Raw genomic sequence first — 57505 nt, 5'->3', positions numbered from 1 at the left:
AGGGTGGCGGTCGGTGATGTACGAGCGTGACGTTCTGGCGGGAGACTGGCGGCGCCCGCGCAGGGGGACGATCCCCCAGGTGCCCGCGGAGCCCGACCTGGTCGTCGAGGACGCCGACGGCGGCTTCTGCGGCGCCGTGGTGGCCTGCGACAAAGAGTCCGTCACCCTGGAGGACCGCTTCGGGCGGCGGCGGGTCTTCCCGCTGGAGCCGGCGGCCTTCCTTCTGGAGGGCAAGGTCGTGACGCTCGTACGGCCCGCCGCCGCGCCGCGCGGCCCGAGGCGGAGCGCGTCGGGTTCCATCGCGGTCGAGGGCCTGCGGGCCCAGGTCGCGAAGGAGAGCCGGATCTACGTGGAGGGCGTGCACGACGCCGCGCTCGTGGAAAAGGTCTGGGGGCACGACCTGCGGGTCGAGGGCGTGGTCGTGGAGTATCTGGAGGGGGTCGACCACCTGCCCTCGATCGTCGAGGAGTTCGGCCCGGGGCCGGGGCGACGGCTGGGTGTGCTCGTCGACCACCTCGTCCCCGGTTCCAAGGAGAGCCGGATCGCCGCGCGGATCTCCTCACCGCACGTACTGATCGTCGGGCACCCGTTCGTGGATGTCTGGCAGGCGGTCAGACCGCACGTGCTCAGGATCCCCTCCTGGCCGTCGGTGCCCCGCGGGGTGCCCTGGAAGGAGGGTGTCATCGCCGCCCTGGGCTGGAATGTGGAGCCCGCCGACGCATGGCGCCGCATTCTCGGATCGGTCACGACATATGCCGATCTGGAGCCAGAGCTCCTCGGCCCCGTCGAGGAGCTGATCGACTTCGTGACGGTTCCGGACGAGGACGGATAGGCCGTCGACCCATCAGGAGGGGACATGAGCGAGAACCCCGAAGGCCCACCGGCCGACGACCCGACGCGGCGGGTCGGCAAGCCCCCGCCAGACCACTCCTGGCCGGGGCAGAGCACCCCACCCCCGGGCCGGGGACACGTTCCGCCGGACCAGGGATACGGACCTGGTGGCCAGGGTCACCCCCCGCAGGGCCAGGAATACGGATCCCACGGGCAACCGGACCAGCGCTACGGGGGCTACCCGCCGCCCACCTCCCCGTACACCCCCGACGACTACCAGGGTGGTTACCAGCACGGATACCCCGAATACGGGGCGTACGGCCCCCCGCCGAGATACGGCTACCAGGCGCCCCCTGGGACGTACGGCCCGCGACCGGGCAGCGACGACACCACCATGGCGATGCTCGCCCACCTGCTGGGCCTGCTCACCTCCTTCGTCGGGCCGCTGGTGCTCTATCTGGCGAAGAAGGACGAGTCGCCCTACGCGCGCGACCAGGCCGCAGAGGCGCTCAACTTCCAGCTCACGGTGCTGATCGCCTACGCCGTCTGCTGGGTCCTGGCGTTCGTGTTCATCGGTTTCCTGCTGATGTTCTTCCTCTGGGTCGGATCGATCGTCATGGCGATCGTCGCCGCGCTGGCGGCCTACCGGGGAGAGGCCTACCGCTATCCGATAAACATCCGCTTCGTCGGCTGACCCGTCCGGCGGACCGGCCGGTGCCCCGGAGCTCTCAGGTGAGATCGCGGACCAGGGCGTCCGCCAGGAGGCGACCGCGCAGGGTGAGCACCGCGCGGCCCGCCTTGAACGGCTCCACCTCCAGCAGGCCGTCGGCGAGCGCGCGGGCGACCACGGGCGGGCGTTCCAGCTCGCCGAGCGGGAAACCCCGGGCGAGCCGCAGCTCCAGCATCAGCCGCTCCACCGCCCTGTCCCGAGGGCCCAGCACCTCGCGCGCGTGCGCGGGCGAGATGCCCTCGGCCAGACGCCGGGCGTAGGCGGCGGGGTGCTTCACGTTCCACCAGCGGGTGCCGCCGACGTGGCTGTGCGCCCCGGGACCGACGCCCCACCAGTCGCCGCCGGTCCAGTAGAGCAGATTGTGCCGGCAGCGCCCGGCCTCCGAGGTCGCCCAGTTGGACACCTCGTACCACTCGAACCCCGCCTCGGCCAGCATGGCGTCGGCGATCAGGTAACGGTCGGCGGCCACGTCGTCGTCGGGCATCGGGAGCTCGCCGCGCCTGATCCTGGCGGCCAGCTTCGTCCCGTCCTCGACGATCAGCGAGTACGCGGAGACGTGGTCCGGCCCCGCCTCGATCGCCGCGGCCAGCGACGCGCGCCAGTCGTCGTCGCTCTCCCCCGGCGTGCTGTAGATCAGGTCGAGGTTGACGTGGTCGAACCCCGCCTCCCTCGCCTCCCGTACGGCCCGCGCGGGGCGGCCCGGGGTGTGGCGGCGGTCCAGCACCTGGAGCACGTGCTCGCGGGCGCTCTGCATCCCGAAGCTCATCCGGTTGAACCCGCCCGCGCGCAACTCCGCCAGGTAGGCGGGATCCACCGACTCGGGGTTGGCCTCGGTGCTCACCTCGGCGCCGGGGGCGAGCCCGAACTCCTCCTCGATCGCCTTCAGGATCCGTACCAGATCCCCGGCGGGGAGCAGGGTGGGGGTTCCCCCGCCGAAGAACACGGTCTCGACCGGGAGACGCGCGGCGCCGAGGTTGGCCCGCGCCCGCCGCACCTCCTCGACGGCGGTGTCCGCGTAGTCCTTCTGCGAGGCGCCGGGGCCGAGCTCGGACGCCGTGTAGGTGTTGAAGTCGCAGTAACCGCACCGGGTCACGCAGAAGGGGACGTGGACGTAGAAGCCGAAGGGCCGCTCGCCGAGTCCGGCGAGCGCGCTCTTCGGGAGCTCACCGGAGGCGGGTACGGGATCCCCGTCGGGAAGTGTGGATGGCACGCCCCAAGTCTGCCGCTTCCCCCACGATGCCCGGTACGCCGAAGATCCGACGCTCAGGGACACCGAACGGCTCGAAGCCGAGCCGCCGGCTTCGAGCCTCGGCCCTGCCTATCGACCGGAGTCGCCGCCGTCGGCGAGAACCGTGGCCGGCGCGACCGGGGGCCAGACCTTGCGGTCCTCGCGAGGCGACCGGGCACGGCCCCTTGGAGCCGGGTCGTCCGGCACGGGCGGTTGAGGGCACTCGTCCGGCGGAAGATGCTGTTGCCAGTCGGCGGGATCCTGTCGCCACTCTTCGGGCGGGATCCTGCTCCCTCCCGGAGGGACGCCCCCCGAAGGCCGCACCGATGGGGTCTGAGCCGATGGAGCCTGGAGCGCCGGGAACCCGGCCGGCGAGGACCGGCTCACCGAGGGCAGGCCCCCCGTGGACGCCCCACACCCGGGACATCGCGACAGCCCGCGCACAGGGGTGCCACATCGGTTGCAGAACGCCTGCTGCTCCATGCCTTACCAAGGTAGTCGAAGCATCCCGCCGCCCACCGGTCAAAACGCCGATGGCCGTTGACGGCCAGATCGCGCAGGTCTACGATCCGGGAAAACTTAAAGGAAAGTTTCCTATAAGTTACTATTCCAAGCAGTGGAGAAGCCCGTGCAGAGACTCCTCCGTAAAGTGATCGCGACAGCCCTCGCCGCGGGTCTCGCGGCGGTGGCCGCGCCGGCCCCCGCCCAGGCCCTGGGGTCCCAGGGACCCCAGGGGCACGGTGACCGCTACAAGCGGGTCGCCTACTTCGTCCAGTGGGGCATCTACGGTCGCAACTACCACGTCAAGGACATGGACACCAGCGGCGCCGCGGCCAAACTGACCCACATCAACTACGCCTTCGGCTTCGTCAACGCCGAGGGCTCCTGCTACTCCCCCGACCCGTGGGCCGACTGGCAGCGCCCGGTGCCCGCCGAGCAGAGCGTGGACGGCGTCGCCGACGTCGAGGGGCAGGCGCTGAACGGCAACCTGAACCAGCTGAAGAAGCTCAAGGCCAAGCACCCCGGTCTCAAGGCGCTGATCTCCCTCGGCGGCTGGACCGGCTCGAAGTACTTCTCCGACGCGGTGCTGACCCCCCAGGGCCGCGCCAAGCTGGCCTCCTCCTGCATCGACCTGTGGCTGAAGGGCAACCTGCCCGGCACCGCCCCCGGCACCGGGGCCGGCGTGTTCGACGGCATCGACCTCGACTGGGAGTGGCCCGGCTCCTCAGGGGAGGTCGGCAACATCATCCGCCCCGAGGACAAGCGGAACTTCACCCTGTTCGTCGCCGAGATCCGCCGCCAGATGAACCAGTTCGACCAGCGCACCGAGCTGACCGCCTTCCTGCCCGCCGCCGCCGCGAAGATCGACGCGGGCTTCGAGGTCCGCGACGTCTTCAAGCAGCTCACCTTCGCCACCATCCAGGGCTATGACCTGCACGGCTCGTGGGAGACCGTCACCGGCCACAACGGCAACCTGTTCAACGACCGGCGCGACCCCCACCCGGTGAAGTACAGCGTGGACCAGACCGTCCGCGACTACCTCACGCGCGGCGCACCCGCCAAGAAGCTCGTGGTGGGCGTACCGGCGTACGGCCAGGGCTGGACCGGCGTCACCGGCGGGAAGAACGGCCTGTACGGCACCGCCACCGGCCCCGCTCCCGCCACCTACGCCGCGGGGAGCGAGGACTACAAGATCCTCGTGAAGAAGCCCGGCAAGCGCTACCGCGACCTGCTGACCGGGACCGTGTGGCTCTACGACGGCAACGAGTTCTGGTCCTACGACGACCCGGCCACGCTGCTGCAGAAGGCGGCCTACATCCGCCTGAAGGGCCTCGGCGGCTCGATGATGTGGTCCATCGACCAGGACGACACCCGGGCGTCGCTCACCTCGGCGCTCTACAGCGTCCTGCGCTGAGCGATCCCCCTTATACCGGGCGAGGCCGCAGGATCTGGATCACCAGCGGCCTCGCCCGCACGTTTCAGCTATTTCTTGGCCTTGTCCGTGGAGGACTCGGTGGACAGCGCGGCGACGAACGCCTCCTGGGGCACCTCGACACGGCCGACCATCTTCATCCGCTTCTTGCCCTCCTTCTGCTTCTCCAGCAGCTTGCGCTTTCTGGAGATGTCGCCGCCGTAGCACTTGGCGAGGACGTCCTTGCGGATGGCGCGGATGTTCTCACGGGCGATGACCCGGGCGCCGATCGCCGCCTGGATCGGCACCTCGAACTGCTGCCTGGGGATGAGCTCGCGCAGCTTCTTGGCCATCTCGACCCCGTAGGCGTACGACTTCTCCCGGTGGACGATGGCGCTGAAGGCGTCCACGGCCTCGCCCTGGAGCAGGATGTCGACCTTGACCAGGTCCGACTCCTGCTCGCCGGAGGGCTCGTAGTCCAGCGAGGCGTAACCGCGCGTACGGGACTTGAGCTGGTCGAAGAAGTCGAAGATGATCTCACCGAGCGGCATGGTGTAGCGGATCTCGACGCGGTCCTCGGACAGGTAGTCCATGCCCTGCAGGCTGCCCCGGCGGTTCTGACAGAGCTCCATGATCGCGCCGATGAACTCCGAGGGGACGAGCACGGTCGTCTTGACCATCGGCTCGAAGACCTTCTCCACCTTGCCGGTGGGGAACTCCGAGGGGTTGGTGACGACGACCTCCTTGCCGTCCTCCATGATCACTCGATAGACCACGTTGGGCGCGGTCGAGATGAGCGAGAGGTTGAACTCGCGCTCCAGCCGCTCGCGGACGATCTCCATGTGGAGCAGGCCGAGGAAGCCGCAGCGGAATCCGAAGCCAAGCGCCGCGGAGGTCTCCGGCTCGTAGTCCAGGGCGGCGTCGTTGAGCTGGAGCTTGTCCAGGGCCTCGCGCAGGTCGGGGTAGTCGTCCCCGTCGATCGGATAGAGACCCGAGAAGACCATGGGCTTGGGGTGCTCGTAACCACTGAGCGCCTGGAGGGCCGGACGCGTCACGGAGGTCACCGTGTCGCCGACCCGCGACTGGCGGACGTCCTTCACCCCGGTGATCAGGTAACCCACCTCTCCGACGCCCAGCCCCTTGTCGGCGATCTTCGGCTCGGGCGAGATGACACCGATCTCCAGCGTCTCGTGCGCCGCGGTGGTGGACATCATCAGGATGCGCTCACGCTTTCCCAGGTGGCCGTCCATCACCCGGACGTACGTGATCACACCGCGGTAGGTGTCGTACACCGAGTCGAAGATCAGCGCGCGGGCGGGCGCGTCGGCGTCACCGACCGGGGCCGGGACGTTCGAGACCACGTGGTCCAGCAGCTCGCGGACGCCGACGCCGGTCTTGCCGGAGACCCTCAGCACGTCCTCCGGCTCGCAGCCGATGAGGTGGGCGATCTCCGCGGCGTACTTCTCCGGCTGGGCGGCGGGCAGGTCGATCTTGTTGAGCACCGGGATGATCGTCATGTCGTTGTTCATCGCCAGGTAGAGATTGGCCAGCGTCTGCGCCTCGATGCCCTGCGCGGCGTCGACCAGCAGGATCGCGCCCTCGCACGCCTGGAGCGACCGGGAGACCTCGTAGGTGAAGTCGACGTGCCCGGGCGTGTCGATCATGTTGAGGACGTAGTCGGTGTCACCGACCTGCCAGGGAAGCCTGACCGCCTGCGACTTGATCGTGATGCCGCGCTCGCGCTCGATGTCCATGCGGTCGAGATACTGGGCACGCATGGAACGGTCGTCGACCACTCCGGTGATCTGCAGCATGCGATCGGCGAGCGTCGACTTGCCATGGTCGATATGCGCGATGATGCAGAAGTTGCGGAGCACAGCGGGGTCGGTCTGGCCAGGCTGAATGCGCACCGGGATCCGTTTCAACAGATTGATGACGATCATACGGCTGGCATGCCAGCCGTCTTCCATGGTGACATGTCCGGGTGATTGCCCGGACCAGAGCACGGCGCGGCCTGCGGTTCCTCGCTACGGTGGCGGCCCTGCTCCTCGCGCTTCCAGGGGTGGCCGTGGCCATCCTCACCCTGCAGTTTACCGGGACACCCGCCCCATGGGCGAAGACGACCGGCCACGACGCCCTGTGGCTGGGCCACGCGTGGGTCGACGGCCGTAAGACGGCCGACGACGTGCGGACCCTCGCCGCCCGGCTGCGAAAGACCGGGATCAAGGATGTGTACGTCCACTCCGGCCCGTTCGACTCGGACGGGACACTACCCGCCGGCGCGTATCCGAAGGCGGCCGACTTCCTGAAGTGGTGGCGCGAGGAGCTCCCCAGGGTCAGGGTGTCCGCCTGGCTCGGCCAGAAGGTCGACGGCGTTCTGGATCTCGACGACGCGGCCTCCAGGCAGCGCGTGCTGGAGGGTGCCCGTGCGATCACGGCGCTCGGTTTCGACGGCATCCACTACAACTTCGAGCCGATCGGCGACGGCGACACCGACTTCCTCGACCTGCTCACCCAGACCCGCGCGATCGTGGGCGACGGCCTGCTCTCCACCTCGACCCCGCAGATCGAGCCGTTCCCGCTCGTCCGGCCTGCCGTCCGCGCCGCCATCGGCCACGACAAGTACTGGTCGCCCGCCTACCTCCGCGAGGTCGCGAAGCTCACCGACCAGGTGGCGATCATGACCTACGACTCCTACCTCCCCTTCCCCACCGTCTACGGCGGCTACGTCGTACGACAGACCTCGCTCGCGCTGGAGATCGTCCCCGAGGAGAAGACGGTGCTGATCGGCGCCCCGGCCTATCACGACCACGGCGTCTTCTGGGCAGACGAGGCCGAGAGCGTCGAGAAGGCGGCGAGGGGCGCCCGGCTGGCGCTGACCTCGTACGGCAAGCCGCGCGAGCGGTTCGGCCTGGCGCTCTACGTCGACTTCGCCGCCACCAAGGAGGACTGGGCGGAGTACGAGAAGTTCTGGTTCAAGCCATGAGGATTCCGGCCCGAGCCATCGGGACCACACGCTAGACTGATCAGGCATCCCTCTGCCCGGCCTGTCGATTTGAGTGTCGACCACGGCAGTTGGTAGCCTAGTCAACTGCGTGTGGCGCGCCCTCTCTGCCCGCGCGCCCCATCCAACGACATTCACCGAGGCTTCTTCGTGGCGAACATCAAGTCCCAGATCAAGCGCAACCGGCAGAACGAGAAGGCCCGGCTGCGCAACAAGGCTGTCAAGTCTTCCCTGAAGACGGCCATCCGCAAGTTCCGCGAGGCCGCTGACCAGGGTAACGTCGAAGAGGCTGTCGCGCTGCAGCGCGCCGCCTCCCGCCAGCTGGACAAGGCTGCCAGCAAGGGCGTGATCCACAAGAACCAGGCCGCCAACCGCAAGTCGGCGATCGCCCAGCGCACCGCCGCCCTGTCGGCCGCCAAGTAGTCCCAGGTTCCGCGAACGCCGCATCCCAAAGGGATGCGGCGTTCCTGCGTCTCACGTCGCCCCGGCGGCTTCATGTTCTCGCGTCGCCGCTTCCCGGCGGCCCCGTGAGGGGCTCCTCTCGTCCGTATCCGCCTAACGCCCCGTGCGACTGGCGACCACGGTCTGGACCATGTGCTCCAGCGCGTACGCGGGGTCGGCCCCGCCGCCCTTCACCTGCGCGTCGGCTGCGGCGGCCGCCTGGATGGCACGGGCGAGCCCTTCGGGCCCCCAGCCGTTCAGCTGCCGCTGGACCCGGTCGATCTTCCAGGGCGGCATGCCGAGATGGCTGGCGAGCTGACCGCCCCGGAGGTTGCGGGGAGCGCCTCCCACCTTGGCCAGCGAGCGCAGGCCCCCGGCGAGCGCGCTCACCAGCAGGACGGGGGCCGTACCCGTCGAGAGCGCCCAGCGCAGCTGCTCCAGGGCGTCGCCCAGCCGCCCCTCGACCGCCGAGTCCGCCACGGTGAAACCGCTCACCTCGGCCCTGCCCCGGTGGTAGCGCGCGACGGCGGCCTCGTCGATCGTCTTTCCGGGGGTGTCGAAGGCGAGCTGGCTGCACGCGGCGGCCAGCTCGCGCAGGTCGTTGCCCACGGCGTCGAGGAGGGCGGAGGCGGCGTCGGCCCCGATGGTGCGCCCGGCCCGCTTCAGCTCCGCCTTGACGAACGCGAGACGCTCGGCCGGTTTGGTCACCTTGGTGACGGAGACCACCTGGGCACCGGCCTTCTTGACCCCGTCGACCAGGGCCTTGCCCTTCACGCCTCCCGGGTGGACGAGGACGAGCACGGTCTCGTCCGCCGGGTGTGCCGCGTAGGAGACGACCTCGGCGATGACGTCCTTGCCGAGGTCCTGGGCCGAGCGGACGACCACCACGGACCTTTCGCCGAACAGCGAGGGCGACGTCATGCGGGTGAGCTCCCCGAGCTCCATCTTCGAGCCGGGGAGGTCGTGCACCTCGGCGGTCGGATCGGCCGCCTTCGCCGCCGAGGTCACCTCGCTCACCGCGCGGTCGGCCAGGAGTTCCTCGTCGCCGAGGATCAGGATCACGGGTGCCGGATCGATTGCCGCCATGTCGAGCAGCATGCCACGTCCCGGTGACCGGATGTGCCGTCGGCAAGCCGTTGGCAATCGAAATGCAGGTGCCACCAGGCACCCTGGGAAACACCAGAGGAGGTGAGAACCATGACAAACTCCACCATTCGCCGTCACGCCTGCCCTCGCTGCGGAACATCCCTCGACGAGGGCCCGATCATGTACCGTTGCGCGCGCTGCAGCCGGTCGGTCTACGCCGCCGATGTGGACACCGAGTTCCGCCGCCGGGCCGAAAACGGGAACTGACCCGCACCGGCGTGACCGGACCCGGAAGCCTGCCTACCTCGGTCCGGATGCCCCGAGCCGCCCGCAAACGAGTCTCCGCCCCCCTCGCGATGACGGCCAGGGCTCCCTCGCGGACCACCACGGCGAGGTCTCCCGACAGATCCGTTCGGTAGACGCGGGCGCCGAGTCGGCGCAGCGCGTTCAGGGTCGACGGGGCGGGGTGGCCGTAGCCGTTGTCCGCCCCCACGCTGATCAGGGCGGCGCGGACACCGGATGCGGCGAGGAAGCCCGGGTCGTGCCTGCCCGATCCGTGGTGCGGAACCTTGAGGATCTCGGCGGACGGCAGGCCCCGCCGGAGCAACTCCGCCTGGGCCTCGGTCTCGATGTCGCCGCTGAGCAGGGCCGCCCCCGCGGCCCAGCGGACGTGCACCACGACGCTGGCGTTGTTGACGGCCGCCCCCTCCCCCGCGCCGGGCGGGGGCGCCTCGGCCGCCGGGCCGATGACGGTGAGTTCAGAAGGCCCGAAACGCCAGCTCACACCGGGCCTCGCCGCCCACTCGACCACGTGGCGACGGGCGAGGGCGTCGCTCAGCCTCCTCCCCTCGTGCCCTCCGGCATCGTGCGGGGTCACCACCGCCGCCCCCACGACGCGTCCGCGAAAGACCCCGTCGAGCCCTCCCACATGGTCGAGATGTGGATGGGTGAGAATGACCAGCGGCACCTCTTTGATCCCCATGGAGCGCAGGCAGCGGTCCACCCGCACCGGGTCGGGGCCCGCGTCCACCACCACGGCCCGCCCCGGTCCCGCCGCGACGAGCAACGCGTCTCCCTGACCGACGTCACAGGCCAGGAGTAACCATCCGCGAGGCGGCCAGCGTGCCACGATCGGCGCGGCCACCGTCACGGCGAGAATCAGCCCGGCCAGAGCCGCGAGGGTGATCAGGCGTGACCGCCGGTGTCGCAGCACCAGCACCGCGAGCGGGACGGCAGCCGCCAGCAGGAGCAGCCCGGTGACGCCGCCCGGCCACGGGATCACGCCCAGCGGGAGGCCGGCGGCGTGCGCGGCCACCTCGATGATCCATCCGGTGGCCAGCCCCGCCGGCCGGACCAGCAACTGGGCGAGCCCCATGTGCAGAGGGGCGATCAAGGCCACCGCGAAGCCGAGCAGAGTGGCGGGGGCGACGGCCGGTCCCGCGAGCAGGTTGGCGGGAATCGCCACCGGTGCGAGCTGCCCCGACATCAGGACCAGGACGGGGGTCACAGCGGCCTGAGCCGCGGCGGCCACCGCGGTCGCCTCCGCGAGCCATCGGGGCATGCGGGCCGAGAGTCGGTCGCGCCAGCCAGGAGCGAGGACCAGGATGCCCGCGGTGGCCGCGACCGACAGGGCGAAACCGTAGGAACGCGCGAGGCCGGGAACGAAGAAGATCAACCCCAGGACCGTCACCGACAGGGCGGCGACACCGTCACGCGAGCGGCCCGCGCCGAGGGCGAGGGCGGCGACTCCGCCCATCAGGAGTGCCCTGAGCACGCTCGGCGAGGGCCGGGCGACGACCGCGAAGGCGACCATGGCCGACATCGCCAACACCGCCCGCGCCGCGAGGGGCAGCCCGGCCATTCTGGCCAGCGCGACCGCCGCCCCCGCCACGACGGCGAGGTTCGCGCCGGAGACCGCGAGCAGATGGCTGAGGCCTGCCGCCTTGAAGTCGGCCTTGACCTGCTCGTCCATCCGGGACACGTCACCGACCACCAGGCCGGGCAGCAGTCCGCGCTGCGCCGGAGGCAACACGTCGGCCGCCTCCCGCAACCCCGACCTGAGCGCCCCGGCCGCGCGCTGCTCCCAGGAGGGCCCGCTCAACACTCGCGGTGCCCCTCTGACCAGCACCACCGCCGCGAGCAACTCTCCGGGGTCGGCCCGGCCGAAGCGACCGGTGACCTCCACTCGCTGGCTGGGCAGCAGGGAGCGCCACTCGGCGCCCGAGACGAACAGCACCACCGGAGCCCGCAGCACCACCCTGCCCGTTCCCGTACCGACCGACTCGACCCGGGCAGGCACCACGAAGCTCTCCCGGAGGAAAGGCCCTCCTCTCCTGCCCGTCTCCCGCGGGTCGTCGGTCACCACCACCTCTGCCATCGCCAGGGCGTTTCTTCCCGCGAGCTCGGCGATCGGTCCCGTACCGACCGCGTGCACCCGGAAGGCCACCGATCCCGCCACCGCGGCCGCGCACCCAAGGACCGCGATCATCACGTTTCGCCGACCCGCCACTCCCGGTGGCCGGGGCAGGACGGCCACCGCCAGGGCACCTGCTGCCATGAGACCGGCCGTCACGGCACCGGTCACAGCTGAGCAGCCCAGCAGGACGAGGGCGGTGATCCATGAGGCCGCCGCCGGCAGCACCAGCTGAGCGTCATGCGCGCGCCTCCTCTTGCCGGAACCGTCCAGGCTTTCCGGCCCGCCCGAGCCGGCCGAACCGCCCGTACCTCGCGAATGACCGGAGTCGGCGGACCATCGGGGACCACCGGACCCGATGGTCCCCGATGGTCCACGCGATCCCCTGAGACTCCGAAGACCGGCGACATCGCGGCGAGCCGGGCCATCGGAGCCGCCGGCCGTGATGACCGTGGCGAACCGTGTCACGACCGCCCTCACCGCCGGCGCGTCAGACACGGACCTTGTCGCGCATCTCGGCGTACTTACGGTCGCCTATCCCGCTCACGTCGCGAAGCTCCTCGACGGTACGGAAACCACCGTGGGCGTCGCGATATTCGGCGATGCGCCGGGCGAGCACCTCACCAACGCCCGGTAACCGCTCAAGCTGCTCGGGGGTGGCCGTGTTGAGGTCGACGACGGCGGTGGCGGGATCCACGGGGTTCACCGGGTTGGGCGCCGCCCCGACGACGGCAGCGCCGGAGGGGCCGACGACGATCTGTTCGCCGTCGACGAGCCTGCGCGCGAGGTTGAGGGATCCCGTGGTGGCCGCCCCACGGATGCCCCCGGCCTTCTTGACCGCGTCGGCGACTCGGGAACCGTCCGGCAACGTGATCACTCCGGGACGCCGGACCTTACCCGTCACGTGAACGGTGAGTTCGGTGAGCGGCGCGGACTGCCGGCGTGGAGCGGTGGCGGGCGCCGACAACGGTGGCCCGGAGACCGGCACGGGTGGTGCCAAGGGCTCAGGCTCCGGTTGGGACCGCCAGGCGTAGACACCTCCCGTGACGAGGGCGATCAGGGCGACGAGAAGCAGGAGACGCAGCCCCGGACGACCGGGAACGAGCGCGGGACTCTGGATGGCCACGACCTTGCGAAGCGCCTCGAAGGACGGGGGGATCGGCGCCGAACGCAAGCGCGAGGCGGGGCTGTCGTGAACGACATCCTCTACTCCGTCATGAACGCCGGGCCGCGCGTGCCTGCCCCGGCGCGGTATGCCGCCCGGGCGGCGTGGCGAGAGCAAGGGGTCGGGGACGGATGATTCGCGCCCTGTCAGGATCCTCAGCCGCGACTCGGCTTGGAACCGCTCGATGTTCTGGCCTGTGGTCCGCACCCGCAGGACGTTACGGTGGCGGCGGCGAGCTAACTTCCACCGAATCTGGTTCTGGGGATAACCGGAAGATCGCGTGACGGAGGGTGTGGACGCCGGTCATCTGATCGGCGTGTGAGACACCAAAGGCCCGAAGATCTGCGGGCACAGAGACCTGCGGGCACAGAGACCTGCAGGCGCGGACATCGGTGGGCGTCCGGTGTCGTCCCCGTCACGACTCAGGAGACGTCAGGCTCAGGAGACGTCAGGCTCAGGAGACGTCAGGCTCAGGAGACGTCAGGCTCAGGAGAGGAGACGGTGATGCCGAGCATGCCGGGGCCGACATGGGCGCCGATGACCGAACCGACCTCGACGACGATGACCTCGGTGAGTGCGGAAATACGTCCCTGCAGGCGTGCGGCCAGGGCTTCCGCACGGGACCGTGCGCCGAGATGCTGGACGGCGATCTCCACCGGGCCCGTGCCCGCGGCCTCGACCGCGAGGTCTTCGAGGCGGGAGATGGCACGGCTCGCCGTACGGACCTTCTCCAGGGGGACGATCATCCCGTCGGATATGTGCAGGATCGGTTTGATCATCAGCGCCGAGCCGAGGAGGGTCTCCGCGGCGCCGATCCGGCCTCCCCTGCGGAGATGCTCCAGGGTGTCGACGTAGAAGAGGCTGCGGACCGACTCCGCCCGGCGGCGGGCGACGTCCGCCACCTCTGTCCGGGGCGCGCCCTGCGCGGCGGCGCTCGCGGCCGCGAGGACGGGGAATCCGAGACCCATGGCGATGGACCTGCTGTCGACGACGTCGACGGGAACGGGGGAGTCCTCGGCTCCCGCGCGGGCGGCCTCGACCGTACCGGACAACTCCGCCGACAGGTGGACGGAGACGATACCGCTCGCGCCTCGGGCCGCCGCTTCGCGGTAGACATCGGTGAAACGTCGCGGGGCGGGCCTGGAGGTCGTCACCCGGCCTCGTTCCCTCAGCACGTCCTCCCTGCCCGCGCCGTCGGTCCACGCCACGTCGTCGAACGACCTTCCGCCGACGACCACCTGGAGGGGCACCACGACGACTCCCAGGCTGGAGACCTCCTCCTGCGGGAGGTAGGCGGTGGAGTCCGTGATGACGGCGACCGGTGCGGGCATGTCCAGAGGCTACGTGGAGGAGATCACGCGAAGGAGACGGGGGCGACGTCAAGGAGGGATCCGGCGGGTGAGGGTTTCGGGTGCGGACCCGCCGGAGGAGGGAGGGCTCTACTGGACGGGGGTGCCGCCGCGCCAGACCCGGCGAGGCTTGAGGCCGAAGGACCAGGCGAAGGCGCCCTCGTGGTCGGCGTCCCACTGGACGATGTCGGCCAGGCGGCCGGGAGCGAGGACGCCGCGGTCGGGAGCGCCGAGGACCGTGGCGCCGCCGAGGGTGGCGGCTCGGAGGGCGTCGCCGACACTCATGCCGAAGGCCGCGACGGCGAGGCTGATGACCAGGGACATCGAGGTGATGCCGCAGTGGCCCGGATTGTGGTCACTGCCGAGAGCCACGGTGACCCCCTGGGCGAGCATCCGGCGGACCGGGGGCAGGCTGCCACGCTGGAGGGCGGTCCCGGGGCAGACCACGGCGGGGACACCGTAGCGGGCCAGGATCGCGATGTCCTCGTCGGTGGTGTGGTGGAGCAGGTCGGCGGAGGCGCAACCGAGTTCGGCGGCGAGCTGAACGGCGCCGCGTCGGCTGTAGGCGCCGGCGTGCACGCGCGGCAGCAGGCCGACGTTGCGCCCGGAGGCGAGGACCCAGCGGGCCTCCTCCGCGGTGAAGTGGCCCTCGTCGCAGTAGACGTCGACACCGTCGGCTCCCGCCGCGGCGGCGTCGGCGCACCAGGAGCCCACCGCCTCGACATAGTCGCGCTGGCGGCCGAAGTATTCGGGCGGGACGACGTGCGCGGCCATGAAGGTCACGTGGACCCGCGGCATCATCGGCTCTTTCTCCAGCTCGCGCAGGAGCCGCACGTCGGCCAGCTCACCGTCACGGGTGAGGTGATAGCCGGTCTTGGCCTCGATGGTGGTGGTGCCGCTGAGCAGCCATTCGCGGAGTCGCTCACGGACGCCGTTGCAGAGCGTCCAAGGGTCGGTGCCTCGGGTGACCGTCACGGTGGAGCCGATGCCGCCGCCCGCCGCGGTGATCGCGGAGGGGGTGGAACCGCTGGAGCGCATCGCCATCTCGGCGTAGCGGTTTCCCGCGTAGACCGGGTGGGTGTGCGCGTCGATCAGGCCGGGGGTGACCAGCGTGCCGCCCAGGTTCTCGACGTGGTCGACGTCGACGATGTCGTCGACGACACCGGGCACGCTCTGCGGAAGATCCGCGGCGCGACCGACCCAGGCGATCCGGTCGTTGTGGACGAGGATCGCCGCGTTGCTGAACACGTCGTTTCCGGTCCAGAGCCGGCCGATGTTGGTCAGGAGGCGGACCGTCATCGCATCACCGCCTTGTGTTCAGGGGAAGACACCTGAAGGAGCACCGCACCCGGACAGGGCGGGCCGCTCCGCGCGGCGCCGAGCACCGCACCCTTCGAGCCCGCTGTGAGTCCGGACGGCATCGGGGGTCTCCTGCTCTCATCCGCGTGTCTGTTGTGCGGCGACAGTATCGCCGGGATCATGATCGGGCGATTTCAGTTCAGTTACGTTATTTCACAAGTCGGCCCGCTGTACAGGCTAATTGGGAAGAACGCCGCCCCTCCGCGACCGCACCTCACCCGCCGGCTCGACGGTCACGCGTGGCGTCGAACAACTTTCCACAGCTCAGACTACTTCTTCATCGCTCGTAACAGTAGTCACCAGAGCAACTTGCGTCATAACATCTCGCTAGATTTGCCTTATGGTAGCAATCTAAACCTTGGGCGACCACTGCAACTTTTGAGGCTTTTGCACGTTTTCTCACTCTTACAGTGCAGCCACCACAGGCCATCGGAAGCAAGCTCAGCCATTGAAACGCGGTTCGCCGCCACTCTAGGCTGGAATTCGGAAGACTCAAAACGTGCCCTTCCGGCGACCCGCCCCACCTGCCCGCGGGCCGGCACCGCGGGTGTGACGGCGAGCCCACGGTCACCCGCGATCTCCACGATGCCCCCGCCTCCAACGCTCCCGGTGGGCGCGCGCCCCTGCCCTCGATGGGCACGCGCCACGGGATAACGCCAGAGGACCTCGTGATGCGATACGGCGCACAGGCCGTCCAACCTGGTCACTCTCCCCCGAAGATCTGACCACAAGCGGCCCACCAACCCCCCAAAAAAGGTCGTAAGCAGGACGTTCCATGTAGCCTTTCGTGCGAGTTGTCTTCAGGTCGTACGCATGGGAGTTGCCTTGTCCGTCCACGCGGACGCCGGTCGGCGTCGCATCGAAGATCTTTTTCAGGAGCACGAGGCACGCATCTTCAAGCGCTGGCTTGAGATCGCCCGTTCACCCATCGGCGACCAGGGAGAAAGCGGAAAGCTCGCCGACCAGTTGCGCGAGCTCTACCAGGCGCTGCGCCAATCCTTCGAAGACTCCGGCGATCTCAGCGACCTGCGCGGCCTGCTCTCCGAACTCTCCCGGGACCGTGCCCGCCAGGGGTTCACCCCCACCGAGACCGCGACCTTGGTCTTCGGTCTGAAGGAGGCCCTCTACGAGATCGTCGAGGAGGACGGCTCCCCCGAGGCCATCCGCGGTTTCATCTGGTTCTCCCGGGTCATCGACGAACTCGGGCTTTTCACCATGGAGAGCTACGCGGCGGCCAGAGAGAAGATCATCATTGATCAGGCGGAGCAGCTGCTGGAGCTGTCCACCCCGGTGGTCAAGCTCTGGGAGGGCATCGTCGCGGTGCCGCTGGTCGGCACGCTCGACTCCGCCAGGACCCAGGTCGTGATGGAGAAGCTGCTCCAGACGCTCGTCGACACCGGCTCCGAGCACGCGGTCATCGACATCACGGGGGTTCCCGCCGTCGACACCGAGGTCGCCCAGCACCTGCTCAAGACCGTGGTGGCGGCCCGGCTGATGGGCGCCGAGTGCGTGATCTCCGGTATCCGTCCTCAGATCGCCCACACCATCGTCACCCTGGGCATCGAGTTCGGCGACATCGTGACCAAGGCCACCCTCGCCGACGCGCTGGCCCACACGCTGCGGGCGAGCGGGGTCAAATTCGTCAAGGGCGGGGCGTCCCGCATCGCCGTGCGGACGGTGGAGGGCTGATGGATCGCGTTCCCATCCTCAAGCTCGGTGACATCCTGATCGTCTCCATCCAGATCGACCTGCAGGACATGAGCGTGCTCGCCCTACAGGAGGACCTGTCGGAGAAGGTCGTCGAGACCGGTGCACGAGGGGTGATCATCGACATCACCGCCGTGGAGATCGTCGACTCCTTCATCGGCCGGATGCTGGCCACCATCGCGGCGATCTCCCGCATGCTCGACGCCGAGACGATCGTCGTCGGCATGCGACCTGCGGTGGCGATCACCCTCGTCGAGCTCGGCCTCTCCCTCGGCGGCGTACGCACGGCGCTCAACCTCGAGAAGGGCGTCGCGTTGCTGAACCAGATCGAAGAGTCCCAGCACTCCGAGGCCTACCGGTGACGACCGCGAAGGAACTGCCCATAAATGTCAACGGCGACGTCGTGCTGGTCCGCCAGCACGTCAGGACCGTCGCGGTGGACGTGGGCCTCTCCTTGATCGACCAGACCAAGGTGGTGACCGCGGCCAGTGAGCTGGCCCGCAACGCCCTGGTCTACGCGGGAGGCGGGCAGGTACGGGTCGAGGTCGTCCACAAGGGTATGCGGCGAGGCCTGCGAATGGTCTTCAGTGACAACGGTCCCGGCATCCCGGACATCGAGCAGGCACTGACCGACGGGTGGACCACCGGCGGAGGCCTGGGGCTCGGCCTCAGCGGTTCGCGTCGCCTGGTCGACGAGTTCGACCTCGAATCGACTCCCGGTGAGGGAACGCTGATCACGGTGACGAAATGGGCGCGCTGATCCATTCCCAGCGTGACACCTGGGTGAGGGCCGAGGACGCCAGTGCGATCGGCGCCCTCCGCCGTACCGCCGTGACACTCGCCGAGGCGAGGGGATTCAGCGAGGAGGACAGCGGACGGGTCGCCGTCGCGGTGAGCGAGGCCGCCTCGAACCTGGTCAAGCACGCGACCGACGGGGTCATGCTGATTCGCCCCCATCTGGAGCTGGACTCGGCGGTGGAGGTCCTCGCGATCGACCGGGGGCCGGGAATGCGGGACGTCTCCCGCGCCCTGCGCGACGGCTACTCCACCACCGGCACGCTCGGCATCGGCCTGGGCGGCATCGCCAGGATGGCGAGTGGATACGAGGTTCACTCCATGCCCGGCCGGGGCACCGTGCTCGGTATGTACTTCGTCGCGCAGGGCGCCCCGCGGCCCCGGTGCCGGGTGAGCGGCCTCACCCGCCCGATCGGCGACGAGACCGTCTGCGGCGACGCGTTCGTGATCACCGACGAGGGCGCCGTGTCGACCGTGATGCTCTGTGACGGCCTCGGCCACGGCCCCGCGGCCGCCCATGCCTCCCAGGAGGCGGTGCGACTGTTCCTGCGGCACGCCGATCTCGCCCCGGTCACCGCCCTGGAGCGCATCCACGCCGGTCTCGGCCACACCAGGGGCGGTGCGGTCGCCGTGGCCCGTGTCGACGGCGCCGCGGGCACGGTGAGCTTCGCCGGCCTCGGCAACGTCTCCGCGTGGATCGTCCACAACGACGGCCGCCAGGGGATGATCTCGATTCCCGGCATCGCCGGTCACAAGGCCAGGACCCTGCGCCAGTACGAGTACGCCCTGCCGCCGCACGGCGTCGTCCTGCTCCACTCCGACGGTCTGTCCGAGCGGTGGAACATCACCTCCTATCCCGGTCTCGTCACACGCCTCCCCTCCGTCGTCGCCGGCACGCTGCTGCGCGAGGCCGGGACCCGCAGGGACGACGCCTGTGTGGTCGCCGTCAGGCCGGGCACATGACCGGGGACGAGCTGATCCAGATCCATATCCGGGACGACCAGGACGTCTTCGCCATGCGCAAGCTGGGCCGCGAGGTGGCGGAGAGCGTCGGACTGGAGCCCCAGGACCAGATCCGGGTGGCCACCGCACTGAGCGAGATCGGCAGGGAACTCGTGGAGGCGGGAAGCGACGCCTTCGTCGCCTTCCGGCTGGAGCGGGAGAACGCCCTGCTCGTCGCGGTCGACTTCTCGAAGACCGACTTCCACCCTTCGGACGGCGTGACGCTGGCGGGGCGTCTCGTCGACCTCATCGAGCTCGATACCTCCGAGGGAAGAATAAGCATGGTCAAACGGCTCCCGAAGGGCCACAGACCGAGACCTTCGGCGGAGGAGATCCGCGCCAGGCTCGCCGCGGCGGCGCCCACCACGGCCCTCGACGAGCTGCGCAGGCAGAATCGCGAACTCGCCGAGACCCTGGAGGAGGTCCTGCAGCTCAACACCGAACTGCAGGAGACCAACCAGGGAGTGCTCGCCCTCTACAACCAGCTGTCGGAGGAGCTTGAGGAGACCAACCGCGGCGTCGTGGCGCTCTACGCCGAGCTGGACGAGAAGTCCGCGCAGCTCCGGACGGCGAGCGACGCGAAGAACAGGTTCTGGGCCACCGTCAGCCACGAGCTGCGCACCCCCCTCAACTCGATCATCGGCCTGGTCCGCCTCCTGGTGGGACCCGGCGGGGAGCCCCTCGCCGACGAGCAGCTCCATCAGATCAACCTCATCGGCTCCTCCGCGGAGACGCTCCTGTCGCTGGTGAGCGAGTTGCTCGACATGGCGAAGGCCGAGGCGGGCAGGCTCGACCCTCAGCCCTCCATGGTCGACCTGATGGCTCTGGCCGAACGGCTGCGCATGACGCTGCACCCCACCACCGGCCACGACGGGGTGAGGCTCACCGTGGAGGTCTCGCAGGCACCGGTGGAGATGCTGGTGGACGAGGTGATGCTCACCCGGATCCTGCGCAACCTGCTCACCAACGGGCTGAAGTTCACCGAGCACGGCGAGGTCAAGCTGGAGGCGAGGCTCGACGAGACCGCCCAGGATCTGGTCTTCACCGTGACCGACACGGGGATAGGCGTGCCCGAGGAGCATCTGGAGCGCGTCTTCGAGGAGTTCTTCCAGGTTCCCGGGCCGATCCAGGTGCGAAGCAAGGGGACCGGGCTCGGCCTGCCGTACGCACGCCGGCTGGCCGAGGCACTGGGCGGCGGCCTGCACCTGACCAGCGTCGCGGGCTCCGGCACCACGGCCACCCTGAGGCTGCCCTACCGGCACGACGGGGCCCCCGTGGTCGGCCGGTTGCTCGTCGTGGACGACGACGAGGAGTTCCGCGCCGTCGTGCGCCGGATGCTCTCCGGATTCGCCGCCCACATCGACGAGGCCTCCGACGGCCTGAGGGCACTGGAGATGATGGAGGAGAACCCGCCCGACATCGCCTTGGTGGATCTGCTGATGCCCCGGCTCGACGGCACCGCGCTGATGCTGCGGATGTCCAACGACGAGCGGCTGCGCCAGGTACCGGTGATCGTCGTGACCGTCGCCACGGCGCACCAGGTGCCCGACCGGGCGCACATGGTGATCCCCAAGCACGGCCTCCGCCGCGACACTCTGCTGGAGGCGATCGAAAGCGCCCTGGGACACGTCGATGACTAGGAAAACCGCGAGGAACGAGGCGACCGTACTGGTCGTGGACGACACCCCGACCAAGCTGTACATCCTGTCGAGCTGGCTGCGGCGCTCGGGACACCAGGTCGTGCAGGCCACCGGCGGCATGGAGGCACTCGCCAAGGTGAGGGAGCTCCGCCCCGACCTCGTCGTTTTGGACGTACGGCTGCCCGACATCAGCGGCTACGAGGTCTGCGAGCAGATCAAGGCGGACCCGGCGACGTCCTCCATCCCGGTCATCCAGATCTCCGGGGCCGCGATCACCCCCGCCGACCGGGCCCAGGGGCTCGAACGCGGGGCGGACGCCTACCTGGCGGAGCCGGTCGAGCCGGACGAGTTCGCCGCGACGGTCGAGGCCACGCTGCGCTACTACCGTGCCCGGCAGCGGGCCGAGCTGATGGCCGGACGACTCGCCGCCCTCACCGAGGTCACGCTCTCGATGAACTCCGCCGAGACGTTCGACGAGCTCCTCGCCACGGCCGTCGAGGGAACCTCACGGATCCTGGGGCGGCACGCGGGCGCGCTCGCCCTGCCCCCCGACGGCCGGACCCGCAGGTTCGCCGCGATTCCTTCGGAGAACGTCGCCCAGGCCAAGGTCGCGGCGCCGGACACCCTGCCCAGACTGAGCGCGATGTCCCTGGGTGCTTCCGCGGGCACCCAGGTCCTCACGGTGCCGGCCGCCAAGTGGATGGAGCTGATGCCCGACGCGACACTCGACGGTGACGTCTCGGCGGTGATCTGCCGCACCAAGCTGGGCAGGCCCCCCGTCTATCTCGGGGTGGTGGAGACGCCGCCGCTCGACCCCGACGAGTCCAACGTGCTGCGCCAGCTCGGCCAGGCCCTCGCCCTCGCCGTGGACGCGCTGCGGGCGTACGCCGAGGAGCACGCGATCGCCCTCACCCTGCAGCGCAGCCTGCTGCCGGCGCGGATCCCCGAGATCCCCGGAGTCGCGATCAGCTGGCGGTATCAGCCCGCGGTCGACAACGTCGAGGTCGGCGGCGACTTCTACGAGGTCCTGCGGATGGACCACCGGGTGCTCATCGCCATCGGCGACGTCCAGGGGCACTCGCTGCTCGCCGCCACCGTCATGGCGGAGTTGCGCCACGCGCTGCGTGCCTCCGTCATCGACGCCCAGGATATCGGCGCGTCGATGGCGCTGCTCAACAACGTGCTGCGGCGCTACCACCCCGGCATGACCGCCACCGTGGCCCTGTTCCTGATCGATCCTGTGACCGGGGAGATGGAGATCTCGAACGCGGGGCACATCCCGCCTCTCGTCATCGCGGACGGCCATGCGCGCTACCACGCTCTGGGCAACCTCCTGCTGGGGGTGGCCGAGGAAACCTACCGGGTCGACCGGGTGAACGTCCCCGAGGGAGCCTCGGTGCTGCTGTTCACCGACGGGCTCATCGAGGACCGCGACAAGCTGCTCGACGAGAGCCTGGAGATCGTACGGCACCTGGCGGAGAGCCTGGAGGGAGACCAGGAGGCCTTCTGCGACCGGCTGATCGAGCGGTTCGGCGCCAGGGAGGACGACGTGGCGCTGGTGATGTTCCGGCGCGAGAAGCGCTGAACGACGTCCGGGAGGCGTCGGACGCGCTCGGATGCGCCGTACCGCCTCCAAGAGGACGGTACGGCGCGTCTTGGCGGGTCAGACCGCGGTCTCGACCGGTTTGGCGGTCTTCTCCAGCTCGGCGAAGAGGCCGGGCAGGACCCTGGCGTGCAGCACCGTGCCGTCTCCGGTGTGCTCGACGCCGAGGACCTCGCCCTCCTTGTGCGCCCTGGAGATCAGGTCACCGCGCTCGTACGGCACGAGAAGCCTGACCTCCTGGTCGAAGCGGGGCAGCTCCCGCTCGATCACGGCCCTCAGCTCGTCGAGTCCGGCGCCGGTGCGGGCCGAGACCACGACGGTGTGCTTCTCCTTCGCGGTCAGCTGGGCCAGCACCACCGGGTCGGCGGCGTCGGCCTTGTTCACGACCACGATCTCCGGGATGTCGCGGGCGCCCTCGATGTCGCCGATCACCTCACGTACCGCGGCGAGCTGCGACTCGGGGTCGGGGTGCGAGCCGTCGACCACGTGCAGGATCAGGTCGGCGTCGCCGACCTCCTCAAGCGTGGAGCGGAACGCCTCGACGAGCTGGTGCGGCAGGTGCCGGACGAATCCGACGGTGTCGGCGAGCGTGAACAGGCGTCCGTCGGGCGTGTGCGCCTTGCGGACCGTCGGATCGAGCGTGGCGAACAGGGCGTCCTCGACCAGCACCCCCGCGCCGGTCAGCCGGTTCAGCAGCGAGGACTTGCCCGCGTTGGTGTATCCGGCGATGGCCACGGCGGGAACCTCGCGCTGCAGGCGCCGCGAGCGCTTGGTCACGCGGGCGGTGGTCATCTCGCCGATCTGGCGGCGCAGCTTGGCCATCCGCTCACGGATCCGGCGGCGGTCCAGCTCGATCTTGGTCTCACCGGGCCCACGGCCTCCCATGCCGACGCCGCCCGCGGCGCGACCGCCGACCTGGCGTGACAGGTTTCCACCCCAGCCTCGCAGGCGCGGCAGCAGGTAGTTGAGCTGCGCGAGCTCGACCTGCGCCTTGCCCTCGCGGCTCTTGGCGTGCTGGGCGAAGATGTCGAGGATCAACATGGTCCGGTCGATGACCTTGACCTTGACGATCTCCTCAAGCTGGCGGAGCTGGCCGGGGCTCAGCTCTCCGTCGCAGACCACGGTGTCGGCACCGGTGGCGGAGACGATGTCGGCAAGCTCCTGCGCCTTGCCGGAGCCGATGTAGGTCGCGGTGTCGGGCTTCTGCCTGCGCTGGATCAGACCTTCCAGGACCTCCGAGCCCGCGGTCTCGGCGAGGAGCTTCAGCTCAAGGAGGGAGTTTTCCGCGTCGGTCGACGTACCGGAGGTCCAGACGCCGACGAGGACGACCCGCTCAAGCCGCAGCTGGCGGTATTCGACCTCGGTGACGTCTTCCAGCTCAGTGGAGAGGCCCGCCACCCGGCGGAGTGCCTGGCGCTCGGCCAGATCCATCTCGCCGTTGTCGAGCAGGTCGTCGAATCGGTCGATGTCCAGCGGCTCACGAGTGTCTATGTCGTCGCTCCATTCAGATGGTTGGTGCGTGTGCGTTCTTCTCACAGGAGAGAACGCCCCAACACCCCGGGTCTCTTCCCCTCGATGGTGCCACGGGAACCTCTGGCCATCACCTGGTTATCACCGCCTCGTCCCGGCGTGCCGCGAACGCCCCCTGGTCGGGGCCCCGGGAACGGCTCAAAGGCGCGGCCTCAGGGAAGCCGGACCGAGGCGTCGCCCGAGCCGGTCCGCAGCGTGACCTTGCGGGGCGAGGAGGGGTCCCTGACCACCTCCACGGTCTCCTGCCCCGAACCGGTGTCGGTGGTGACGTCGTAGCCGCCCTTGGGAAGGTAGGCGACGATGTCGCCGGAGCCGGTCTCGATCCGCACATCCTCGGGCGTGGCGGAGAACCTCGCCTCGACGTCGCCGGAGCCGGTGTCGGCGACGAACCGCTTGGAGGTCAGGTCACCGCCCTCGATCTCGCCGGAGCCGCTCGTGGCGTTCACCTCCCCGGTGAGCCCGCGCATCGTGATGGTGCCCGAGCCGGTGTCGAGTTTGGCCGTGAGGCCCCGCGGGATCTCGACCTTGTAGTCGACCGAGCAGTTCCTGCGGCATTCGTAGCGCAGGGTGAGCGTGCCGCTGTCCACCGGGTGCCGGAGGGTGGGCTTGTCGCCACGCCAGTGGATGGTCTCGGTCACCCGGACGGCCTCCCGGTCCGACTCGGTGACCACGATGTCGCCGGAGCCGGTGGCGACGTCCAGGGCCTTCAGCTCGCCGGTGACGTCGTAGGAGACGACCTCCTGCTGCCGGTCGCGGAAGTCGAGTGCGCCGCACCCCGAGAGCACGAACACCGACCCCAGGATCGCCCCTGCGACGACCATGTTCTTCTTCATGTGCCCAATCCTCGACTTCCCGGGAAACCTTCGCTTCCCAACCAACGTGCGACGGGTCCGTCCTTCCCTCTGCCGACCTGCCGACCTGCCGAGGGCGCTGACCCAACTCTGTCCGAACACGCCGGCCAGATCATCGGGGAACGCCCGGATCGACCCCTGAGGGGGACCCTGCCTTTGACCGGTGACCGGCCCTGAAGTAGCGTCTATTCCACAATTCAGAATTACTTTTCCACCATGTGGAAATCTGCGAGGAAAAGAGGACCCATGGACGGCGTTGAGATCGGCGGCCCCCTCCAGGACCGCTTCGAGGAGATCCTCACGCCGGAGGCACTGGCCTTCCTGGCCACCCTCCAGCGCGAGTTCGACGGCCGGCGTCTGGAGCTGCTGGAGGCCCGCCAGGCCCGCCAGGCGGAGCTGTCGGCGGGCGGCACCCTCGACTTCCTGCCCGAGACCCGGCACGTGCGTGAGTCCGAGTGGCACGTCGCCCCGCCCGCCCCCGGCCTGGTGGACCGCCGCGTGGAGATCACCGGTCCCGTCGACCGGAAGATGACGATCAACGCGCTGAACTCCGGCGCCAAGGTCTGGCTCGCGGACTTCGAGGACGCCAACGCTCCCACCTGGGAGAACACCATCAACGGCCAGCTCAACCTGCGCGACGCGCTCGATCGGACCCTCGACTTCTCCGCCGGGGAGAAGAGCTACGCCCTCAAGCCGGACACCGAGCTCGCCACCATCGTGGTCCGGCCCCGCGGGTGGCACCTGAACGAGAAGCACCTCACCTGTGACGGCAGGCCGTTCTCCGCCTCCCTCGTCGACTTCGGCCTCTACTTCTTCCACTCGGCGCAGCGGCAGATGGCCAAGGGCAAGGGTCCGTACTTCTACCTGCCGAAGATCGAGTCACACCTGGAGGCCCGCCTCTGGAACGACGTCTTCGTCAGGGCCCAGGAGCTGCTCGACATCCCCCGGGGCACGATCCGGGCGACGGTGCTCATCGAGACCTATCCTGCCGCGTTCGAGATGGAGGAGATCCTCTACGAGCTCCGCGACCACTCCGCGGGGCTCAACGCCGGCCGCTGGGACTACCTCTTCAGCGTGATCAAGAAGTTCCGCACCCGCGGCCGCGAGTTCCTGCTGCCCGAGCGCAACGCCGTGACGATGACCGCTCCGTTCATGCGCGCCTACACCGAGTTGCTGGTCCGCACCTGCCACCGGCGCGGGGCCCACGCCATCGGCGGGATGGCCGCGTTCATCCCCTCCCGCCGCGACCCCGAGGTCAACAAGGTCGCCCTGGAGAAGGTCACCGCCGACAAGACCCGCGAGTCCGGCGACGGTTTCGACGGCTCCTGGGTGGCGCACCCCGACCTCGTACCGATCTGCCGCGATGTCTTCGACACCGTCCTGGAGGACCGGCCGAACCAGCTCCACCGCCTGCGCGAGGACGTCTCCGTCTCCGCCGCCGACCTGCTGGCGGTCTCCAAGACCCCCGGCGACATCACCGAGGCGGGGCTGCGCAACAACGTGGACGTGGCGCTGCGCTACCTGGCCGCCTGGATGGGGGGGCTGGGTGCGGTGGCGATCCACAACCTGATGGAGGACGCGGCGACCGCCGAGATCTCCCGTTCCCAGATCTGGCAGTGGATCCACAACGGCATCGAGCTCGCCGACACCGGCGCCGTGGTGACCAGGGAGCTGGTCGAGAGGATCATCGACGAGGAACTCGCCAAGATCAAGGCGGAGCCCGGCTACGACGAGGCCCTCTACGGTCAGGCCACCGCCCTGTTCAAGGAGGTCGCCCTCGACGACGACTTCGCGGAGTTCCTTACTCTCCCGGCCTATGCGCGTATGCCGTGACATGACCAGCCCGACAGTGCGGAATCCTCATCCCCCGGCGGGGATTCCTCACTCCGGGCGGTCACCGTGGGCGGATGCGGACGCCGGACTCAGTGGATACTTTGCGTGCATGAGCGATGACAGGAACGGTGAAGGAGCCGATCAGGGCGAGTACGCGGCGCTACTCGACGCCGTCAAGCGCGAAATCATCGGCAGCAGGGGACGGGTGGCGCTGCTCACCACCGACACCGAGCTGATCCGGCAGTACTGGCGGATCGGCCGCCACATCCTCGATCGGCAGCCGGACGACGACTGGGGCAGGAAGGCGGTGCCCCGGCTCTCGACCGACCTGCGCGGCGCGTTCCCCGAGGCGATGGGATACTCGCGGACCAACCTCCTCTACATGAGGGCCTTCGCGGCCGCCTGGCCGGACTCCATCCCGCGGACGGCGCGGCCGATCCCCTGGGGCCACCACATCGTCCTGCTCGACATGCTCGACAACAGGGCGACCAGGGAGTTCTACGCGCGCAAGACCGCGGACGAGGGGTGGGCGAGGGGCGTCCTGATCACGATGATCAAAGGACGGCTCCACCTGCGCGTCCGTCACTCCCCGCCCGGCCTCGTCCGTACGCCGCCCTCCCCCGACCGCCGTACCCCGCAGCGGGCACCCGGAGAACCCTGCTTCTCCGGCCTCGTGGACGACGGCCCCAGACACGGCAGGAACGCCGGCGCCGCCGCGCTGAGTGAGAATTCGAGATGAGGACGACAAGGACGGCGTCCTCGATCGGCCGATGGAGGCCGGCGAGCACCGGCGACAGCGCCGGGACGTCGGGCACGCCGGAGGAGCCGGAGGAGGAGCGATGTCGACGAAGACCCTGGACGAGCCGGCCCGCAGGTTCGAGGAACTCCTCGGACCCGGGTCGGTCATCACCGATCCCGTGCGGCTGCGCACCTACGAGTGCGACGGGCTGACCCACCACCGGGTCACCCCCGGAGTCGTGGTGCTGCCTTCGAGCGCCGAGCAGGTCGCGGCCGTGGTGAGGATCTGCAACGAGTACGACCTGCCGTTCGTGGCCAGGGGCGCCGGGACCGGACTGTCGGGCGGTGCCCTGCCACGGGCCGACGGGGTGCTGGTCGTGACCTCGAAGATGCGGCGGATCCTCTCCGTCGACCTGCCGAACCGGAGGGCGACCGTGGAGCCTGGGGTCACCAACCTGGCGATCACCGAGGCCGTCCGCGACCTGGGCCGCTACTACGCGCCCGACCCCTCCAGCCAGCAGGTCTGCACGATCGGCGGCAACGTGGCCGAGAACTCCGGCGGCGCCCACTGCCTGAAGTACGGCTTCACCGTCAATCACGTGGTCGGCCTGGAGATCGTCACCCCCGACGGTGACATCGTCGAACTGTCGGACACCGATCCCGGATACGACCTGCTGGGCGCGTTCATCGGCTCCGAGGGCACGCTCGGTATCGCGACCAAGATCGTCGTACGGCTGAGCAGGCTGCCGGAGGCCGTGACGACGCTGCTCGCGGCGTTCGAGGACATCGAGCGGGGCGGGCAGGCGGTGTCGGCGATCATCGGCGGAGGCATCGTGCCCGCCGCGATCGAGATGATGGACGCCCTCGCCGTCGAGGCGGCCGAGGCGGCCGTGGCGTGCGCCTACCCGGAGGGCGCGGGGGCGGTGCTCATCGTGGAGCTGGACGGCCCCGCGGAGGAGGTCGCGCACCAGTTCGGCGAAGTGACGCGGCTTTGCCGGGAGAGCGGCGCGTTCGAGATACGGGTCGCCGACGATCCGGCGGAGCGGGCTGCGATCTGGCGGGGCCGCAAGTCGGCGTTCGCCGCGGTGGGCCGGATCAGCCCCGCCTACATCGTCCAGGACGGTGTCGTCCCCCGGACCGCGCTGGGCGGGGTGCTGGCGAGCATCGACGCCCTCTCCCGCGAGTACGGCATCAGGGTGGCGAACGTCTTCCACGCCGGTGACGGCAACCTGCACCCGCTGGTGCTGTTCGACGACGCCGAGCCGGGTGCGGAGGAGAGGGCGGAGATCGTGTCGGGGAGGATTCTCGACCTGTGCATCGAGCACGGCGGTTCCATCACCGGCGAACATGGCGTCGGCGTGGACAAGTCCCGTTATATGCCGAAAATGTTCTCTGACGACGATCTCAACACCATGCAGCTGGTGCGCTGCGCCTTCGACCCCCGCGGCCTGTCGAACCCGGGAAAGATCTTCCCGACCCCCCGGCTGTGCGGCGAGGTCCCGGGGGTCCGCAAGGGCGCGCACCCGCTGGTCGAGTCGGGACAGGCGGAGCACTTCTGATGGGAGCACCGCTGGAGGCACCCTTGAAGGCACAGAAGGCACAGAAGGCACAAAAGGCCCTGAAAGCACAGAAAGCGCTGCGCGCGACGGGCGTGACGATCCGGGAGGCGACCTCCGACGACGCGGTGGGCGGGGTCGCGCCCCGCTGGGTGGCCCTGCCGGAGAACACCGGGGAGGTCGCCGCGCTGATGCGCGTCTCGGCCGCGCACGACCTGGCCGTGGTCCCGGTGGGAGACGGCACCAAGCTCGGCTGGGGCAATCCCCCCGAACGGTGCGACCTGCTGATCGACACCTGCTGCCTGCTCCTCGGGGACGGATCCGCGGTCGAGCACTCCTCGGGCGATCTCGTGACGCGGGTCGGCGCTGGACTCCCCCTCAACGTCCTCAACGCCACGCTCTCGCGATCGCGGCAGGAACTCGCCCTGGACACGCCCCTGGGCGCCGGCACGGTCGGCGGGACGCTCGCCACCGCGGTCGCCGGCCCCCGCAGGTTCCGCTACGGCACCGCCCGCGACCTGCTGATCGGTATCACGGTCGTGCTGGCCGACGGCACGATCGCCACCTCGGGCGGCAACGTCGTCAAGAACGTCGCAGGCTATGACCTGGGCAAGCTCTTCACCGGCTCCTACGGCACGCTCGGCGTCATCACCGAGGCCACCTTCCGCCTCCACCCGATCCCCGCCGCCCGCCGGTGGGTCACCGTGGACCTGCCCGTCGGCGGACCGGATTCCGCCGGTTCCCCCGCGAGGGACGCACTGAACGGACTGGGCGCACTGGACGCACTGGTCGCCGAGCTCGCGGCCTCGCAGGCCGAGCCGAGCGCCGTCGAGCTGGAGTGGCCGGGCCTCACCGGCAAAGCCACCGTCTCCGCGCTCGTCGAGGGAGAGGCGGCCGATGTCCGCGCGGAGGCCGTGCGCACCTCGATGGACGAGTACGGGAGCGCGCGGATCACCGCCGAGGCGCCCGCCTGGTGGTCGGTGCCGCCCGGCGAGGAGGTTCTGCTGGAACTGCGGGTCCCGCCCGCCGCGGCCTGCCCGGCGCTACGTGCGGTCGCCGCACGCGGGCTGCCCGCTCGCGTACGCGGGTCGGTGGCCTCCGCGGTCCTGCTGGCCGCCCTGCCGGAGGACGTCGGCGAGGCGGAGTTCTCCGGGTTCGTGACGGGCGTGCGCGACGACCTGCGGCGGCTCGGCGGCGCGCTCACGGTGCTCGCCGTGCCTCCCGCTCTCGCCCGCGGGATCGATCGCTGGGGTCCCTCTGGCGCCCTGCCTCTGATGCGGCGGGTCAAGGAACGGTTCGACCCCGGCCGGAGGATGTCCCCCGGCCGGTTCGCGGGAGGGATCTGACGTGGACCCTGAGCTGATCAACGACTGCGTGCACTGCGGGTTCTGCCTGCCCTCGTGCCCGACGTACGTCCTGTGGGGCGAGGAGATGGACTCCCCGCGCGGCCGGATCCACCTGATGAAACAGCACGTCGAGGGCACACCGATCACGCCCGAGATGGCCGGGCACTTCGACGCGTGCCTGGGGTGCATGGCGTGCGTACCCGCCTGCCCGTCCGGGGTGAGGTACGACCGGCTGATCGAGCAGACCCGGGCCGAGGTGGAGCGGGTGCACGTGAGAGAGCCTGACGACAGGGCGCTGCGGGCGCTGGTCTTCCAGCTGTTCCCCTATCCCCGGCGGCTGCGGGCGATGCGGCTGCCGCTGCGGCTCAGCGCCGGGCTGCGCCGCGCGGTCGCGCCGAGGCTGGAGCGGATCAACCCGTCCCTGGCGGCGATGGCCGACCTCGCTCCCCCGGCCGCCGACAGGACGCGGCTGCCGCGCAGGATCGCGGCGCGGGGCCCGCGCAGGGCCACGGTCGGGATGCTCACCGGCTGCGTGCAGGGGGAGTTCTTCCCCCAGGTCAACGAGGCCACGGCCAGGGTGCTCGCGATGGAGGGCTGCGACGTGGTGATCCCGCCCTCGCAGGGCTGCTGCGGGGCGTTGTCGCTGCACTCGGGCCAGGAGAGGCAGGCCCTGCGGTTCGCGAAGCGGACGATCACCACCTTCGAGCGGGCGGGCGTCGACACGATCGTCGTCAACGCCGCCGGATGCGGGTCGACGATGAAGGACTACGCGGAGATCCTTGAGGGCGAGGGCGGCGAGTGGGTCGAAAGGGCACGGGCGATCAGGACCGTCGATCTGGCGGAGTATCTCGTCGCGCTCGGCCCGGCGGCCGAGCGTCACCCGCTGCCGCTCACCGTGGCCTACCACGACGCCTGTCACCTCGCCCACGCCCAGGGGGTACGGTCCCAGCCCCGCGAGCTCCTGGGCGGCATACCCGGCCTGGAGCTGAGGGAGATCGCCGAGTCGGCGATCTGCTGCGGCTCGGCGGGAACCTACAACCTGTTCCAGCCCGAGACCGCGAAGGACCTCGGTGACCGCAAGGCGGAACGGGTGCTCGCCACCGGCGCCGACCTGCTGGTCTCGGCCAACCCGGGCTGCACCATGCAGATCGCCTCGGCGATCCGCCGCCGGGGCACCGAACCCATCCCCGTGGCGCACACCGCGCAGGTTCTCGACGCCTCGCTGCGCGGACTCGCGAGGGTGCCGTGAGGGCGGACGGGGGTCCCGTGAGTGGCCCGTCCCGCCGATACGGGGCGCGCCAAGGTCCGGGACCGTCCCGTGAGGAGGGTGCATGAGCGCGGTGCAGTCGGTCGACCGGGCGCTGGACGTGCTGGAGGCCCTGGCCGAGCGGGGCGGGGAGGCCGGCCTCTCGGAGATCGCGGCGAGGACCGGCCTGCCGTACGGGACGATCCACCGGCTGCTGCGCACGCTGCTCGCCCGGGGCTACGTGCGCCAGGAGTCCGACCGTCGCTACGCCCTCGGGGGCGCTCTGGTGCGGCTCGGCGGGGTGGCCGAGCGCATGGTGGGCGTGTGGTCGCAACCGTACCTGACGAGGCTCGTCGAGCTGTCGGGTGAGACGGCCAATCTGGCGGTGCTCGAGGGTGACTTCGTGGTCTACGTCGCCCAGGTGCCCTCGCCGAGGCGGTTGCGGATGTTCGCGGAGGTCGGCAGGCGGGTGCTGCCGCACAGCACTGCCGTGGGGAAGGTCCTGATGGCCGACAGGGCGGACAGCGAGGTGGCGTCGCTGGTCGAGCGGACCGGTATGCCCCGCAGGACCGCCAACACGATCACCGACCTGCCCGGGATGCTCGCCGAGCTGGAGCGGGTGCGAGAACACGGGTACGCGATGGACCTGGGCGAGGAGGAACTGGGCGTGCACTGCCTGGCGGTGGGCGTACGGGACGGGGCGCGGACGATCGCCGCGCTGTCGGTGTCCGGGCCGGCCGAGCGCATCGCCGCGCTCGACCGGCGGGACCTCGCCGAGGGCATGCGCAGGATCGCGCACGACTTCGGCGCCGAGCTGGGCCCGATCACGCCCGACGGAGCCGAGCGCGTCTCGTGAGCCGATCGCCGCCCTGGTAGGGGGCGGCGTGAGCCGGCCGCGGGACCACCGAAGACGGCCACCGCTCCGCTCGCCCGGCGGCGGGGGCGAGGGAGCGTGAGGCGACCGCGGGATCACCGGGGCCGGACGAGGGTCCCGGGGGCCGGAGGTTGGGTGCCGGGGTCAGCGTCCGGGAGGGGTGATGTTGAGGTTGCTGCCCTGCGGCACCGGAACCACGCTCACCTGCCCCTTCTGGATGGCCTGCCACAGCACGGCACCCTCAGGACCGAGGACCTTGACCAGGTCCTTGATCGATTCGATCTCGGTGCGGACCTTGGCGTTGCGCTGGGTCTGCGCGACGTTCTCCGCCTTCGCCGCCTGCTCGGCGGCCAGGGCGGAGACCAGGGCCTCCGGCGGCTCGGGCTTCTGGATGGTCAGGACGATGTCACCGCACTGCCCGCTGCCCGCGTAGTTCTGGTTGCAGAAGTAGTCGCCCCCGGACGTCTCCTTGATGAACTCCCTGGCGAGCTGGCCGACCCGCGTCTCCCACGCCTGCTTCACCTTCGGGTCGTTGAACAGCCCTCGCCACTCGAACTCCTGCGAGGCGGCGTCCAGCGCGCGGTCCAGCGGCACGCGCATGTAGATGTTGAGCATCCGCCGCCAGCCGCCGGACGACTCGCCCTCCTCGTAGTAGGCGCGGAACTTCAGACCGATCTTCTCGTGGAACTGCTGGAGCGTTTTGCAGTCGGTGTTCAGCGTGAACGTCGCCACCCCGGAAACCGTCATCTCCACGTTGTCCTTGGAGACCACCGACAGCGGCTTGGCCTCGGCGTCGTCCGCCCCGGAGAAGTCGAAGGTCCGCTGGCCGAACGGATAGGAGTATCCCTTGTCGCCGGGGCCGAGAAGCGTGGCACCGCTGGAAGGGTTGATGCACTTCTCGAACTTGATGGCCTCCAGGACACCGCCCGCGTAGTGCAGGACCACCTCGTCGGGCTGGGTGCTCACCCGCGAGCACGCGCTGAGCGCGAACCCGGAGACCACCAGCAGGACCACCGCGAGGAGAAACCCCTTCAACAGCAGCCGTCTGCCGCCACCGGCCTTCTGAGCGCTCATCGTCTCTCCCTTTCGCACCCGTTTCGTGAAGGCGGATCCTAGTGGCGGCCGATCACGGGCAGCGGGGCGGGCGGTTACCGACGCCCAAAGGAGACATATCCACTTATGGAACCCGACAGTGGTAAGAGGTGAGAGCCCGGGTCAGCTGTGCAGGCGGTGGACGGGTGATCCGTCGGCCGCGCAGCGGACCTCGACCTTGACCTCGTCCTCCTCGGACTCGAACTCGACGCGGGCCCGGTCGGCGGGTCCGCGCTCGACGTCGTCGGCCTGGAAGCCCTGGGCCGGGCTCCACGACCGCAGGGTGACGAGGCCCCCCTCGCACCGGGCGATCACCCTGCCGCCCTTCGTGATGATCAGCCGGCTCTCGCCGGGCTCCGCGCCGGGCGTGGCGGTGGTGGCGGCGGTGGGCTCGGGGGTGGCCTCACCGGGCTCCCCGGCACTCTCGGAAGGGGCACTCTCCGAGGGAGCATTCTCAGCGGGAGCGGTGGGCGGGGCACTGGGAAGAGACGAGGCGAGGGCGAGCGCCTCATCGACCTCGGCGGCGGAGAGCGGCCGGAGACCGGTGTCCGTCAGCGGCTCGCTGAGACGATCGATCACCGCCACACCCGCTCCGATCGCGAGAAGCCCGGTGATCAGCCATCCGGCCACGACCAGGGGAAGACGCTTGCGCATGTCCCTCACTGTGCCACCTGAAACGATAAGACAACGCTAAGGAGCGGCTAACCCGCTTTTGACGCGGTGCGGGAGAAGGCTAACGTGGCGGCAAATGTCGAATGTGCTGCTCATCGAGGACGACGCCGCGATCCGCACCTCCCTCACCCGGGGCCTGCGCGATCGCGGCCACGCCGTGTCGTCCGCCCCCGCCGCTCTCGAAGGCCTGCGGCTGGCCGTCGAGGAACACCCCGACCTGGTCGTCCTCGACCTCGGCCTGCCCGACATGGACGGCCTTGACCTGCTGCGGATGCTGCGCGCGGTGAGCCGGGTCCCGGTGATCGTGGCGACCGCGCGAGACGGCGACGCGGAGATGGTCAGGCTGCTGGACGCGGGTGCCGACGACTACGTGGTCAAGCCGTTCAGCGCGGCCCAGCTCGACGCGCGGATCCGGGCCGTGCTCCGGCGGGTGGCGGGCGAGAGCCGCGCCGACAGCGCGGTCACCGTCGGTGGCCTGCGCATCGACCCCCGTACCCGGGAGGCGACCCTGGACGGGACGCCGCTGGATCTGAGTCCTCGCGAGTTCGACCTGCTGCACTACCTGGCGGCCAGGCCCGGCGAGGTGGTCACCAAGCGGGAACTGCTCACCCACGTCTGGCAGATCCCCTACGGCGGAGCCGACAAGACGGTCGACGTCCACCTCTCCTGGCTCCGCCGCAAGCTGGGCGAGACATCCCAGGAGCCCCGCTACCTGCAGACCGTCCGGGGTGTCGGTGTGCGACTGGCCGCCCCGGCATGAGGCGCTGGCTGACCCTGCTGGTCGCGGCGACCACCTCCCTCGTACTGATCGCCCTGCTGGTCCCGCTCGCCCTGCTGGTCCGCACGGTCGCGGTGAGCGGAGCGGTCAGCGAGGCCGAGAGCGAGGCCGAGTCGGTGGCGGTCGTGGTCGGCGCGGTGGACACCGAGACCCTGCGGCTCACAGCGGAACAGGCCAGGCATCCGGTGACGGTCTTCCTTCCCGGCGGGGAGGTGATCGGCGATCCCGCCCCGCGCTCCACCGCCGTGGAACTGGCCTCCCGCGGCCGCAGCGTCACCGCCGCCGCGCCCGGCGGGCGGGAGATCCTGGTCGCGGTCCAGGGGGCGCCCGGGGGTACGGCGGTGGTCCGGGTCTTCCTGGACGACGCCGACCTGACCAGGGGCGTGCCCCAGGTCTGGGCCGGGCTGGCGGCGCTCGGCCTGGCCCTGGTCGGACTGGGCGTGCTGGTCGGCGACCGGCTGGCCCGCGCGGTGATCAGGCCGATCACCGCGCTGGCGAAGGTGTCGCACCGGCTCGCGGCGGGCGACCTGTCCGCCAGGACGGTGCCCGACGGCCCTCCCGAGGTGCACGCGGTCGGTCTCGCCCTCAACCACCTGGCCGAGCGCATCACCGGCCTGCTCGCAGAAGAGCGGGAGAGCGCCGCCGACCTGTCCCACCGGCTGCGCACCCCGCTCACCGGGCTGAGGCTGGAGGCGGAGTCACTGGCCGATCCCGAGGAGTCGGCCAGGATCGAGGCGAGGGTGGACGCCCTGGAACGCGCCGTCACCTCGGTGATCACCGAGGCGAGGCGGCGGGTGCGTGAGCGGGCCGAGTGCGACGCGGCGGCGGTGACCGAGGCGCGGGTCGCGTTCTGGTCGGTGCTCGCCGAGGACCAGTCACGAAGCTTCATCCTGGATCTCGCTCCGGGACCACTGCCGGTGGGGGTCGCCGCGGACGACCTGGCCGCCTGTGTGGACGCCCTGCTCGGCAACGTGTTCGCGCACACCCCGGAGGGGGTCTCGTTCTCCGTACGGCTGGAGGCGACCGGCGACGGCGCCCTGCTGACCGTCGCCGACGCGGGTCCCGGCTTCGCCACGCCTGATCCGCTGCAGCGTGGCGAGAGCGGAGCCGGATCGACCGGTCTCGGCCTCGACATCGCCCGCCGCACGGCGGAGTCGGCGGGTGGCTCGCTGTCCCTGCGCACCTCCCCCTCCGGCGGGGCGAGCGTGATCCTGTTCCTGCCCGCCGTCACGTCCTGACCCCGGGGGCCCTTGCGGTCGGGCAGGAACGAGCCGGGCGCGGACGCGGTGGCCACTGACGTCACCGAACCGATGAGAAGGACCCCCGCGAGGCCCCGGCGTGCTCGTCCCAGTTGTGATCTGTCGCACTTCATATAATGAAATGTTGCACAATCTGAAAGTTCCTCCCTACTGTTGACGCTGTGACCAGTGTGGAGAGTGCGGACGAGCTCGGCCGGAGAGATCGAAAGAAGCTCGAGACCCGCGCGGCGCTGGAGCACGCCGCCCTGACGCTGGTGGCCGAACGTGGCCTGGCGGGTGTCACGGTGGAGGACATCGCCACAGCGGTGGACCTCTCCTCACGCACGTTCTTCAACTACTTCCCGTCCAAGGAGGACGCGCTTGTCGGAGCGAGCCCGGCGTCCGTCGCCGAGCTGCGCGAGAGGCTGGAGGCCGTACCGGTCGAGGTGCCGGTCCTGGAGGCGCTGCGTCTGATGTCGCGGGTCGAGGCCGAACACGTCCAGCAGCGGCGCGAGCAGTGGTTGCTGCGACTGAAGGTGTTCGAGCAGAACCCGTCACTGCTGCCGCGCCTGGTCGCCAACGGCACCGAGACCGAGCGCGCCGTGTCCGCCGTCGTCGCACGCAGAATCGGCGTCGAACCGGGTACGAGCGGCTATCCCGAGCTGGCCACCGCGGTGGCCATGGCGGCCTTCCGTGCGGCGATGATGCGCTGGAGCGCCGCGGACGGCCGCCCGGCGCTGGCCGACCTGGTCGACGAGGCCTTCTCCCAGCTCGCCGCCGGCCTGCCCAATCCGTGACCGCCCCGGTCACCGTTCTCCTTCGATCACCCCCCGAACACGTTCCCGTTCGGCCGGCGTCCGCGCGAATCACGCGGAGCGCCGGTCCCCGCCCGAGAAATCGAGGAAAGATGACATCCACCAGCGCGCAGCCCGAGGCCGTGGCCGCGGCGCCCACCTCCAGGAGAAAGGTCCTGCAGGCGCTGTCGGGGCTGATGGTGGGCATGTTCGTGTCCATCCTGGCCTCGACCGTCGTGGCCAACGCGCTGCCCCGCATCATCACCGACCTGCAGGGCACGCAGACCGTCTACACCTGGATCGTCACCTCGGAGCTGCTGGCCATGACGGCCACGGTGCCGCTCTGGGGCAAGATGGCCGACCTCTACAACAAGAAGCTGCTGATCCAGCTCTCACTGGGACTGTTCGTGGTGGGCTCGCTGATCGCGGGCCTCACGCCGAACGTGGAGATCCTCATCGTCAGCCGCGTCGTGCAGGGCATCGGCGCCGGTGGCATGACCGCGCTCGCGATGATCGTGATGGCGGCCATGATCCCGCCGCGTGAGCTCGGCCGCTACGCCGGCATCTTCGGCGCCGTGTTCGGCGTCGGCACCGTGGCGGGCCCGCTCATCGGCGGCGTGCTCGTGGACACCTCCTGGCTCGGCTGGCGCTGGTGCTTCCTCATCGGCGTGCCGTTCACGATCCTGGCCATCGTCCTGCTGCAGCGCACGCTCGACCTGCCGGTGGTGCGCAGGGACGTCAAGGTCGACTACCTGGGCGCCCTGCTGATCACGCTGGGTGTGTCCATGCTGCTGATCTGGTCGTCCCTGGCGGGCAGCCAGTTCGAGTGGGGCTCCTGGTGGACCTTCGCCCTCGTGAGCGGCGCCCTGCTCATCCTCGCGCTGGCCATCTGGGTGGAGTCGCGGGCGGCCGAGCCGATCATTCCCTTGACCATTTTCAGGAACCGCACCGTCACCCTCGCCACCGTGGCGAGCGTGCTGGTCGGCGTGGCCATGTTCGGCGGCACGGTCTTCCTGTCGCAGTACTTCCAGGTGGCGCTCGGCAAGTCGCCGACGGTCGCCGGCCTGCTGAGCCTGCCGATGGTGTTCGGCCTGCTCGTCTCCTCCACCGTGGCCGGCCAGCTCATCACCAAGTGGGGCCGTTGGAAGGGCTTCCTGGTGGCCGGCAGCGTCGTCATGCTCGCCGGGATGGGCCTGCTCAGCACCATCGACGGTCAGACCGGCACGGTGCTGCTCGGGATTTACATGGCGGTGCTCGGCATCGGTGTCGGCATGCTCATGCAGAACCTGGTCCTCGCCGCCCAGAACGACGTACCCGCCCACGACCTGGGGGTCACCACCTCGGTGCTGACCTTCTTCCGCAGCATGGGCGGCGCCGTCGGCGTCAGCGCCCTGGGCGCGGTGCTGGCCAACCGGATCACCACGCTCATGACGGAAAGGCTCGGCCCGATGGCCGCCGGCGGCGCGGGTGGCGAGAGTGGCGCCGTACCCGACATCTCCAAGCTGCCCGCTCCCGTCGTCCGCATCGTCCAGGACGTGTACGCGACGGCCACCGCCGAACTGTTCCTCATCGGCGTGCCGCTCACCGCGCTCGCGCTGGTGGCGGTCCTGTTCATCAAGGAGAAGCCGCTCAACACGCTGTCGGGCGAGGAGCGGCTGGCCCGGGAGCAGGCCTCGGCCGCCGGTCACTGAGCGGGCCGCCGGAAGTGGCGCCGGGGAGCACTCCGGAATCCGGTGGCGAGCCGTACTCACCGTCGGTTAACGATCTCTTAGCGTGCCCCTAGCAAAGTCTCCGCAAATCTTGACCCATGACACGAATCACCAGAATCACCGTCGGAGCCCTCGCAACCGCCGCCCTCCTCACCGGTGGAGGCGGCATCGCCCTCGCCGCGCACCAGACGGACGGTGCGGCGATCACCGCCACCGCGGCCACGACCGGCACGACCGGCGTGACCGCGGCCGGCACCACGGGTACCGCAACCGCACCCGTCACCACCTCGGCGTACATCTCCTCCGGCAAGGCCGTGAAGATCGCCAAGAAGCGTGTCCCCGGCGCGCGCGTGAGCAAGGTCGAGCGCGAGTGGGAGCACGGTCAGCGCGCCTGGAAGGTCGAGCTGCACAAGGGAGCCTGGGAGTACGACGTCTACGTGTCCGCGAAGACCGGAAAGATCATCAAGTTGAAGCGCGACTACGACGACTGATCAACAGGATTTGAGAACTTCCTCCATGGCGTCCTTCTCCCCGGACGTCACCCACATCTCGTACTTGACCTTCACCTTGATCTGACGTTCCACATAGGGGCACCGGTAGGCGCGGCTCGGCGGCAGCCAGGTCGCCGCGTCTCCGGCGCCCTTCTGGCTGTTCAGCGGCCCGTCCACCGCCAGCAGGTTCAGCGGGTCGTTGGCGAGTTCCTTCCGCTTGGAAACGGGCCACTGCTGGGCGCCCTTCTGCCAGGCGTCGGCGAGCGCGATCACATGGTCGATCTGCACCGCCATGCTGGTCCGTGTCCCGCGCTCGAACTTGATGGTCTTGCCGCTGTAGGGGTCCTCAAGAATTCCGGACTGCACGATGCAGCCCTCCTCGCCCTTCTTGAAGACCTCCTCCTTGAGGTCGCGAATGAGAATGTCGTTGCGGGTGTCACAGCCGTTCTTGTCGACGTCCGACCACGCGGGACCGAACTTGTCGCGGTTGAATCCCGTCATCGGGGCGCGCCCCTTGACCTCAAGTTTCCTCAGGTCCTTGAGCGCCTCGGAGGCGGAGTTCTTGTCCCCGGAAGCCCCTCCCGAGGACCGCGTCCCCTCGTCCACGCCTCCGTCGGGAAACGGGCCGCAGCCCGCCACCGTGAACGCGATCGTCGCGACGACCACGCCTCGTACCAGTGCCGTCCGCACCCTGCCACCTCTCACGTGCTCACCAACTGAAGCGGCAAATTACCTCAGATGCCGCCCTCAATCTTAAAAGCCTTAAGCAGTCTTTGGGAGAACGAGAGAATTTCTGACCCATCAATCCATGCCTTACCAGCATCTTTCTCACTCGATCCGGACAAAAGCCACCATGGGCACTCCACTCGGAGCAGCCGGATCAGGTGATCAGGATCCCGCCGTCGACAGGGATCACCGCACCGGTGACGTACGAGGCGGCGTCCGAGGCGAGGAAGATCGCGGCGGCGACGAGCTCGGCCGGGTCGCCCGCACGCTTCATCAGCACCCGCTGGTCAAGCTGCCTGGCCAGATAACCCTCGGCGTACTGCTCGGTCATCTCCGAGGCGAAGAACCCCGGCTCGACGCAGTTGACCCGGATGCCGCGCCGCCCCGTCCACTGCTGGGCGAGATCGCGCGTGAGGCCGACGACCCCCGCCTTGGAGGCGCTGTAGGCGGCCTGCGGCAGGCCGGCGGTCGTCTCGCCCAGGATGCTCCCGATGTTGACGATCGAGGAGCCGGGCCTCATCACCCTGGCACAGGCCTGCGCCATCCAGTAGGTGCCGTGCAGGTTGATGTCCACGACCTGCCGGAACTGCTCGGGCGTCTCCTTCAACGCCGGGACCGCCGAGCCCACGCCCGCGTTGTTGATCAGGATGTCCACCGCGCCGAGTTCGGCCACCGCCGTCTCGGCCAGTGCCCGGCAGTCCTCCGGCCTGGTCACGTCGGTGGCGAGAGCCACACACCGCCTGCCGGTCTCCTCGACCAGTGCGCGGGTCTCCTCAAGGCGGTCCTTCCTACGGGCACCGATCACGATGTCCGCGCCCGCCTCGGCCAGACCTCTCGCGAACGCGACACCCAGCCCCGAGGACGCGCCGGTGACGATCGCAACCTTGCCGTCCAGCCGGAATCGTTCCAGCATCCCGGTCCTCCCTCATTCACCCAATGTGCCGAATGAGATTCTAGTGACCGTGCCGGAAACCGCCCGCGAGGGGTCGGCCCACTCGCGGGCGACGCGGTGTCCCGTGATCGCCGGTGATCCTGGCGGGTCACCGGCGATACGGACTCCGAGTGGGTCACGGATGACCGCGACCCTCCCCTCCGGAGGCGCCACACCTCCCGAAGAGCAGGCGGCGCCACGGACCGCCAGGCACGGCCGTGGCGAGCCGTCCTACAGGCCGTACTCCTTGGTGATCCGCTCGTGCCGTTCCACCTCGACGTCGACGGCCTTGGCCAGGTCGAGCCAGGCCAGCGGGTGCACCCAGCGCTCGGTGGCGTCGTCCAGAAGCGCGTCGAGCTCGACCGGGCTGACATCCGGCGGGACCGCGATCCAGCCGAACACGCCGGGCAGCGGCTCGCCCGAGGTCGGGTGGGTCACGGTGTAGTTGTCGTCGCTGTAGACCCACATCGGCCAGCCGCGCTCGACCATGACGTCGTTGAACTCCGTCCAGTCGGCCTGGCTGGGAGCGGCGCCGTCGAAGAACCAGCTGGTGTAGCCACCCGGACGGAGCATGCTGACCGCGGCGAAGGGCGGGACGAAGCTCTCCTGCTCCTCGGCGCTCTCCGGGATCGGCTCAAGCAACTGCGGCTCGAAGACGACCAGGTCACCGGCGTTGTACTCCATACCGGGAGGCTGGGGGATGGCCAGACGCGCCGTCGCGGGGCCGGTGCGCACGCTCAGGACCTGGCGCTGGCTGCCGTCGGGGGCGGGAAGGATGATGCGCACCAGGCCCATCTCCTCCTCGATCGGCCCCTCGGTCGACTGCAGCGGCATCCCGATCTTGGCGGTGCCCAGACGGACGGTCTCCCAGTCCTCCGCGGCCGTCGCCATGACGATCATTCGCCAGACGTCCTGCTGCTCGATCTCCTCCGAGTCGAGGAGATCACGCAGAATGCCGGCGCCCTTGGCGTTGTCGTCGAGCTGCTGCGCCGCGGCCGACCACAGGCGGACCGCCTCGATGCCGCCGCCCGCGGCGACCGCCGCCTCGCCCTCGGCCGCCGCCTGCTCCCAGCGCTCCCGCGAGGTGTACAGGCGCCCCAGGGCGAGGTGGCGCTGCGCGGCGGGCAGCCGCTCCGCGACCTGCTCCAGGCGCTCGTCCTGACGTGCCTCGATCAGCAGGCCGCTGAGGTACGACGCGTCCTGCGGGTCGGCGGTCTCGATGTCACCTGACTCGACCAGCATGGTCCAGTAGATGTCGGCGCCCTTGGCCGGGTAGCCGAGGAAACCCAGCGTGGTGGTGTGGCGCCGGGTGGCCTCCACGTCACGGCCGGACAGCGGGGCCAGCCAGCCCACCCAGCGCTCCGGGTCGGCGTTGAAGCCGTCGGCGGCGTCGAAGTAGCCGACCAGCTCGTCCGTGGGACCCGGCGCAGGAAGCGCGGTGGCCTTATCCGCGGCGGCGCGCAGCTCGGTGATCCGCTCGGCGACGTCACCGGGGCTCCTGAGCTCCCCTGCCGCGGACTCCGCCAGGTCGGCCAGGAGCCGCGCCTGCCAGATTCCCTGGCGCGCGACCGCCAGGTGCCCCGCGACGAGCGCCAGCTCGACCCGGGCGCGGTAGCCGCCCATCATCGCGAAGTAGTCGATCCACTGCTTGAGCACCCGGCCCAGCTGCCAGGTGTTGGTGATCTGAGCCGCTCCGGTGAGCGCGTGGATGGCGTGCGACCACTCGACCCAGACGCGAGGGTGATCGCCGACCACGTCGAGGTCGGGCAGGGCGTCGACGGACTCCTGCACCCGGCCGAGGGTGGCGAGCACGAGTGAGCGGAGCACTCCCTCGCGGTGCTCCTTGGCCACCGGGTCGTCGGGCTTGAACCCGGCCGCGGCGTCGAGCGCGGTGAGCGCGTCCTCGGCGCGTCCGGCGGCGAGCAGCGCGCGGGCCGAGGCGGCCCCCAGCTCCCAGCTCGCCTCACGGTCCGCACCGCCGAGCGCCGCCACCGCGGTCTCCGCGTGGGAGACGGCCTCGTCGACGCGCCCCGCGTCGACGAGCGCCGCGACGTACTGTTCGGCGACGGAGGCGAAGGCCAGCGAGCCGGGCTCGACGTCCAGGGCCGAGAGCGCGGCCAGCCGCTCGGCGGCGTAACCGGGACCGTCCGCGTTCGCCTGCGCGATGGCCAGCGCCACGACGGCACCGGGCACGGCCGGGCACTCGCGGACGTCCTCCCGCTTGGTGAACTCCACCAGCGTCTCGGCGTCGGCGATCGCGACCGTCCCCTGCGCGCGGTCGCCGACGCGGCCGATCAGGTGCCAGTAGCGGGCGTAGAACTCCAGCCAGGGCAGTCGCAGGTTCTCCGCCTGCTGCGCGATGGCGGGCGCGAGCACGTCGAGCTGCCCGTACCGACCTTCCAACGCCTGCGCGGGCACATCTCCGATCGCCATAGCCAGACCGGTGTTGCCCGCCTCATGCAGTTGCCGCTGGGTGTCGCCCACCCAGGCCCAGATGTCCACGTCCATGGGACGTCAGTCTGCCAGGTCGGGGAGCATGCCCCAAACGGCTTGGCGATCCCGTGCACCTCCGAGGCCTCACCGTATGGCCCCGCACGTGCGGGTGAGCGTGTCCCCGCCGGACACGAGGCCCACGGCGACGCCACGGGGGTCACGAAAGATTCACCCTCGCGCCCCGGAGCGTGACCTCGGCGGACACGACGCGCCCGCGCGACACCGCGGGCGGCGGAAGCGTCGACGTCATGTGCACCGCTCGGAACGTGACCGGGACACGCACCACTCGGAACGCGACCACACCGGACACGGCCGAGGAAACGTGCCGTTCAGAGCGCGACCACACCGGAGGCGCGCACACCGCTCAGAGCGTGACCACACCGGAGGCGACCAGGACGGCGGGACCCGCCAGATAACTGGTGTGTTCGTCGAGAGTGACGGTGACCGTGCCTCCGAGCACCTCCACCGCCCAGGTGCCGCTGGTCTCACCGGTCAGCCGCGCGGCCGCCACCGCAGAGGCGACGGCGCCGGTGCCGCAGGACCTCGTCTCACCCGAACCGCGCTCGAAGACCCGCATGACGACCCGGCGCGGGCCCACCGGATTGAGCAGCTCGATGTTGACCCCTCCGGGGAACGTCTCGGGGTCGAACGCGGGCTGGTGACTCAGGTCGAGCTGGGCCACCGGGTCGCCGATGACGCAGGCCAGGTGGGGGTTGCCCATGTCGACGTGGAGACCCTCGTACTCGTGGCCCGCGACGGTCGTGCGACTCGACCCCAGCACCCGAGGCGGGCCCATCTCGACGGTCACGTCACCCGTCTCCGCCAGCCGCACCCGCTTGACACCCGCCCTGGTCGCGACACCGAACTCCCCCGGCGCGGCGAGTCCCGCGTCGACCAGGTAGCGGGCGAAGACCCGCACCCCGTTGCCGCACATCTCGGCGACGCCGCCGTCGGCGTTGCGGTAGTCCATGAACCACTCGGCCTCGCCCGCCTGGTCGGACACCTCCGGGCTGAGCTTCGTCCGCGTCACGCGCAGCACGCCGTCCGCACCGATCCCCGCGCGCCGGTCGCACACCGCCGCCACGGTCGTCGCGGACAACTCCAGCTCACCGTCCGGGTCGGGGAGGATGACGAAGTCGTTCTCGGTGCCGTGTCCCTTCACGAATCGCATCTACCAACCCTATCCGGGCACGCTTCCGCCCTCACCACTCCTGCCGGTCGCACGCGCCCCCGCCCGCGCCGTCCCGCCGCATCCCGGCCGGTCCGGGGAGCGGTCAGCCGTGAATCGCGGCGAGCGCGCGCCCCAGAAGGTCAGGCTCCTGCTGGGGCAGCCAGATCACGCGAGGATCGCGGCGGAACCACGACTCCTGACGTCGGACGAACCTCCGCGTCGCCCGTACCGTCTCCTGCTTCGCCTCCTCCTCGGTGCACTCCCCGCCGAGGAAGCGCAGCACCTGCGCGTACCCGAGGGCGCGACTCGCCGTACGGCCTCCGGCGAGCCCGCGCGCGGCCAACTCCCTGACCTCGTCCACCAGCCCGGCCCGCCACATGTGGTCGACCCGCGCCTCGACCCGGGCGTCCAGCGTCGCCCTGGGCACCTCCACCCCCAGCTGGACGCTCTCGTAGACGGCGTCGTACGACGGCATCGTGGCCGAGAACGGCCGCCCGGAGATCTCGATGACCTCCAGGGCGCGGACGATCCTGCGCCCGTTGCCGGGGAGGATGGTCTCGGCGGCCTTCGGGTCGCGCTCGCGGAGCCGCTCGTACAGCGGGCCGGGGCCTCGCAGGTCGAGTTCGGCCTCCAGCCGGGCGCGGACCTCCGGATCGGTACCGGGGAACTCCAGGTCGTCCAGGGCGGCCCGCACGTACAGCCCTGATCCACCCACCAGAATGGGCACGACCTCCTTCGCCCGCAGGTCGTCGATGAGCGGCCGGACCAGCGACTGGTACTCGGCCACGCTCGCGGTCGTGGTCACGTCCCAGATGTCCAGCAGGTGGTGGGGCACTCCCCTGCGCTCCGCCACGGACAGTTTCGCCGTTCCGATGTCCATTCCTTGGTAAAGCTGCATGGAGTCGGTGTTGATCACTTCGCCCCCCAGTTCGAGGGCGAGATCCACGGCCAGGTCGGACTTTCCGGCCGCGGTCGGGCCGACGACGGCGATGACGGGTAGCTGAGGCACGAGGTAAGTCTGCCAACTCCCCGGGTATGGATGAGAGGCGATGTGTCCTCGCATCGGAATTGGGGGATTCACCATGTCGATCCTCGACAAGGTCAAGCACATGCTGGGTGGCGGCGCCAAGACCGAAGAACTCGCCAAAAAGGGCATCGACAAGGCGGAACGGTTCGCCAAGAAGAAGCTGGGGCCGAAGCACGCCCAGCAGGTCGACACCGCCGCGCGGAAGGCCAGGAAGATGGCTGACAAGATCGACGAGCCGGGCCGCACCACGCCGCCGGGTACGACGCCCGCGCCCGGACGCACCACACCTTCCGGGCCTTCCGGGCGGGACGACACCGCGTCCGGTCCCGGCACAACGCCACCGCCCTCAGGGCCCTAGACGAGCCACAGACGATCCGTCGACAATTTACCGTGGCCGACTCCGGTCCCCGGTCAGTCCCAGTCGAGCATCGGCTGCAGGTAGCCCTCCAGGGTCAGCAGCCAGCGCTTCGACTCCACGCCGTCGCCACCGCTGAACCCGCCGAGCCCGTTGCCCGCGACCACCCGATGGCACGGCACGATGACGGGGATCGGGTTGGCTCCCATGATCGACCCGATGGCCCGCGCGGGAACACCCGTCCCGCTGCGGGCCGCCAGCTCCCCGTAGGTCACCGCCTTGCCGTACGGGACCGTCTCGTACAGTGTGCCGAGCACCCTGCGCTGCACCGGCGAGGTCAGCCGCCAGTCCAGCGGCACCCCGAAGACCTTCAGCCTGCCCGCGTAGTAGTCGCCCAGCTCACCGAGCACGGCCGCCGTCACGCCGGGATCGTCCGTCTCCTCCAACCCCAGCCGTTCGAGCAGGCGTGCTCTGAACCGGGACGGATCCTCCCAGCCGACACTCACCACGCCGTCCTCGGTCACGGCGACGGCCATGTCCCCCAGCCGCGTCGGAACGCTCCCGAACGCCACGGTCCCCGCCATCGGCCTCGTCTCCCCTTCGCGAGATCGTCGTCCCCGACGCCCCTGGCGCCGTCCTCGTCCGCCACGGTATAGCCACTTCCCCGCGGGATCACTCCGTCCAGCGGGCGACGAAATAGCCGACGCCGTAGGGCGCGTCGTCGTAGAGGATCTCGCCGCGCATGGCGCCTCGGCACCCGCCGAGAACCTGCAGGGCCGCGCGGCCCGCGACCCACAGCCCGGCGGCCTCGCCGGGGTCGAGCACCGGGATCTCGGCGCGGGCGAGTGCCTCGACGATCGCCCGGTTGTACGGTTTCGCGCGGGGGTCCAGATATCCGGGGGACTTCTCGGTGAGGCAGGCCGAACCGTCGGCCATGACGAGCATCGCCACGCGACCGGCCGTGGCCGCCAGCCGCTCTCCCAGGGTCGCGCACTCCCCGGGAGGCGCGTCGAAGGAGATCGCGTGGATTCCCGAGACGGTCAGGCGCTCCGCGTCGAGGAGCAGGCGTCCGATCGTCAGGGACAGCGGCAGGACAGGCTCCCCCTCGCCGCCTCGGACGTCGACGCCCCAGGGCGCGAGGCTTCCCGCCGCGTCCGCGCCGTACGTCGCGGTTCGGTCGGCGCCTCCCACCACCACGATCTCGTCGGCTCCCGCGCCGCGCAACGCCCCGATCGCGACCGCGCAGGCCGCCCTGAGGTCGTCGAGCTCCGAGGCCGCGGCCCCGGCCAGCTCGGGGACCAGCAGCGGGGGATGCGGGCACACGGCCGCGGCGACAAGCACCTCGCCAGACTAACGGAGCCCCCCCCCGGCGACGGTCTCGCGGTCTCGCGGCGAGGATGGTCGTACGGGATCCGGAAACGCGCCGGGGCGCGGTGCTCCTCGCACCGCGCCCCGGCCGTACCGATCATGTCCGGCTCATCGGTCCTGGGTCATTGACGCGCTCCTCTGCCTGAAGGCCGGGGATTCAGTAACCACCGACGGGCCCCTGGGGATGCACATAGCCGGCAGGGCCGTCGCTCAGATCGCCCTCCTGGGGGCCCTGCGACTTCTGCGGGCTGCTCTGCCGCTGCTTCGACGGCTTGTCCTCCGCGGGCCTCCCGGCGGCCGGCTCGTTCCCGCCCGTTCCGCCGCCCCCGGCGTTCGCGTTGGCGTTGGCGTTGGAGCCCGAGCCACCGCCTCCGGTGGACGTGTCGTCGCCTCCAGAGGCGGCATCCGCGCTCTTCTTCGGTTTCTGCTTCTCGTCCTGCGGCGAGCTCTGGTCCGGCTCGGGCTCCTGGACCGCCTCCTGTGCGCTGTCCGGCACCGCCGGCGGTCGGGGATCGTCGCCCCCGGCGTTCACGAAGGCGAAGACGGCACCTCCGCCCAGGAGGGCGGCGGCGAGCACGGAGAAGACGGCTATGGCCAGGCCGCTTCTCCGTCGGGGCTTACGGGATTTACGTGACTGTCCGGGCTCGTCGGCGGGGCCGACGATGATCTCTGGTTCTCCGGGACCGCCCGAAGATGGAGGGACGTGCATGGGGAAAACTCCCTGCGGTTCTCGGGGGGAAACCTCCACGGCTTCCGCGGGTGCTGAACCACAGTAGCCACAGCAGGGAAATGCTCGCACATCAATCACGGATGAATCACGAAATATCATCTGTTAAGGGGCGGACGGCGACGCCGTGCACGTACCCCCTGGCAGGAGCGTCGGCATCGCCCGAATCACCGCTCCCACCGGGGATTCCGGCGATTCGATCATGGACTCGCACCACCTGGAGAGGCGCCCCGAAAACAATCAGAAGATCTCTCTCGGAGGGAGAGCATTCCGAAAAATCCCGGCCCAGGGAGGGAGCGCGTCACGAGGGTCGCCCCGAGAGGGCACTTCGGGGACACGCCCTGGAAACCCGCCGGGAGGGAGCGCCCTGGGAAAGTTGTCTCCCGAGGCCCCCTCAGGAGGGGCAGGCCTCAGGAGACGGGCCAGGACCTCGGGAGATCCGACCAGGAGACCGGACCGCGCTCAGCAGCTCATGGAGCAGGAGTGAGCACCGGTCCCGGGGGCCCTGCCGGGAGAGCGGACCTTCAGGAGACGGAGCAGCCCGAGGTCTCGGGGAGCGGGGCGGGACGGCCGATCGAGGGCATGCCGAGCATGACCCCGGAACCGGCGCCGGCAGGGGTGCCCTGACGCGCCTGCCAGGCGTCGCCCGCGCGGGTGCGGCGGAGCCTCAGGGCCGGACCGTCGGCGACCAGGTGATGCGGTGCCGCGTACGTGACCTCGGCGCTCACCACGTCACCGGGACGCGGGACCTCCGCGCCGGGGGTGAAGTGCACCAGGCGGTTGTCGGGGGCCCGTCCCGACATGCGGTGGGTCGCCTCGTCCTTGCGGCCCTCGCCCTCGGCGACCAGCACCTCAAGCGTCCGACCGACCTGCTTCTTGTTCTCCGCCCAGGAGATCTCGGTCTGCAGGGCGACGAGCCGCTCGTAGCGCTCCTGCACGACCTCCTTGGGAATCTGGTCGTCCATGGTGGCGGCGGGGGTGCCCGGCCGGATGGAGTACTGGAACGTGAAGGCGTTGGCGAACCGCGACTCGCGCACCACGTCGAGGGTGCCCTGGAAGTCCTCCTCGGTCTCGCCGGGGAAGCCCACGATGATGTCGGTGGAGATCGCCGCGTCGGGCATCGCCGCGCGGACCCGCTCGATGATGCCCAGGTAGCGCTCGGCCCGGTAGGAGCGGCGCATGGCCTTGAGGACCCGGTCGGAGCCCGACTGCAGCGGCATGTGGAGCTGGTGCATCACATTGGGCGTCTCGGCCATGGCCGCGATCACGTCGTCGGTGAAGGCCGCCGGGTGCGGGCTGGTGAAACGGACCCGCTCCAGCCCCTCGATGTCGCCGCAGGCCCGCAGGAGCTTGCCGAAGGCGAGCCGGTCGCCGAACTCCACGCCGTAGGTGTTGACGTTCTGACCAAGAAGGGTGATCTCCAGCACGCCCTGGTCGACCAGGGTGCGCACCTCGTTCAGGACGTCGCCGGGGCGGCGGTCCTTCTCCTTGCCGCGCAGCGCGGGCACGATGCAGAACGTGCAGGTGTTGTTACACCCCACGGAGACCGACACCCACGCGGCGTAGGCGGACTCGCGCTTGGTCGGCAGCGTGCTCGGGAAGGTCTCCAGGGATTCCTTGATCTCGACCTGGGCCTCCCGCTGGACGCGCGCCCGCTCAAGCAGCACCGGCAGCGAGCCGATGTTGTGGGTGCCGAACACCACGTCCACCCAGGGCGCCCTGCGGACGATCTCCCCCTGGTCCTTCTGCGCCAGGCAGCCGCCCACGGCGATCTGCATGCCGGGGTTGCCCACCTTCGAGGGACGCAGGTGGCCAAGATTGCCGTAAAGCTTGTTGTCGGCGTTCTCCCGTACGGCACAGGTGTTGAACACGACCACGTCGGCCGTCTCCCCCTGGGCGGCCGGGACGTATCCCGCGTCTTCCAGGAGGCCCGACAGGCGCTCTGAGTCGTGCACGTTCATCTGGCACCCATAGGTACGGACCTCGTACGTGCGGGCGCTCTCCACGGTGGCAGTCATCTCACGACAAGGGTAGGCGCTCCGCCGAACCTTCAGGTACGCCCTCGACCCACCGAACTCCAGGCGATCGAACAGTCACCCAACGTCAACCTTCTCGCTGAGCCGGGGCTCCAAAGCCGCATGCGAGAACCAGGACTCGACCGACACCTCTGGCGCATCGAGATGAAGTCGTTCCGAGGGCAGCGCTCCGACGAGCTTCCGGTGATCTTCACGTACGCGCTCGACGAGAACGGCGAGTATCAGCTCATCCACCGTGTCGCCGCCGGGACGACCGTGGAACCGACGGAACCCTTCAAGCTCACCCTCGACCCGGCTACCCTGGGCAGGGTCCGATGATCAAGGCGTGAGCAGGACGTGATCTGATCGGTACCGCAGGGTTAGCCCCAGGTGCCCTTTACAGAATTACGTTGTCCAGCATGACGGAGAACGGGGACAAGACTCCTCTGGTCGTGCTTGAAGGTGTCAACAAGCACTTCGGCAGCCTGCACGTCCTTCGGGACATCAATCTGACGATCTCCCGCGGCGAGGTCCTCGTCGTCATCGGCCCCTCAGGCGGCGGCAAGTCGACCCTCTGCCGGACGATCAACCGGCTGGAGGCGATCGACGAGGGGACCATCACCTTCGACGGGCAGCCGCTCGCGGTGGAGGGCAAGACCCTGGCCAAGCTCAGGTCCGAGGTCGGGATGGTGTTCCAGTCCTTCAACCTGTTCGCCCACAAGACGATCCTCGAGAACGTCACCCTTGGGCCGATCAAGGTTCGCGGCGTCGCGAGGGAGGCCGCGGAGCGGCGGGGCATGGAGTTGCTGGAGCGGGTCGGTATCGGCGCCCAGGCGTCGAAGTATCCCGCGCAACTCTCGGGAGGTCAGCAGCAGCGCGTGGCGATCGCCCGCGCCCTGGCCATGGACCCCAAGATGATCCTGTTCGACGAGCCGACCTCGGCACTCGACCCGGAGATGGTCCAGGAGGTGCTCGACGTCATGATCGGTCTTGCCCAGGAGGGGATGACGATGATGGTCGTCACCCACGAGATGGGTTTCGCCCGCCGCGCGGCGAACCGCGTGGTGTTCATGGCCGAGGGCCAGATCGTGGAGGAGAACACCCCCGAGGAGTTCTTCACCAACGCCCGAACCGACCGGGCCAAGGATTTTCTTTCCAAGATTCTCACTCACTGACGGCCTGCTCACCCTGATGTTCCTGATGTCCCTGACGAAAAAGAGGTAGCAAGAATGCGTGTACGTCGTATTGGAGCCGTGGTCATCGCAGCCGCGGCGGCGCTGGCTGGTCTGACCGCGTGCGGCGACGACGGCGGCAGCGGAGGCGACAAGTTCGTCGTGGGAATCAAGGTCGACCAGCCTGGTCTCGGCCAGAAGCAGCCTGACGGCTCCTTCAAGGGTTTCGACGTCGATGTCGCCCGCTATATCGCCAAGGAGCTCGGCTACGCGGACGACAAGATTGAGTTCAAGGAGGCCATCTCGGCCAACCGCGAGTCTTTCATCCAGCAGGGCCAGGTCAACGCCGTGATCGCGACCTACTCGATCACCGACGACCGCAAGAAGAAGGTCGCTTTCGCCGGCCCGTACCTGGTCACCGGCCAGGACATCCTGACCCGGGCGGACGACACCACGATCAACAGCGTCGAGGACCTCAAGAGCAAGAAGGTCTGTGGCGCCCAGGGCTCCTCCTCCCCCGCCCGCCTGGTCGAGAAGTTCGGCGATGAGTGGAAGAGCGGCTTCCTCACCGAGCAGCAGGGCTACGGCGCCTGCCTGCCGCTGCTGGAGAACAAGCAGGTCGACGCGATCTCCACCGACGCGACGATCCTGGCCGGCTTCGCCACCCAGTCTCCCGGCAAGTTCCGCCTCGTCGGCCAGCCCTTCTCCGAGGAGAAGTACGGCATCGGCCTGAAGCTGGAGGACAAGGAGACCCGCGAGAAGGTCAACGCGGCCGTGGAGAAGATGTTCACGGACGGCAGCTGGAAGAAGGCCATCGACGCCAACTTCGGCGAGTTCGGCAAGTTCTTCACCAACCCGCCGACTGTCGAGCGCTACTGATTCGGTCACGCCTCGGCCGGGGCGTACGGACGCCCCGGCCTGTGACCTCTGGAGGGATGAGTGCAGGCACTCTTCGATGAGTTCCCGATCATTCGGGACGCTTTCTGGCTGACGATACGGCTCACCCTCGCCAGCGGGCTGGTGGCGCTCGTGCTCGGGACGATCCTCGCGGGCATGCGGGTCAGCCCGCTGCCGATCCTTCGCGGGATCGCCACGGCGTACGTGAACACCCTGCGGAACACCCCGCTCACCCTGGTGATCGTGTTCTGCGGCCTGGGCCTCGGCCTGGTTCTGGACGTCTCGTTCTCAGAGAGCCTGTCCACCAACTACCTGTGGCTCTCCATCATCGGACTGTCCGCCTACACGGCGGCGTTCGTCTGCGAGGCGATCCGCGCCGGGATCAACACGGTCCCGGTCGGCCAGGCGGAGGCGGCCCGCGCCATCGGGCTCACGTTCGGCCAGAACCTGAGGCTGATCGTGCTGCCCCAGGCGTTCCGCGCGGTGATCGCCCCGCTGGGCAGCATTCTGATCGCGTTGATCAAGAACACCACGATCGCCGCGGCCATCGGGGTGGGTGAGGCGTCCCTGACCATGAAGACGCTGTTCGAGGCGCACGGCGACGCGGTCATCCAGATCTTCGCCGGGTTCGCGCTGGGCTTCCTGATCCTGACCCTGCCGACCGGGCTGCTGTTCGGCTGGCTCGCCAAGCGCCTGGCGGTGGTCCGATGACCGCGGTGACCGCGGAGCGGCCCCCGGCGCGCAAGCGGCGCGCCGAGAGCTCGGAACGCGTCAGTGTCCTGTACGACATTCCCGGCCCCAAGGCCCGGATCCGCAACAACGTTCTCACCGTGCTCGTCGTCCTCGCCGTGCTGTTCGCGGCGTACGTGCTGGTGACCAAGCTCGGCGAGAAGAACCAGCTCAACGCCGAGTTGTGGACGCCGTTCCTGCGTGGCGACGTGTGGATCAACCTGATCCTGCCCGGCCTGGTGAACACGCTCACCGCGGCCGCGGTCGCCGCCCTGATCGCGGTGCCCTTCGGGTTCGTCTTCGGCATCGGCAGGCTCTCCACGAACGCCTGGATCCGTCGCGCCGCCGGTGCGGTCGTCGAGTTCTTCAGGGCGATCCCGCTGCTGATCATGATCTTCGCGGTGATGTTCGGCGGCAGTGCGGTCTTCGGACTCACCGTGACGCCGTTCTGGGCGGTGGTGATCGGCCTCGTCCTCTACAACGGCTCGGTGCTGGCGGAGATCGTACGGGCGGGCATCCTGTCGATCCCACGGGGACAGAGCGAGGCCGCGCTCGCGGTCGGCATGCGTCCTGGCCAGGTGATGCGGATGATCCTGCTGCCGCAGGCGGTCACGGTCATGATGCCGGCGATCGTCGCGCAACTGGTGGTCCTCCTGAAGGACACCGCCCTTGGCTTCATCGTGTCGTTCGAGGACCTGCTGAACGCGGGGGCACGCGTGCTGCCCTCCAACTTCAACAACATCATTCCCGCTGTGATCGTCATCGCGATCATCTACATCATCATCAACGTGATGGTGGGCGCCGTCGCCACCTGGCTGGAGAGACGGAGCCGTCGCAGCAGGAAGACCGCGGCCAAGCCGATCGCCCGGCCCGACTCGCCGACGGCGGTCGAGGGCGGCCCCGGCAACCCCGCACCGTAGGAGCCACGCCGTAGGAGTACGGCAGCCGAAGGGCGGTCACCGGACCCGGTGACCGCCCTTCCGTGTGACGGGCGGGTAAAAACATCCGCAGGCCGATTTATGGCAGAGACCGGGTCAACCGCCCTCACCTCATCATTCCCACTGATCTCACGGCCCGTTCGGTTCACCGACGGCATATCTCCGATGACGCGAGCGTGATACCGGCGACACGCGACGGGTTATCGGGCAGGATTACGCCATGTCCCCCGAGCAGGTCGTCCTGCCGTACGCCACGTGGCCGTCGCCGGTCTCCACCTCCGACGTCGCCCGTTCCGGGCTGCGCCTCGGATACCCGACTGTTCTCGGCGAGGAGGTCTGGTGGACCGAGGACCGTCCCGCCGAGGGCGGACGGACCACCATCATGCACCGCAGCGCCGACGGAGCCCAGCGCGAGCTGCTGAGCGCGCCGTGGAGCGCCAGGACCAGGGTCCACGAGTACGGCGGGCGGTCGTACGCGGTGGTGCCCGGCGAGGGCGTGGTGTTCACCAACTTCGTCGACCAGCGCCTCTACCTACTGTCCGCCGACGGTGAGCCCAGGCCCCTCACTCCGGAGCCCGAGGAGCCGGCCGGCCTGCGCTACGCGGACCTGGTCGTCCACGACGGGCAGATCTGGTGTGTCAGGGAGCGCCACGACGACGGCCGGGTGAGCCGGTCGATCGTGTCCATCCCGTTGTCCGGCGAGGACGCGCCGCGCGAGCGGGTCAGCGGCCACGACTTCTACGCCTTCCCCACCCTCTCCCCCGACGGTGAGCACCTCGCCTTCGTCTGCTGGGACCACCCCCGGATGCCGTGGAACGGCACCGAGTTGTGGGTCTCCCGGCTCGCCGACGGCACCTCCTGGAAGGTCAGGGGCGGCGTCTCCGAGTCGGTGCTCGCCCCGCAGTGGCGTGACGAGCAGAGCCTCTATTTGATCTCCGACTGGTCGGGCTGGTGGAACCTCTACCTGGTCGGGATATACGGCACCGCGCCAAGGGCGCTCTACCCGGCGGAGGAGGAGTTCGCGGGGCCGCTGTGGCAGCTCGGCGCGGTGCCGTACGCACCGATGGCCGACGGTAGCCTCGCGGTCCTGCATGGGCGGGGCAACCTGCGTCTGGGGGTCTTCGACCCGGACAGCGGTGTGCTGAGCGACCTGGACGTGCCCTACGAGGGCTGGGACGCGGTGCTCGCCACCGACGGGCACGCCCTGGTCGGAATCGGGTACGGCCCCGCGCTACCCCGGTCCATCATCCGGGTCGACACCGTGACCGAGCGGGTGGAGGAGCTCCGCAGGGACGTCAACGAGCTGCCCGACGCCGGTTACCTGCCACTCGCCAGGCCCGTGGAGTTCGAGACCCGGTTCGGGCGCGAGGTGCACGCGTTCCTCTACCCTCCGTCCAACCCCGAGGCGCGTGGCGAGGGCCCCGCACCGTACGTCGTGTTCGTGCACGGCGGGCCGACCGGGCACAGTGTTGGCGCACTCGACCTGGAGAAGGCGTTCTTCACCAGCAGGGGCATCGGTGTGCTCGACGTCAACTACGGCGGTTCCACCGGCTACGGCCGCGTCTATCGCGAGCGGCTGCACGGCCAGTGGGGCGTGGTCGACGTCGAAGACTCGATCGCCGCGGCCGAGTGGCTGGCCGCGGAAGGTCTGGGCGACCCGGCGCGGATCGCGATCCGGGGCGGCAGCGCGGGCGGATGGACGGTCATGGCGGCCTGCTGCGCGTCCGACGCGTTCGCCGGGGGTGTCTCCTACTACGGCGTGAGCGGGCTCGCCAACTTCAGCGCGACCACCCACGACTTCGAGTCACGCTACGTCGAGTGGCTGATCGGCCCGGAGGATCCCGCCCTGTACGCCTCACGCGAGCCTGTCGGCCAGGTGGCGGGGGTGAGCTGTCCCATGCTGCTCCTGCAGGGTCTGTCCGACCCGGTGGTCCCTCCGGCGCAGTCTCAGGCCTTCGTCGACGCTCTCACCGAACGCGGCGTCCCCTGCACCTACCTCACGTTCGAGGGCGAGGCCCACGGGTTCCGCCGCGCCGAGACCCGTAGTGCGGCCCTCGCCACCGAGCTCGCCTTCTATCAGCAGATCTTTCACTCCTGACCGGTCGGCGGGGTCAGCGGCTCAACGGGTTTTCAGCGGTTCGGCGGGGGCGACGGTTCGGCGGGGGCGACGGTTCGGCGGGGTCAGCGGGCGAACTCGGTGGCCCGCGATTCGCGGACGACAGTGATGCGGATCTGGCCGGGGTAGGTGAGCTCCTCCTCGACCTGTTTGGCGACATCTCGGGCGATCACCTGGGCCTGGATGTCGTCGACCGCGTCGGGCTTCACCATCACCCTGATCTCCCGCCCCGCCTGCATGGCAAAGACCTTCTCGACGCCCTCGTAGGAGGTGGCGATCTCCTCAAGCCGCTCCAGCCGCTTGACGTAGGCCTCCAGCGACTCGCGGCGGGCTCCGGGGCGGCCGCCGCTGATCGCGTCGGCGGCCTGGGTGAGGACGGCCTCGACCGTCTTGACCTCGACCTCGTTGTGGTGGGCCTCGATGGCGTGGACGACGTCCTCGTGCTCGCCGTAGCGTCTGGCGATCTCGGCGCCGATGAGCGCGTGGCTGCCCTCGACTTCATGGGTGAGCGCCTTGCCGATGTCGTGCAGGAGTGTGCAGCGCTTGAGCAGCGTCGTGTCGAGCCTCAGCTCGGCCGCCATGATCCCGGCGATGTGGGCGGACTCGATGAGGTGACCGAGCACGTTCTGGCCGTAGGAGGTGCGGTAACGGAGCTGACCGAGAAGGGTGACCAGCTCGGGATGCATATCGGTGATGCCGAGCTCCACCAGGGCGTCCTCACCCGCGCGCACGCACAACTCCTGGACCTCCGCCTTGCTACGCTCGTGGGCTTCCTCGATGCGCTGCGGATGGATGCGTCCGTCGAGGACGAGTTTCTCCAGGGTCAGCCGCGCGGTCTCCCTGCGGACCGGGTCGAAGCACGACAGCAACACGGCTTCCGGTGTGTCGTCGATGATCAGGTTGACGCCGGTGGTCGACTCGAAGGCGCGGATGTTGCGGCCCTCACGGCCGATGATGCGCCCCTTCATCTCATCGCCCGGCAGGTGCAGAACGCTCACCACGGACTCGGCGGTCTGCTCGGTGGCCACTCGCTGGACCGCCAATGTGACGATCTTGGTGGCGCGCTTCTCACCCTCCTTGCGGGCCTCGCTCTCGATCTCCCTGATGATCAGCGCGGCCTCGCGCTTGGCCTGGTTCTCGATCTCTCGGACCAACTCGGCCTTGGCCTGGTCGCTGGTGAGTCCGGACACCCGCTCCAGGATGGTCTTACGCTCCTCGGCGACCCGTTCGAGATCCTCACGGCGGTCGGCCAGCTCGGTCTCCGTCTCGGCGAGCTTGCGGGCCCGGTCGGTCTGGCGCCTGGCTTCCTCGTCGAGACGCTGCTCCCGCTCGGCGAGCCGGTTCTCCCTGCGTTCGAGGTCGGACCGGAGCTCCTTGAGCTCGTACTTCAGGATCTTGCCCTCGGCCTCGGCCTCCTTGCGCATCTCCGCCGCCGCCTCGACCGCCGTCTCCGACTTGCGCAGGAGCTCTCCGGCGTCATCTCTGGCTCTCGCCCGAATGTCGGCAGCCTCGCGTCTGGCCTCCTCCAGGTGGGCCTCGGCCTCGGCCTCCTGCTCGGGGGTGGGCCCCTTCTGCACGGGCCCGGCTCCACCGATACGACGCAGCAACACGACCAGCACGGCTGTCATCACGGCGAGAGCCACAACCGTCACTACCAACATGACGACCATGACCGGATCCATGCGCGCCTCACCTTCCTCGCGTCGCAAATATCAGGCACACGAGGGGTCACACGCACGGCACGGAAAGTCCAGGAGGGGCGCTGTCGGGACAGAAGTGAACCCAGAGGGGATCACCTACCGGCTCTTCCCGCCGGTCCTTCGTTCC

50 protein-coding genes are annotated in these 57505 nt (G+C 69.7%); 29 read left to right on the top strand and 21 right to left on the bottom strand.

What is annotated here, in order from left to right; genetic code table 11:
- Window positions 1-16: 16 nt before the first annotated feature.
- Complete coding sequence (locus tag ABZ664_RS00965; protein WP_362501341.1) at window positions 17-832, top strand: DUF3097 domain-containing protein; 816 nt, start codon at window positions 17-19, stop codon at window positions 830-832.
- A 24-nt stretch (window positions 833-856) separates the two neighbouring features.
- A complete protein-coding gene (locus ABZ664_RS00960) occupies window positions 857-1525 on the top strand; it encodes a DUF4870 domain-containing protein (protein WP_362501339.1) in 669 nt (222 codons plus the stop codon).
- A 34-nt stretch (window positions 1526-1559) separates the two neighbouring features.
- On the opposite strand, the gene hemW is transcribed toward ABZ664_RS00960, so the two are convergent.
- The gene (hemW, locus tag ABZ664_RS00955; RefSeq protein WP_362501337.1) at window positions 1560-2771 is read right to left on the bottom strand and encodes a radical SAM family heme chaperone HemW; all 1212 of its coding nucleotides are present in this window, start codon (window positions 2769-2771) and stop codon (window positions 1560-1562) included.
- A 646-nt stretch (window positions 2772-3417) separates the two neighbouring features.
- On the opposite strand from hemW, the gene ABZ664_RS00950 reads away from it, so the two are divergent.
- Window positions 3418-4704 (top strand): glycoside hydrolase family 18 protein, encoded by a 1287-nt coding sequence (locus ABZ664_RS00950; RefSeq protein WP_362501335.1) that lies wholly within the window; start codon window positions 3418-3420, stop codon window positions 4702-4704.
- Window positions 4705-4772: 68 nt separating this feature from the next.
- On the opposite strand, the gene lepA is transcribed toward ABZ664_RS00950, so the two are convergent.
- Window positions 4773-6644 carry a translation elongation factor 4 gene (lepA, locus tag ABZ664_RS00945; protein WP_362501333.1) on the bottom strand — a complete coding sequence of 624 codons (1872 nt, stop codon included), beginning with the start codon at window positions 6642-6644 and terminating at the stop codon, window positions 4773-4775.
- 41 nt (window positions 6645-6685) lie between these two features.
- On the opposite strand from lepA, the gene ABZ664_RS00940 reads away from it, so the two are divergent.
- Together ABZ664_RS00940 and rpsT are read left to right on the top strand one after the other, a co-directional pair.
- A complete protein-coding gene (locus ABZ664_RS00940; RefSeq protein ID WP_362501331.1) occupies window positions 6686-7687 on the top strand; it encodes a hypothetical protein in 1002 nt (333 codons plus the stop codon).
- Between the two features lie 168 nt (window positions 7688-7855).
- Window positions 7856-8128, top strand: coding sequence for a 30S ribosomal protein S20 (gene rpsT, locus ABZ664_RS00935; protein ID WP_362501329.1), 273 nt, complete (start codon window positions 7856-7858; stop codon window positions 8126-8128).
- A gap of 132 nt (window positions 8129-8260) precedes the next feature.
- Here the strand turns inward: rpsT and holA are convergent, their stop codons facing one another.
- The 5 genes from holA to hutI all read right to left on the bottom strand — a co-directional run bounded on the left by holA (window position 8261) and on the right by hutI (window position 15458).
- Entirely contained in the window at window positions 8261-9232 is a 972-nt protein-coding gene (gene holA, locus ABZ664_RS00930) for a DNA polymerase III subunit delta (RefSeq protein WP_362501327.1), read from the bottom strand.
- Between the two features lie 178 nt (window positions 9233-9410).
- Entirely contained in the window at window positions 9411-11873 is a 2463-nt protein-coding gene (locus ABZ664_RS00925; protein ID WP_362501324.1) for a ComEC/Rec2 family competence protein, read from the bottom strand.
- Window positions 11874-12135: 262 nt separating this feature from the next.
- Window positions 12136-13017 carry a ComEA family DNA-binding protein gene (locus tag ABZ664_RS00920; protein ID WP_362501322.1) on the bottom strand — a complete coding sequence of 294 codons (882 nt, stop codon included), beginning with the start codon at window positions 13015-13017 and terminating at the stop codon, window positions 12136-12138.
- 263 nt (window positions 13018-13280) lie between these two features.
- Window positions 13281-14141, bottom strand: a complete 861-nt coding sequence (locus tag ABZ664_RS00915; protein ID WP_362501320.1) for a DegV family protein — start codon at window positions 14139-14141, stop codon at window positions 13281-13283.
- A 108-nt stretch (window positions 14142-14249) separates the two neighbouring features.
- Window positions 14250-15458 carry an imidazolonepropionase gene (gene hutI, locus ABZ664_RS00910; RefSeq protein ID WP_362501318.1) on the bottom strand — a complete coding sequence of 403 codons (1209 nt, stop codon included), beginning with the start codon at window positions 15456-15458 and terminating at the stop codon, window positions 14250-14252.
- Between the two features lie 873 nt (window positions 15459-16331).
- On the opposite strand from hutI, the gene ABZ664_RS00905 reads away from it, so the two are divergent.
- Genes ABZ664_RS00905 through ABZ664_RS00880 form a run of 6 tightly spaced genes read left to right on the top strand, consistent with a single transcriptional unit; the run spans window position 16332 to window position 22247 of the window.
- Window positions 16332-17207 (top strand): STAS domain-containing protein, encoded by an 876-nt coding sequence (locus ABZ664_RS00905; RefSeq protein ID WP_362501316.1) that lies wholly within the window; start codon window positions 16332-16334, stop codon window positions 17205-17207.
- Complete coding sequence (locus tag ABZ664_RS00900) at window positions 17207-17587, top strand: STAS domain-containing protein (RefSeq protein ID WP_362501314.1); 381 nt, start codon at window positions 17207-17209, stop codon at window positions 17585-17587. Before ABZ664_RS00905 ends, ABZ664_RS00900 begins: the two co-directional genes overlap by 1 nt.
- Complete coding sequence (locus ABZ664_RS00895; RefSeq protein ID WP_362501312.1) at window positions 17584-17985, top strand: anti-sigma regulatory factor; 402 nt, start codon at window positions 17584-17586, stop codon at window positions 17983-17985. The genes ABZ664_RS00900 and ABZ664_RS00895 overlap by 4 nt, the downstream gene beginning before the upstream one ends.
- Window positions 17973-18983 (top strand): ATP-binding protein, encoded by a 1011-nt coding sequence (locus ABZ664_RS00890; RefSeq protein ID WP_362501310.1) that lies wholly within the window; start codon window positions 17973-17975, stop codon window positions 18981-18983. The genes ABZ664_RS00895 and ABZ664_RS00890 overlap by 13 nt, the downstream gene beginning before the upstream one ends.
- Window positions 18980-20662 carry an ATP-binding protein gene (locus tag ABZ664_RS00885; RefSeq protein ID WP_362501308.1) on the top strand — a complete coding sequence of 561 codons (1683 nt, stop codon included), beginning with the start codon at window positions 18980-18982 and terminating at the stop codon, window positions 20660-20662. Before ABZ664_RS00890 ends, ABZ664_RS00885 begins: the two co-directional genes overlap by 4 nt.
- Window positions 20655-22247 (top strand): SpoIIE family protein phosphatase, encoded by a 1593-nt coding sequence (locus ABZ664_RS00880; RefSeq protein WP_362501306.1) that lies wholly within the window; start codon window positions 20655-20657, stop codon window positions 22245-22247. The genes ABZ664_RS00885 and ABZ664_RS00880 overlap by 8 nt, the downstream gene beginning before the upstream one ends.
- A gap of 78 nt (window positions 22248-22325) precedes the next feature.
- On the opposite strand, the gene hflX is transcribed toward ABZ664_RS00880, so the two are convergent.
- Window positions 22326-23696 carry a GTPase HflX gene (hflX, locus tag ABZ664_RS00875; RefSeq protein ID WP_362502212.1) on the bottom strand — a complete coding sequence of 457 codons (1371 nt, stop codon included), beginning with the start codon at window positions 23694-23696 and terminating at the stop codon, window positions 22326-22328.
- A gap of 251 nt (window positions 23697-23947) precedes the next feature.
- On the bottom strand, window positions 23948-24628 hold the full coding sequence (locus ABZ664_RS00870) for a DUF4097 family beta strand repeat-containing protein (RefSeq protein ID WP_362501304.1): 681 nt from the start codon (window positions 24626-24628) through the stop codon (window positions 23948-23950).
- 264 nt (window positions 24629-24892) lie between these two features.
- On the opposite strand from ABZ664_RS00870, the gene aceB reads away from it, so the two are divergent.
- From aceB to ABZ664_RS00840, 6 genes are all read left to right on the top strand, one after another.
- A complete protein-coding gene (gene aceB / locus ABZ664_RS00865) occupies window positions 24893-26479 on the top strand; it encodes a malate synthase A (protein ID WP_362501302.1) in 1587 nt (528 codons plus the stop codon).
- A 109-nt stretch (window positions 26480-26588) separates the two neighbouring features.
- A complete protein-coding gene (locus tag ABZ664_RS00860; protein ID WP_362501300.1) occupies window positions 26589-27218 on the top strand; it encodes a DUF1016 N-terminal domain-containing protein in 630 nt (209 codons plus the stop codon).
- A 100-nt stretch (window positions 27219-27318) separates the two neighbouring features.
- Window positions 27319-28776, top strand: a complete 1458-nt coding sequence (locus ABZ664_RS00855; protein WP_362501298.1) for an FAD-linked oxidase C-terminal domain-containing protein — start codon at window positions 27319-27321, stop codon at window positions 28774-28776.
- Window positions 28777-28799: 23 nt separating this feature from the next.
- Entirely contained in the window at window positions 28800-30119 is a 1320-nt protein-coding gene (locus tag ABZ664_RS00850; protein WP_362501296.1) for an FAD-binding oxidoreductase, read from the top strand.
- A gap of 1 nt (window position 30120) precedes the next feature.
- Window positions 30121-31368, top strand: coding sequence for a heterodisulfide reductase-related iron-sulfur binding cluster (locus ABZ664_RS00845; protein ID WP_362501294.1), 1248 nt, complete (start codon window positions 30121-30123; stop codon window positions 31366-31368).
- Window positions 31369-31450: 82 nt separating this feature from the next.
- Window positions 31451-32221, top strand: coding sequence for an IclR family transcriptional regulator (locus tag ABZ664_RS00840; RefSeq protein WP_362501292.1), 771 nt, complete (start codon window positions 31451-31453; stop codon window positions 32219-32221).
- 162 nt (window positions 32222-32383) lie between these two features.
- On the opposite strand, the gene ABZ664_RS00835 is transcribed toward ABZ664_RS00840, so the two are convergent.
- Both ABZ664_RS00835 and ABZ664_RS00830 read right to left on the bottom strand, forming a co-directional pair.
- Window positions 32384-33313 carry a hypothetical protein gene (locus ABZ664_RS00835; protein ID WP_362501290.1) on the bottom strand — a complete coding sequence of 310 codons (930 nt, stop codon included), beginning with the start codon at window positions 33311-33313 and terminating at the stop codon, window positions 32384-32386.
- 141 nt (window positions 33314-33454) lie between these two features.
- On the bottom strand, window positions 33455-33985 hold the full coding sequence (locus ABZ664_RS00830) for a hypothetical protein (RefSeq protein WP_362501288.1): 531 nt from the start codon (window positions 33983-33985) through the stop codon (window positions 33455-33457).
- Window positions 33986-34079: 94 nt separating this feature from the next.
- Between ABZ664_RS00830 and ABZ664_RS00825 the strand changes: the two genes are divergently transcribed.
- The 5 genes from ABZ664_RS00825 (at window position 34080) to ABZ664_RS00805 (ending at window position 39013) form a co-directional block, all read left to right on the top strand.
- Window positions 34080-34763, top strand: a complete 684-nt coding sequence (locus ABZ664_RS00825; protein ID WP_362501286.1) for a response regulator transcription factor — start codon at window positions 34080-34082, stop codon at window positions 34761-34763.
- A complete protein-coding gene (locus tag ABZ664_RS00820) occupies window positions 34760-36019 on the top strand; it encodes a HAMP domain-containing sensor histidine kinase (RefSeq protein ID WP_362501284.1) in 1260 nt (419 codons plus the stop codon). The genes ABZ664_RS00825 and ABZ664_RS00820 overlap by 4 nt, the downstream gene beginning before the upstream one ends.
- Before the next feature lie 182 nt (window positions 36020-36201).
- Window positions 36202-36816, top strand: coding sequence for a TetR family transcriptional regulator (locus ABZ664_RS00815; RefSeq protein ID WP_362501282.1), 615 nt, complete (start codon window positions 36202-36204; stop codon window positions 36814-36816).
- A gap of 110 nt (window positions 36817-36926) precedes the next feature.
- Window positions 36927-38504: an MFS transporter gene (locus tag ABZ664_RS00810; RefSeq protein WP_362501280.1), complete on the top strand. Its 1578-nt coding sequence runs from the start codon at window positions 36927-36929 to the stop codon at window positions 38502-38504.
- A 116-nt stretch (window positions 38505-38620) separates the two neighbouring features.
- Complete coding sequence (locus tag ABZ664_RS00805; RefSeq protein WP_362501278.1) at window positions 38621-39013, top strand: PepSY domain-containing protein; 393 nt, start codon at window positions 38621-38623, stop codon at window positions 39011-39013.
- Here the strand turns inward: ABZ664_RS00805 and ABZ664_RS00800 are convergent, their stop codons facing one another.
- The 5 genes from ABZ664_RS00800 to miaA all read right to left on the bottom strand — a co-directional run bounded on the left by ABZ664_RS00800 (window position 39014) and on the right by miaA (window position 45343).
- A complete protein-coding gene (locus ABZ664_RS00800; RefSeq protein WP_362501276.1) occupies window positions 39014-39703 on the bottom strand; it encodes an HNH endonuclease family protein in 690 nt (229 codons plus the stop codon).
- Window positions 39704-39893: 190 nt separating this feature from the next.
- Window positions 39894-40652, bottom strand: coding sequence for an SDR family oxidoreductase (locus ABZ664_RS00795; RefSeq protein WP_362501274.1), 759 nt, complete (start codon window positions 40650-40652; stop codon window positions 39894-39896).
- 249 nt (window positions 40653-40901) lie between these two features.
- Window positions 40902-43178 carry a tetratricopeptide repeat protein gene (locus tag ABZ664_RS00790; protein WP_362501272.1) on the bottom strand — a complete coding sequence of 759 codons (2277 nt, stop codon included), beginning with the start codon at window positions 43176-43178 and terminating at the stop codon, window positions 40902-40904.
- 349 nt (window positions 43179-43527) lie between these two features.
- On the bottom strand, window positions 43528-44334 hold the full coding sequence (gene dapF, locus ABZ664_RS00785) for a diaminopimelate epimerase (protein WP_362501270.1): 807 nt from the start codon (window positions 44332-44334) through the stop codon (window positions 43528-43530).
- Window positions 44335-44437: 103 nt separating this feature from the next.
- Complete coding sequence (gene miaA, locus ABZ664_RS00780) at window positions 44438-45343, bottom strand: tRNA (adenosine(37)-N6)-dimethylallyltransferase MiaA (RefSeq protein ID WP_362501268.1); 906 nt, start codon at window positions 45341-45343, stop codon at window positions 44438-44440.
- A 73-nt stretch (window positions 45344-45416) separates the two neighbouring features.
- Here miaA and ABZ664_RS00775 point away from each other — a divergent pair, with 73 nt between their 5' ends.
- Entirely contained in the window at window positions 45417-45719 is a 303-nt protein-coding gene (locus ABZ664_RS00775) for an antitoxin (protein ID WP_362501266.1), read from the top strand.
- Between the two features lie 53 nt (window positions 45720-45772).
- Here the strand turns inward: ABZ664_RS00775 and ABZ664_RS00770 are convergent, their stop codons facing one another.
- From ABZ664_RS00770 to miaB, 4 genes are all read right to left on the bottom strand, one after another.
- Window positions 45773-46300, bottom strand: a complete 528-nt coding sequence (locus ABZ664_RS00770) for a methylated-DNA--[protein]-cysteine S-methyltransferase (RefSeq protein WP_362501264.1) — start codon at window positions 46298-46300, stop codon at window positions 45773-45775.
- Window positions 46301-46388: 88 nt separating this feature from the next.
- Window positions 46389-47057 carry a hypothetical protein gene (locus ABZ664_RS00765; protein WP_362501262.1) on the bottom strand — a complete coding sequence of 223 codons (669 nt, stop codon included), beginning with the start codon at window positions 47055-47057 and terminating at the stop codon, window positions 46389-46391.
- A gap of 184 nt (window positions 47058-47241) precedes the next feature.
- Window positions 47242-47793, bottom strand: a complete 552-nt coding sequence (locus ABZ664_RS00760) for a hypothetical protein (protein WP_362501260.1) — start codon at window positions 47791-47793, stop codon at window positions 47242-47244.
- Window positions 47794-48335: 542 nt separating this feature from the next.
- The gene (gene miaB / locus ABZ664_RS00755) at window positions 48336-49829 is read right to left on the bottom strand and encodes a tRNA (N6-isopentenyl adenosine(37)-C2)-methylthiotransferase MiaB (protein ID WP_362501258.1); all 1494 of its coding nucleotides are present in this window, start codon (window positions 49827-49829) and stop codon (window positions 48336-48338) included.
- Window positions 49830-49991: 162 nt separating this feature from the next.
- Between miaB and ABZ664_RS00750 the strand changes: the two genes are divergently transcribed.
- The 6 genes from ABZ664_RS00750 to ABZ664_RS00725 all read left to right on the top strand — a co-directional run bounded on the left by ABZ664_RS00750 (window position 49992) and on the right by ABZ664_RS00725 (window position 55660).
- On the top strand, window positions 49992-50165 hold the full coding sequence (locus tag ABZ664_RS00750; protein WP_362501256.1) for a hypothetical protein: 174 nt from the start codon (window positions 49992-49994) through the stop codon (window positions 50163-50165).
- A gap of 80 nt (window positions 50166-50245) precedes the next feature.
- Window positions 50246-51001, top strand: a complete 756-nt coding sequence (locus ABZ664_RS00745) for an amino acid ABC transporter ATP-binding protein (protein WP_362501254.1) — start codon at window positions 50246-50248, stop codon at window positions 50999-51001.
- Window positions 51002-51079: 78 nt separating this feature from the next.
- Complete coding sequence (locus tag ABZ664_RS00740; RefSeq protein WP_362501252.1) at window positions 51080-51877, top strand: glutamate ABC transporter substrate-binding protein; 798 nt, start codon at window positions 51080-51082, stop codon at window positions 51875-51877.
- Window positions 51878-51937: 60 nt separating this feature from the next.
- Window positions 51938-52606, top strand: coding sequence for an amino acid ABC transporter permease (locus ABZ664_RS00735; protein WP_362501250.1), 669 nt, complete (start codon window positions 51938-51940; stop codon window positions 52604-52606).
- Window positions 52603-53544 carry an amino acid ABC transporter permease gene (locus tag ABZ664_RS00730; RefSeq protein ID WP_362501248.1) on the top strand — a complete coding sequence of 314 codons (942 nt, stop codon included), beginning with the start codon at window positions 52603-52605 and terminating at the stop codon, window positions 53542-53544. The genes ABZ664_RS00735 and ABZ664_RS00730 overlap by 4 nt, the downstream gene beginning before the upstream one ends.
- A gap of 238 nt (window positions 53545-53782) precedes the next feature.
- Window positions 53783-55660: a prolyl oligopeptidase family serine peptidase gene (locus tag ABZ664_RS00725; protein ID WP_362501246.1), complete on the top strand. Its 1878-nt coding sequence runs from the start codon at window positions 53783-53785 to the stop codon at window positions 55658-55660.
- A gap of 83 nt (window positions 55661-55743) precedes the next feature.
- On the opposite strand, the gene rny is transcribed toward ABZ664_RS00725, so the two are convergent.
- A complete protein-coding gene (gene rny / locus ABZ664_RS00720; RefSeq protein ID WP_362501244.1) occupies window positions 55744-57360 on the bottom strand; it encodes a ribonuclease Y in 1617 nt (538 codons plus the stop codon).
- Window positions 57361-57505: the final 145 nt, after the last annotated feature.

It is taken from the genome of Streptosporangium sp. NPDC006930 (assembly GCF_040635605.1).
Classification (GTDB): Bacteria; Actinomycetota; Actinomycetes; order Streptosporangiales; family Streptosporangiaceae; genus Streptosporangium.
The sequence above is the reverse complement of the archived record's forward strand: the minus strand, read 5'-3'. Positions and strand labels throughout refer to the sequence as shown.

What these genes read in the sequence shown, in the direction of transcription:
- ABZ664_RS00730 (WP_362501248.1), top strand. Translation starts at nt 52,603, where the DNA reads ATGACCGCGGTGACCGCGGAGCGGCCCCCGGCGCGCAAGCGGCGCGCC.
- ABZ664_RS00890 (WP_362501310.1), top strand. Translation starts at nt 17,973, where the DNA reads ATGGGCGCGCTGATCCATTCCCAGCGTGACACCTGGGTGAGGGCCGAG.
- ABZ664_RS00805 (WP_362501278.1), top strand. Translation starts at nt 38,621, where the DNA reads ATGACACGAATCACCAGAATCACCGTCGGAGCCCTCGCAACCGCCGCC.
- lepA (WP_362501333.1), bottom strand. Translation starts at nt 6,644, where the DNA reads ATGATCGTCATCAATCTGTTGAAACGGATCCCGGTGCGCATTCAGCCT.
- ABZ664_RS00840 (WP_362501292.1), top strand. Translation starts at nt 31,451, where the DNA reads ATGAGCGCGGTGCAGTCGGTCGACCGGGCGCTGGACGTGCTGGAGGCC.
- rny (WP_362501244.1), bottom strand. Translation starts at nt 57,360, where the DNA reads ATGGATCCGGTCATGGTCGTCATGTTGGTAGTGACGGTTGTGGCTCTC.
- ABZ664_RS00880 (WP_362501306.1), top strand. Translation starts at nt 20,655, where the DNA reads ATGACTAGGAAAACCGCGAGGAACGAGGCGACCGTACTGGTCGTGGAC.
- ABZ664_RS00855 (WP_362501298.1), top strand. Translation starts at nt 27,319, where the DNA reads ATGTCGACGAAGACCCTGGACGAGCCGGCCCGCAGGTTCGAGGAACTC.
- ABZ664_RS00825 (WP_362501286.1), top strand. Translation starts at nt 34,080, where the DNA reads ATGTCGAATGTGCTGCTCATCGAGGACGACGCCGCGATCCGCACCTCC.
- ABZ664_RS00870 (WP_362501304.1), bottom strand. Translation starts at nt 24,628, where the DNA reads ATGAAGAAGAACATGGTCGTCGCAGGGGCGATCCTGGGGTCGGTGTTC.
- hutI (WP_362501318.1), bottom strand. Translation starts at nt 15,458, where the DNA reads ATGACGGTCCGCCTCCTGACCAACATCGGCCGGCTCTGGACCGGAAAC.
- dapF (WP_362501270.1), bottom strand. Translation starts at nt 44,334, where the DNA reads ATGCGATTCGTGAAGGGACACGGCACCGAGAACGACTTCGTCATCCTC.
- ABZ664_RS00820 (WP_362501284.1), top strand. Translation starts at nt 34,760, where the DNA reads ATGAGGCGCTGGCTGACCCTGCTGGTCGCGGCGACCACCTCCCTCGTA.
- ABZ664_RS00760 (WP_362501260.1), bottom strand. Translation starts at nt 47,793, where the DNA reads ATGCACGTCCCTCCATCTTCGGGCGGTCCCGGAGAACCAGAGATCATC.
- ABZ664_RS00835 (WP_362501290.1), bottom strand. Translation starts at nt 33,313, where the DNA reads ATGAGCGCTCAGAAGGCCGGTGGCGGCAGACGGCTGCTGTTGAAGGGG.
- ABZ664_RS00905 (WP_362501316.1), top strand. Translation starts at nt 16,332, where the DNA reads ATGGGAGTTGCCTTGTCCGTCCACGCGGACGCCGGTCGGCGTCGCATC.
- ABZ664_RS00790 (WP_362501272.1), bottom strand. Translation starts at nt 43,178, where the DNA reads ATGGACGTGGACATCTGGGCCTGGGTGGGCGACACCCAGCGGCAACTG.
- ABZ664_RS00900 (WP_362501314.1), top strand. Translation starts at nt 17,207, where the DNA reads ATGGATCGCGTTCCCATCCTCAAGCTCGGTGACATCCTGATCGTCTCC.
- hflX (WP_362502212.1), bottom strand. Translation starts at nt 23,696, where the DNA reads ATGGATCTGGCCGAGCGCCAGGCACTCCGCCGGGTGGCGGGCCTCTCC.
- ABZ664_RS00775 (WP_362501266.1), top strand. Translation starts at nt 45,417, where the DNA reads ATGTCGATCCTCGACAAGGTCAAGCACATGCTGGGTGGCGGCGCCAAG.
- ABZ664_RS00965 (WP_362501341.1), top strand. Translation starts at nt 17, where the DNA reads ATGTACGAGCGTGACGTTCTGGCGGGAGACTGGCGGCGCCCGCGCAGG.
- ABZ664_RS00770 (WP_362501264.1), bottom strand. Translation starts at nt 46,300, where the DNA reads ATGGCGGGGACCGTGGCGTTCGGGAGCGTTCCGACGCGGCTGGGGGAC.
- ABZ664_RS00795 (WP_362501274.1), bottom strand. Translation starts at nt 40,652, where the DNA reads ATGCTGGAACGATTCCGGCTGGACGGCAAGGTTGCGATCGTCACCGGC.
- ABZ664_RS00960 (WP_362501339.1), top strand. Translation starts at nt 857, where the DNA reads ATGAGCGAGAACCCCGAAGGCCCACCGGCCGACGACCCGACGCGGCGG.
- holA (WP_362501327.1), bottom strand. Translation starts at nt 9,232, where the DNA reads ATGGCGGCAATCGATCCGGCACCCGTGATCCTGATCCTCGGCGACGAG.
- ABZ664_RS00885 (WP_362501308.1), top strand. Translation starts at nt 18,980, where the DNA reads ATGACCGGGGACGAGCTGATCCAGATCCATATCCGGGACGACCAGGAC.
- ABZ664_RS00745 (WP_362501254.1), top strand. Translation starts at nt 50,246, where the DNA reads ATGACGGAGAACGGGGACAAGACTCCTCTGGTCGTGCTTGAAGGTGTC.
- aceB (WP_362501302.1), top strand. Translation starts at nt 24,893, where the DNA reads ATGGACGGCGTTGAGATCGGCGGCCCCCTCCAGGACCGCTTCGAGGAG.
- miaB (WP_362501258.1), bottom strand. Translation starts at nt 49,829, where the DNA reads ATGACTGCCACCGTGGAGAGCGCCCGCACGTACGAGGTCCGTACCTAT.
- ABZ664_RS00915 (WP_362501320.1), bottom strand. Translation starts at nt 14,141, where the DNA reads ATGCCCGCACCGGTCGCCGTCATCACGGACTCCACCGCCTACCTCCCG.
- ABZ664_RS00810 (WP_362501280.1), top strand. Translation starts at nt 36,927, where the DNA reads ATGACATCCACCAGCGCGCAGCCCGAGGCCGTGGCCGCGGCGCCCACC.
- ABZ664_RS00725 (WP_362501246.1), top strand. Translation starts at nt 53,783, where the DNA reads ATGTCCCCCGAGCAGGTCGTCCTGCCGTACGCCACGTGGCCGTCGCCG.
- ABZ664_RS00750 (WP_362501256.1), top strand. Translation starts at nt 49,992, where the DNA reads ATGAAGTCGTTCCGAGGGCAGCGCTCCGACGAGCTTCCGGTGATCTTC.
- ABZ664_RS00860 (WP_362501300.1), top strand. Translation starts at nt 26,589, where the DNA reads ATGAGCGATGACAGGAACGGTGAAGGAGCCGATCAGGGCGAGTACGCG.
- ABZ664_RS00830 (WP_362501288.1), bottom strand. Translation starts at nt 33,985, where the DNA reads ATGCGCAAGCGTCTTCCCCTGGTCGTGGCCGGATGGCTGATCACCGGG.